The following is a 56135-nucleotide window of genomic DNA, read 5'->3' as shown; positions in this document are numbered from 1 at the left end:
GCACCTGCTTGACCTGGTCCTTCGAGCGCTCGCGCAGGAGCCACAGCACGGGGTCGTCGGGCGCCACGGGGGCGACGACGTTCTCGGCGATCGAGGACGCGGTGCCCACCAGGGACCACAGCGTCCTCGCGGTCTCCTCCGACCCGGCGACGAGGGTGTCGACCTGGATCTCCGCGCCGCGCCACCGATAGATCACGAACCCGTCGTCGGCGAGGTAGAGGAAGTCGTCCTTGTCGTCCAGCCACACGCTCCAGGTGCGCTCGTCCCAGGAGATGGGCCCGCTGGCGCGCGCGGACCCGTGTACGCGGTGCAGCACCGAGACGATCTCGGCGGCGTCGTCGGGCCCCATCCTGCGCAGCTTGACCTGCCCGGACGGCCGGATCTGGCGCAGCGCCTCGGTACGCAGCGTCACGTTGTGCTGGCATCCGGCGTGCTCGTAGCCGACCGCGCGGTAGACGGGTGTGGTGGCCGGATAGAGCACCGACACGGCGTCGCCGAGCTCCACCGCCCGGTCGATGACGGCCCGCATGATCCGGGTGCCGAGGCCGCGGCCGCGGTCTTCGGGGTTGACGGTGACGCCCGCGATCCCGGCCATGGGCTGGGGCCTGCCGTGCCACCACTGGGTGAACTGGCGCAGCCGGGCGGACGCGGTGAGCCTGGAGCCGTCGAACGCGCCCAGGTAGCGGCCCTCCCCGAGCACAGGCGTGACCGCTTTACGCCACCGCTCGGCGTCGTCCGGGGACAACGGGCCGAACGAGCGCTTGCGGAGGTCGAGGACGGCGTCGAGGTCCTCGGAAGTCAGATCGCGAATGTCCACAACACACCAACTTATTCAGTGTCCGCACGGGGCCGCGAACCATTTGCCGCGATGGCGAGCCTGTCGAGGTAGAACACCTGAGCGGCGACGGTGGCGACCAGGGCGACGGCCACGACCAGCAGCGGCGTGCTCGCGCCGACGTCGGGCCTGGCGACGGTGTACCCGCCGAGCTGGTTCATCTGGGCGACGGGGGCGGTGAACAGCGAGGGCTCCTGGACGACGAGCAGCGGCCAGAGCAGGTCCTGGGCGTTCACCAGCGCGACGGCCCCGGCCAGGATGCCCGCCATGGGCAGCGAGGGCAGGAACACGCCGCTGAAGAAGTCCCTGTCGTTCCGCTCGGCCAGTCCCTTGCACAGCAGGGTGAGCACGAGGAGGGCCGGCACGCTCACCAGCAGGGGCGGCAAGAGGGCGGGGAAGGTGTTGATCAGGCCGAGGTTGCGCATGTTCTGCCAGTTCGCGACGCCGAGGGGGCCGGTGCCGACGAACAGCCAGGGCGCGAACACCAGCAGCAGCCACTCGCTCCAGCGCCCGAGCGGCCGCAGGCCGCCGATGCCGAGCGCGGCCAGATATGCGACCCCGACCGACGCCAGCGCGCCTATGACGGCGGGAACCCAGCTGTTGACCTGCGTCCGCAGGCCGTCCGCCGGGGTGCCGGACGAGGCGAGCACGCCGGAGATCCAGGGCCAGGCCAGCACGACGCCGACGGCCACGACCAGGACCAGCGCCGTCACCCCGACGGCCACGCCCACCCCGGTCGGCCGCCCCCTGCCGGTCGGCGCGCCGGCGGCAGGCGGGGCCGAGGGCGGGACGGCGGTCGGAGGGGCGAATGCCGGGACATCGGATGGGGCGGCCGGCGGGCCGGCCCTTCCAGGTGCGGCCGCCGACGGCGGGACGGCCCCGCCGAACGGAGGGGCCGGCTGAGGGACGCCGGGCGGGACGGCCCCGCCAGGCGCGGGCGGTGGGGCGGCCCCGCCAGGCGAAGCGGCGGGTGGGGCAGCGGGGCCGGGCGACGCCGCGGCCCGCGCGGTGGCGGTGGCGGTGGCGGTGGCGGTGGCGGTGGCGGTGGACGCCGCGGCCGGGGTGAGGATGATGCGCATGCGGGTGACGACGGCGATGACCGTCGCGACGATGCCGAGCACGCCGAGGATCACCCCTGTGAGGGCCGCCATGGAGGCGCCAGAGCCGAAGTCGGCCCGGATGAAGGCGTGGTGGTACTGGAGCCGCGCCAGCGTCTCTGTGACGCGCACAGGGCCTCCGTTGGTGAGCACCAGGCCGATCGAGAAGGTCTGCAGCCCGACGGCGACCGTGGCGAGCGCCACGAGCGCCCCGACGGCGAGCATGGCGGGGCCGACCGTGCCGCCGCGCAGGGCCGGCAGGAACGCGGTGACCGCCAGCGCGCACACCACGCCGAACGTCGCGGCGGCGATGATCAGCCGGAGCGTGCCCGGCGCGGTGGCCGGTTCGCGCAGCCCTTGGGCCAGCGCGGCCAGGCCGGAGGCGTCCTGCGCCTGCCCGCGGAACCAGGCCACCGCCACTCCCACCGGGGAGAACGTGACGATCGCCAGCGACAGCGCGATCCGCCCGGCCCGCCGCGGCCAGGTGCCCGCCCGATCGAGGGCCAGCGCCAGCAGCGGCCCCACCACGACGGCCACCAGCAGCGGCACGACGGTCAGCGAGAGTGTGAATCCCAGGGCCCGCCACAACGCGTCGTCGCCCAGCAGCTTGGCGTAGTTCGAGAATCCGGCGTAGGTGGTCTCCCTGAAGACGCCGCCGCTCTGGAGGCTGAGCCAGATCGTCTGCGCCGTCGGCAGCACCAGCGTGATGAGGGCGCCGAGGAGGGCGGGCAGGACCAGCAGCCAGCCGACCGCCCGGAAGGACGCCTGTGGTGGGTTGGGGGAAGTCACGTCGCCCGACCCTACGCCGCTCACGGGCCCTCGCGCACGTCAAGACACCCACGAGCATGTCGTACGGGATCCGCGCCCTCGCGCACACCGGGACGCCCATCGGCATCGCGGTGCCGGGGGCACGCATGATCAAGGGCCCGGCGGAACCGAGCCCTTGGGGGGAGTGGCGGGAGGGCTACTCCGCGCCCAGCCGCTCCAGCACGGCGTCGCTGACGTCGAAGTTGGCGAAGACGTTCTGCACGTCGTCGCTGTCCTCCAGCGCCTCGATGAGGCGGAACACCTTCTTGGCGCCCTCCTCGTCCAGCGGCACGCTCATCGTCGGCAGGAAGCCGGACTCCGCCGAGTCGTAGTCGATCCCGGCGTCCTGCAGCGCCTTGCGCACCGGCACCAGGTCCCCGGCCTCGGAGACGACCTCGAACGAGTCGCCCAGGTCGTTGACCTCCTCGGCGCCGGCCTCCAGCACGGCCATCAGCACGGTGTCCTCGTCCAGCCCGTTCTTGGGCACGATCACGACGCCCTTGCGGTTGAACATGTAGGACACGGACCCGGGGTCGGCCAGCGAGCCGCCGTTGCGGGTCAGCGCGACGCGCACCTCGGAGGCGGCGCGGTTGCGGTTGTCGGTGAGGCACTCGATGAGCACCGCGACGCCGCCGGGCGCGTAGCCCTCGTACATGATGGTCTGCCAGTCGGCGCCGCCGGCCTCCAGGCCGCCGCCGCGCTTGCGGGCCCGCTCGATGTTGTCGTTGGGCACGGAGTTCTTCTTCGCCTTGAAGATGGCGTCGAAGAGGGTGGGGTTGGCGTCCGGGTCAGGGCCACCGGTCCGGGCCGCCACTTCGATGTTCTTGATGAGCTTGGCGAACAGCTTGCCCCGCTTGGCGTCGAGCGCGGCCTTCTTGTGCTTCGTCGTCGCCCATTTGGAGTGGCCGGACATTACTTAGAGCTCCCTAACCATGTCTACGAAGTAACGGTGCACGCGAGCGTCCCCGGTGAGTTCGGGGTGGAACGACGTCGCGAGCAACGGACCTTGACGGACCGCGACGATCCTATCCCCAGGCTCGCACCGGCCCAGCACTTCGACGTCGGCTCCGATGGATTCGACCCAGGGCGCGCGGATGAAGACCGCGTGCACCCGCTCCCCCGCGAAGTCGAGGTCGGACTCGAACGAGTCGACCTGGCGGCCGAACGCGTTGCGCCTGACCACCATGTCGATGCCGCCGACCGTCTGCTGGCCGGCGATCCCGTCCTCGATCCTGTCGGCCAGCATGATCATGCCGGCGCAGGAGCCGTAGGCGGGCATGCCTTCCTTGATCCGCATCCGCAGCGGCTGGAGCATGTCGAAGGTCTCGGCGAGCTTCCACATGGTGGTCGACTCGCCACCGGGAATGACCAGGCCGTCGACCGCGTCCAGCTCGGCGGGCCTGCGTACGGCGCTCGCCGCCGCGCCCGCCTCCTGAAGCATGCGCACATGCTCGCGCACGTCTCCCTGGAGAGCGAGTACACCGATCGTGGGCACAGTCGATCCTTCCGTCTGGGTGCGGGTTCAGACCATTCAACACCAGGATGGCCGGGCATCTTCCTTTAGTGGGCCGCGTTCAGCGCCCCGCTGCAGGCAGCGGACGCGGTCCGCGCTTATAAGGCCACGGCGACGTAGACGGGCTTGTGGTCGGACAGGGTCACGCTGCGCTCGACGTGACAGCGCCGCACCGAGCCCTTGGGAGCGAACAAGTAGTCGATCTTCTTGCCCTCGCGGGTCCAGCGTCCGGCGCGCCGCGCGCCGCGCTGGTCGCATTCCTGGTACGCCCGGTAGGCCGGGGCGATGGCGCGGCGGCCCGCGGCGCTGCCGTACCCGCTGTCCGGTGGCGAGACGTTGAGGTCGCCGCCGACGATCGTCCGGTGCCCGGGCTTGGCGGCGATCTCCAGCAGGCGCTTGATCTGCCTGGTCCGGTAGGGGGCGCCGGGCTGTCGGTCGTCGTACTGCTGGCCGGACGACAGGTGGGTGCCGCAGGCGTGGACCTTCCTGGCGGGGATGGTCGCGCAGATGGCGGCGCGCCTGACGTACCAGGGCGGTGCGGGCAGCGGGTGGATCTGGAACGTGGCCGCCTCGCCCGCCACGGCGACGGCGATGCTCTGCGTGCCGCGCGGGCGGCCGAGGCGGTCGGGGTGGCAGGCGTACGGGGTGCCGTCGTGGGAGAGCAGGCCCCACGAGCCGATCGTCCAGTTCCGGCCGGTGCGCCGCTCCAGCCAGTGCTCCAGCGCGCCGTTCGCGCCCGTGCAGAACTCCTGCAGAAAGATCACGTCGGGCTTGACGGGCCGGCCGAGCGCGTGCCTGCCGATGTTCTCCGCCAGTTCGACGGCGCCGGCGCGGTAGAAGGGGCAGGCGGAGTTGGTGCCGGTGCAGACGTTCCAGGTCATCACCGACAGGTCGGTACGGGCCGGGGCCACGAACAACCCGGCCAGGAGTAAAAGGACGTGTCCCACCATGGTCGGAAATGCTAGCCAGCGGGCACCGTCACGGCGGCGATTCACCGTGGCCCCGCCCGCCGCCTGGGCGGCCAGGGCCACGGATCACGGGAAGGGGCCTGCGGTCAGGGACGCTCGGTCTCCAGGCGGACCGTCTCCTCCACCGTCATCTCCGTCTGGATGCGCAGCGTCGGGTCGAGCGGCTTCAGGTACGTCTGCTGCACCCCGGGCACCTGGTCCTCGATGACGAACGTGGCCCGGGTGTAGGCCTCGGCCCCCGGCTCGCTGACCCGGGGCACCACCTTGAAGTCGGCCGTCATCTGCTCGCGCTCGATCTTCGTCAGCACGTACCCGCGCTGGTTGTTGTAGAACTTCAGATGCGGGTTGATCTTCAGGAACGGATGCGCCGCCGGGTCGGAGTCGGCGCCGTTGCCGCCGGTGGAGATCGAGGTGGCCACCAGCTCGGAGCCCACGGACGGCCCGGTCGGGTCGTCGTAGTCGAGCTTGAGGTCGCTGGCCCAGTGCGCGTGCACGTCGCCGGTCAGCACGACGGGGTTGCGCACGTCGGCGTCCAGCCAGCCCTGGGTGATGCGGCGGCGGGAGGCGACGTAGCCGTCCCAGGCGTCCTGGCTGGTGACCTTGGCGGGGCCGGCGTTGTTGTCACGCTGGGCGAAGAACACCTGCTGGCCGAGGATGTCCCACTGCGCCCGCGAGTGGCGGAACCCGTCCAGCAGCCACGCCTCCTGCTCGGCCCCGGTGATCGAGCGGTTGGGATCGATGGAGGCCGGGCAGTCCTTGTAGCCGTCGCCGCAGCCCTGGTCGTCGCGGTACTGGCGGGTGTCGAGCATGTGGAAGGTGGCCATCCGGCCCCACCGGATGCGCCGGTAGAGCTGCATGTCGAGGCCACGCGGGATGGAGGTGCGGCGCAGCGGCATGTTCTCGTAGTAGGCGCGGAAGGCGGCCTCGCGGCGGGCCCGGAAGTTGGGCTGGGGCACCTCGGGCTTCTCGGGCACCTCGTCGGCCCAGTTGTTGTCCAGTTCGTGGTCGTCCCACACGACCAGCCACGGCGCGGCGGCGTGCGCGGCCTGCAGATCGGGGTCGGCTTTGTACTGGGCGTGGCGCTGGCGGTAGTTGGCCAGGGTCTCGGTCTCGGGGCCCTCGTGGTGGCGGATGTTGCCGCCGGGGATGTTGTAGGTGTTCTTGGTGTATTCGTACTGATAGTCGCCCAGGTGCAGGATGAGGTCGGGGTGCTCCTCGGCCAGCCTGCGGTAGGACGTGAAGTAGCCGTGCTCGAACTGGGCGCAGGAGACGAACGCCATGGCCAGCGCGCCGCCGTACGACAGAGGGTGCGGGGCGGTGCGGGCGCGGCCGACCGGGGAGATGTAGGGGCCGACGCGGAAGCGGTACCAGTATTCGCGGTCGGAGCTGAGGTTCTGCACCTCGACGTGGACGCTGTGGCCCCATTCCGGCGCGGCCACGGCCACGCCGGCGCGGACGACGCGGCGGCACTGCTCGTCGGCGTACACCTGCCACAGCACCGGGAAGGGCCGCTGCGGCATGCCGCCGAGCCCGTCCTCGGCCAGAGGCTGCTGGGCGAGCCTGGTCCACAGCACGAAGCCCTCGTGGTCGGGGTCGCCGGAGGCGACGCCGAGGGTGAAGGGGTCGGTACGCAGCCCGCGCGAGGCCAGACTCTGGGCCGTCTCGGCGGCGGGGTCCGGGTCGTCGGCGTGCGCGGCGGTGGCCGGGATGGCCGCGGCCGCGCCCGCCGCTAAGCCGGTGACGAGGAAGTGCCGGCGGTTCAGCTTGGACATGGTGTGGCTCCTGCGACGATCAAGGGTGCGGGACGCCCCGTAGCTTGACTGAAGATCATGACTAAGCAGTGAACACCACACAACACGAAAAAGGCGACATCCTTCGCAGATGTCGCCTCTTTCGGCACTTTTCACCGTCACATTGCGCGGCGCCCCCGCCGGGCGAAGATGGAGTACCTCACCCGCCGAACGAGATCATCTCACGCGAGAAGCCCCGTGACCTGCAACGACGCGCCGGACTACCAGCCGCGCTCGGCCAGGCGGTGCGGCTGCGGGATGTCGTCGACGTTGATGCCGACCATGGCCTCGCCCAGGCCGCGGGAGACCTTGGCGATGACGTCGGGGTCGTCGTGGAACGTCGTGGCCTTGACGATGGCCGCGGCACGCTTGGCCGGGTCGCCCGACTTGAAGATGCCCGAGCCCACGAACACGCCCTCGGCGCCGAGCTGCATCATCATCGCGGCGTCGGCCGGGGTGGCGATGCCGCCCGCGGTGAACAGCACGACCGGCAGCTTTCCGCTCCTGGCCACCTCGGCGACCAGCTCGTAGGGGGCCTGCAGCTCCTTGGCGGCGACGTACAGCTCGTCCTCGGGCAGCGAGGTGAGCCGCTTGAGCTCGGCGCGGATGGTGCGCATGTGGGTGACGGCGTTGGAGACGTCGCCGGTGCCCGCCTCACCCTTGGAGCGGATCATGGCCGCGCCCTCGGTGATGCGGCGCAGGGCCTCGCCCAGGTTGGTGGCGCCGCACACGAACGGCACCGTGAACTGCCACTTGTCGATGTGGTTGGCGTAGTCGGCGGGGGTGAGCACCTCCGACTCGTCGATGTAGTCGACGCCGAGCGACTGCAGCACCCGGGCCTCGACGAAGTGGCCGATGCGGGCCTTGGCCATCACGGGGATCGACACGGCGTTGATGATGCCGTCGATCATGTCGGGGTCGCTCATCCTGGACACGCCACCCTGCGCGCGGATGTCGGCGGGCACCCGCTCGAGGGCCATGACGGCCACCGCGCCGGCGTCCTCAGCGATCTTGGCCTGCTCGGCGGTGACGACGTCCATGATGACGCCGCCCTTGAGCATCTCGGCCATGCCGCGCTTGACGCGGGCGCTTCCGGTGACGGGGGTGCTTTCTGGCGTGCTGCTGGACACGGTCATCCTCACGGCTCTCACGGCGGTCGGTAAGTTATCAAACCCATGGTAGGTCCTGAGGGACCACTTTCCTGACATGCCGATATGTCAGCACTTGCCAGGAAATACTTAGGGGATGACGGGCTTGCGGCTGGCGAGGGCGACCCAGACCTGGCCGGGCGCGAAGTTCATCGGCTCGCCGCTCGCAGTAGTGAACGTCGTGCCGTCCTCTTCCGATTCCCGCTCCCAGTTCGCCTTGAAGGCCTTGCCGTCGCGCAGCACGATCGCCGTCCCCTTGCCCGTGGTGTGCACGAGCGGCGTGTAGCTGTCGTTCTTGTCATGGAACTGCGAGCGCTCGGTCTTGGTGTATTGGATGACGATCGTCGGCGCGCCAAGCTGTCCGCCTTCGGCGGCCATGTCCTTCTTGCCGTCCTGCCAGATCAGCCACTGCTTCTTCTCCTCCGACCAGGCGAAGGTGAAGCGCGCCGCGGGCCACTTGACGGTGTACGACTTGCGCTCCACCCCGCCGTCGGCCGGGGCGTCGCCGAAGGTGAAGCCGATGTTCTTGGCCTTGCTCGCCTTGGGCGCCTTGGCCAGCAGCTGCTTGGTATTGGCGAACAGGTTGTAGGGGGCGAAGCGGCCCGGCTGCCGGAAGTACGCCCCCGGGGCGCGGGTGTCGCCGACGTCCCACAGCGACGCCTGGGCGATGAGCGGCAGCATCTTGGTCTGCGCGCCCGAGTAGGAGAAGGCGGGCTTGCCGAACTGCGGCGCGATGTGCAGGTCGGAGACGCGGGCGCTGCGCACCGGGCCCACCTTGGCGGGCAGCTTGGAGGAGAAGATCGCCATGAGCCGGGTCAGACCGGCCTCGACCTGCTCGACGTAGACGATGTCCGCGCTCTTCAGCCCGAGCTGCGGCTTGCCCGCCGCGGTGTTCTCGATCTTCACCGCGAGCACCGGCTTGAGCTGCTCGTACGGTTTGCCGGTGAAGGGATGCGCATTGACCTCCTCGGGCTCCGCCGGCTCCTCGCTCGGCGCGACCGTGGCGGCCTGCGGCACCTGGCCCGGCGCCGGCTCGTCCGAGGAGCAGGCCGCGACGGGCAGCAACACGGCCACTCCGGCCAGCGTCACTGTGATCATCCGGGGTAGCCGCACGTGAACACCTCTCGCCTTCAGCCCGAAAACGGGATGAAGCTTACTGGCTTCCCCATATGAGGTCATTCAGTTGCCATAGCTGCTGGCGGATTGTCATCAATCTCAAAGAATTCTGGATATTCCGTATGGCCGGCCAGGCGCAGGGTCCTGGCCAGCCAGCGCCGCTGGGCCGTACGGGTGACGCCCACGGCGTTGTTGTAGAAGCGGCGCGAGTAGACCACCTTGGTCACCGCCGCGTCGAGCTCTTCCAGCAGGTCGTGGCCACCGGGCGCCTCCGACAGCTTCTCCCTGAAGCGCTCCTGGTCCACCACCGCGCGCAGGGCCCGCGACAGGTCGCTCTCGGCGTGCTCGCGCTCCTCCGGGCCCGCGATCCTGGCCTCGTGGGCCGCGGCGGCCAGCACCAGCGACGTGGCCGGGTCGAGCAGGCGCGAGCCGGCCAGCTCCAGCACCACCCCCCTGCGCCGGATCAGCGCGGCCTCCAGCGACTCGCGGGCCAGCTCCAGGCGGATGTGCAGGCGGTCGAGCCGGCCCGCGCGCCAGGAGACGTAGACGGCCATGAGCACCACGACGATGCCCACGATCAGCACGATCATGGTGGATGTCACAGATCTTCCTCCACGCGCCCCGCGCCGCCGGTCGTGACCGTCTCGTAGACGCGCACCACGTCCCTCGCGACCGTGGACCAGTCGTACTTCCTGACCGCCACCAGCGCCTCGGCGGCCAGCTTGGCCCGGCGCTCCGGCGCGTCCAGCAGCGCGGTCGCCTCGCGCGCCAGCGAAGCCGCGTCGCCGTTGGCGAACAGCGCGCCCGCCTGCCCCTCCCCCAGCACCTTGCGGAAGGCGGGGATGTCGCTGGCCAGCACCGTGGCCCCGGACGCCATCGCCTCGGCCAGCACGATGCCGAAGCTCTCCCCGCGGGTGTTGGGAGCGCAGAACACGTCGACCGAGTGGTAGGCGCGGATCTTGTCGGCCTCGCTCACCATGCCCAGCACCGTCACCCGGTCGTGGAAGCGCTTGGGCACCCGCTCGTAGACCTCTTTCGCGTCGCCGGGCCCGGCGATCAGCAGCTTCAGGCCGGGCCGCTCGGCCGCCAGCGTCTTGAACGCCTCCAGCAGGATCGGCAGCCCCTTGCGCTCCTCGTCCATCCGCCCCAGGAAGCCGATCGTGGCGCCGTCCGGGCCCCACCCGTCGAGCGGTTCGGCCTCGGTGTAGCGGGAGACGGTGACACCGTTCGGGATCAGCACCGTGTCGCCGCCGAACTGCTCCACCAGGCTCTTGCGGGCCGCGTCGGAGACCGCGATGCGGCCGCTGAGCTTCTCCAGCGCGCTGCGCAGCAGCGGCTCGGCCACCGCGATCGCCCGCGAGCGCGACCACGACGCGTGGAACGTGGCCACGATCGGCCCCTTCGCCGCCCAGCACGCCAGCACCCCCAGGCTCGGGATCAGCGGCTCGTGGATGTGCAGCACGTCGAACTCGCCCGTGCGCACCCACCGCCGCACCCGCGCCGCCGACAGGAAGCCGAACGACATCCTGGCCACCGCCCCGTTGTACGGAACCGGCACCGCCCGCCCCGCCCCCGTCACATAAGGGGGAAGCTCGTCGTCGTCGGCCGCCGGCGCGATCACCGACACGTCGTGCCCCTGCGCCATCAGCGCCTGGGCCAGGTCGTCGATGTGCTGCTTGACGCCGCCTGGCATGTCCCAGGAGTAGGGACACACGATGCCGACCCTCATCGCGGCAGATCTTCCAGCCAGAGCCGCTGCAACATGTGCCAGTCCTCCGGATGCTCGGAGATGCCCTTCTCGAACACGTCGGCCAGGCGCTGGGCCACCACCGCGACCTTCTCCTGCCGGGTGCCCTCCTGCGGGACCGGGATCTCCTCGTGGATGTGGATGCCCCAGTCGTCGCCCACGAAGTAGACGGTCGCCGGCAGCAGCGCCGCCCCGGTCTGCACGGCCAGCAGCGGCGGCCCCGCGGGCACCTTCGTCGTGGCGCCGAAGAAGCGCACCTCGATGCCGCTCTTGGTCAGGTCGCGCTCGGCCGGCAGGCACACCACGCCGCCCTTGCGCACCCGCATCGCCAGGTGTGCGAAGTTGTGCCCGTCGCCGCCGGTCAGCGGCAGCACCTCCATGCCGAGCCCTTCGCGGAAGGCGACGTAGCGGCGGAACAGCGACTCGGGCTTGAGCCGCTCGGCCACGGTCGTGAACGGGTGGCCCACGCCCACCAGCCAGGCGCCGGCCTGGTCCCAGTTGCCCATGTGCGGCAGCGCCAGCACCACGCCCCGCCCGGCGGCCACGTTGAGGTGGATGTGCTCGGCGTCGATGACGTGGGTGCGGCGCACGATCTCCTCGGTGCTCATGGACGGCAGCCGGAAGACCTCGTGGAAGTAGCGGAAGTAGGAGCGCATGCCGGCCCTGGTGAGCTCGCGCAGCTCACGGCTGCCCACCTCGAGCCCGGTCACCCTGGCCAGGTTGGACTCCAGGCGGCGCACGGACTTGCCGCGCCTGGCCCAGACCCGGTCGGCCAGGAGGCGGAAGACCGCCGCCGTGGGGCGCTCGGGCAGCAGCGGCACGAGCTTCCAGCCGGCCGCGAAGCCCGCCGCCACGACGCGATCGCCGAATGACGCTTTAACGCTCATCTCTCCCTCGTCTGCTCGTAGACCCGCTTCACCCGCTGCCCCACGGTGATCAGGCTGGCGATCGCGAGCAGCCACATGCCCGCGGCCAGGACGTACGGCACGCCCAGCCCCGCGAAGCAGGCCGCGACCAGCGCCACGACCAGCCGCTCCGGCCGCTCGGCCAGCCCGACGTCGGCCGTGAGCCCGAGCCCCTCGGCCCTGGCCTTGGCATAGGAGACCAGGGCGCCGGCGATCAGGCACACCAGCGTCACCGAGGCCATCAGCGTGTCGTCCACGGAGATGAAATACAAGATCAGGCCGGCGAAGATGGCGGCGTCGGCGACGCGGTCGAGCGTCGAGTCGAGGAACGCCCCCCAGGTGCTGCCCCCCTTGCCTCCGAGGCGGGCCACCAAGCCGTCGAGCAGGTCGAACAGCACGAAGACAGTGATCACGAGAGCGCCCCAGGTCAGCTGACCCAGGGGGAAGAAGGTCAGGGCGGACACGACTGTGCCGAGGGTGCCGATCGCCGTGACGGCGTTCGGGCCGATCCCACGGCCGACGAGGGCCCTGCCCAGCGGGGTGAGTATCCGGGTCATGGCCGGGCGCAGGAGTTTGAGCATCGCGGTCCGATCGTAGGCCATCACGAGCCTGACAACTTTCTTTGCCCCGGCCCTCTTGTGATATCCGCCACAGGGGTATTTGGTGAACACACCGCGTCCATGCGGTTCCTGTCACCTTCCGCGCGGGCGCGGCGTTGGGAAACGACTCAACGCTGGAGGCGATGTGGCGGAAAGAAGTTCGAGCGGCGGCGTGGGAGCCGCGGGCAGGGCACCCGTGGCCGACAGGGCGGATGCGATACGCAATGTCGTGCTGGTCGGCCACTCAGGGGCGGGTAAGACGACCCTCGTCGAGCAGCTGCTGGCCGCCACAGGCACCATCCAGCGCCCGGGACGAGTGGAGGACGGCAACACGGTCAGCGACTTCGACGAGGTCGAGGTCAGGCAGCAGCGATCGGTCAACCTCGCCTTGGCGCCGCTGGTGCACAACGGAATCAAGATCAACCTTCTGGACACTCCCGGCTACGCGGACTTCGTCGGCGATCTGCGGGCCGGGCTGCGCGCGGCGGACGCGGCGCTGTTCGTGGTGGCGGCCTCCGACGGGATCGACGGCCTCACCCAGCTGCTGTGGGAGGAGTGCGCCCAGGTCGGCATGCCGCGGGCGGTGGTGATCACCAAGATCGACCACCAGCGGGCCGACTTCGACGAGGTGCTCACCACCTGCCAGGACGTCTTCGGCGACGGCGTCGCGCCCCTGTATCTCCCGGTGATCACCAATGGGCACGTCAACGGGCTGATCGGGCTGCTGTCGCAGAAGTTCTACAACTACGCCACGGGGACCCGTACCGAGAAGGATCCGGGCGCGGAGTACGAGACGCAGATCGAGGAGCACCGCGGGAGCCTCATCGAGGGGATCATCCAGGAGAGCGAAGACGAATCGCTCATGGACCGCTACCTCGCGGGCGAGCCCATGGACACCAAGGTCCTCATCGAGGACCTGGAGAAGGCCGTCGCGCGCGGCAGCTTCTACCCGGTGCTGTGCAGCGGGATCGGCATCGGCGCGCAGGAGGTGCTCGAGATCATCACGCAGGGGTTCCCGTCGCCCCTCGAACATCCCATGCCCGAGATCACCGACCTGTCCGGCAAGCCGGTCCAGGGCATCACATGCGACCCGGAAGGCCCGCTGGTGGCCGAGGTCGTCAAGACCACCAGCGACCCGTACGTGGGCCGCATCAGCCTCGTACGCGTCTTCTCCGGCACGCTGCGCCCCGACATGACCGTGCACGTGTCCGGGCACGGCCTGGCCGACCGCGGGCACGAGGACCACGACGTCGACGAGCGCATCGGCACCCTGACTTGCCCGCTGGGCAAACACCAGCGCGGCATCGCCAGGGGCGTCGCGGGCGACATCGTGGCGGTGGCCAAGCTGTCGCGGGCCGAGACCGGCGACACCCTGTCCGACGTCGAACGCCCGCTGCTGATGACCGCCTGGACCATGCCCGAGCCGCTGCTGCCCGTGGCGATCAGGGCCAAGTCCAAGGCCGACGAGGACAAGCTGTCACAGGCGCTCGGCCGGCTGGTGGCCGAGGACCCGACGCTGCGGCTGGAGAACAACGCCGAGACCAGGCAGCTCGTCCTGTGGTGCATGGGCGAGGCGCACACCGACGTGCTGCTCGACCGGCTGTCCAAGCGGCACGGCGTGGAGGTCGAGCGGATCGAGCTGCGGGTGCCGCTGCGCGAGACGTTCGGCGGCAAGTGCCAGGCCATGGGCCGCAACGTCAAACAGACCGGCGGCCACGGCCAGTACGCCATCTGCCACCTGGAGGTGGAGCCGCTGCCGTCCGGCGCCGGCTTCGAGTTCGTGGACAAGATCGTGGGCGGCGTGGTCCCGCGGCAGTTCATCCCGTCGGTCGAGAAGGGCGTGCGGGCCCAGATGGAGCGGGGCGTCGTCGCCGGCTACCCGATGGTCGACGTGCGCGTCACGCTGTACGACGGCAAGGCGCACTCCGTCGACTCCTCCGACATGGCCTTCCAGATCGCCGGCCAGCTCGCGCTCAAGGAGGCGGCATCGAAGGTGCCGACGCTGCTGCTGGAGCCGGTGGACGAGCTGTCGGTGCTGGTGGCCGACGACTACGTGGGGTCGGTGATGTCCGATCTGTCGTCGCGGCGCGGCAGGGTGCTCGGCACCGAGCCCGTCGGCACGGGACGCACGCTGGTCAAGGCGGAGGTGCCCGAACTGGAGATCACGCGGTACGCCATCGACCTGCGCTCGATGTCGCACGGCACGGGGGCCTTCACGCGCACGTTCCTGCGCTACGAGCCGCTGCCGCCGAACCTCGCGAGCAAGGTGGCGGCCGCGGACTGAACAGCGGGAAGTCTGGAGCCAAGGAAGCCGGGAGGGCGTTCGTCCCTCCCGGCCCAGCTCCTTGGTTTCGTCACAAAGGCATCACGAATCTATTTCTTTTTTTCGTCCCGACCATCGGTGAGCAGCTGTCACACTGGGTGGCACTATGCGAACCGGACGCCCACTCCTAGCCGCCGCAGGCCTCGCCGTCGTCACCGCCACCGCCGCTTACATGTTCGGCCCCGGTGCTGGAGAGAGCCCCGCAGCGAGCAAGAAGAAGACGACCACCGCCGCCGCCGCGCCCGTGGCGGCCTGCAAGACAGACGCCCGCTACCCCAAGCGCCAGCTTCGGGGCGTCTGGATCGCCACGGTCAAGAACATCGACTGGCCCTCCCGCACCGGCCTGACCGCCGCCCGGCAGAAGGCCGAATACGTCAAGATCCTCGACGCCGCCGCCAAGCGCAACTTCAACGCGGTCTTCGTCCAGGTGCGGCCCGCCTCCGACGCGCTCTACAAGTCGTCGCTCGAGCCGTGGTCGCAGTTCCTGACGGGCACGGCGGGCAAGGATCCCGGCTGGGACCCGCTGCCGTTCCTCATCGATGAGGCCCACAAGCGCGGCCTGGAGTTCCACGCCTGGTTCAACCCGTACCGCGCCTCCTACGACGCCAACGTCGCCAAGCTGCCGGCCAGTCACCCGGCGCGGCAGCACCCGGACTGGACGGTCAAATACGGCGACCGCGTCTACTACAACCCGGGCCTGCCGCAGGTGCGCGAGCACGTCATCAAGGTCATCACGGACGTGGTGGACCGCTATGACGTGGACGGGGTGCACTTCGACGACTACTTCTACCCGTATCCGGGCGAGGGCGGCCAGTTCAACGACAAGGCCGCCTTTACAAAGTACGGCAAGGGCAAGAGCCTGGCCGCCTGGCGCCGCGGCAACGTCAACACGCTCGTCGCCCAGGTGGACAAGGCCATCCACGAGCGCAAGAACCACGTCAAGTTCGGCATCAGCCCCTTCGGCATCTGGCGCAACAAGTCGAATGACCCGTCCGGGTCCAACACCAACGGCATGTCCGCCTATGACTCGATCTATGCGGACGCGCGGGCCTGGATCGACTCCGGCACCGTCGACTACGTGATGCCGCAGCTCTACTGGCCGCGCGGTTTCAAGGCGGCCGACTACAAGGCGCTCGTGCCCTGGTGGGCGGAGGCGGTCAAGGACTCCGGCGTGCACCTGTACATCGGCCAGGCGCTCTACCGGGTGGGCGCCCAGGACGACAAGGCCTGGACCAAGGCGGGCGAGATGTCCGCGCACCTGAACTTGAACCGCAAATATGAGCAGGTGGACGGCGACGTCTACTTCAGCGCCAAGCAACTGCTCACCAATCCGCTGAGCGCGATGGACCTGGTGGCCAAGGAGCACTACAGCCGGCCCGCCCTGCTGCCGCTCATGACGGACCGCGGCGGCCAGGCCCCGGCGAAGCCGGCGGCGCCCGCGGGGGCGAGGTCCGCGGGCACGACGCTGTCGTGGAAGCCGGCCGAGGGGGCTCGGGCGTACGCGGTGTACCAGGTGCCGAAGTCCGGCGAGGACTGCCACACGAGCGACGCCCGGAACCTGGTGGCCGTGGTCACCAACCCGTCCTTCGCGGTCAAGTCGGCGGGGACCTACCTCGTCACCTCGCTCGACCGCCTGCACAACGAGAGCGACCCGGTCACGGTGAAGGCAGGCGGCGGGGTCTAGCGGTGAGCGCGAGGCTGCCGGGCAGGGAGTCGACGGCCTCGCGGAAGCGGCCGGCCAGGTCATGCGTGGTCTTCGCCGTGGCGAGGCCGGCCGCCCAGTCCGCCAGCGCGTAGCGGAAGGCGGCCACCAGCATGTCCACCACCAGGCGGGGGCGCGGATCTCCCTCCCGCCCGTCGAGCCAGTTCCGCAGGATGTCCATGGCCGCCCGCGTCGTGTTGTCGCAGAAGTGCAGGCTGTGCGCGTTGATCGAGGGAGTCTGCGCCGACAGCCGGTAGCTGAGCAGCGCCCGGCCGGCCCAGTCCGCGCCCATGCGGTCCAGCGCCGCCAGGTGCGCGTCGCGCGCCAGTTCCAGCACCGGCCGGCCGTCGGGCTGGACGGCCGTCAGCTCCACCAGGAAGGCCCTCCACAGGTCCTCCAGCGGGGCCATGGCGACTTCCTCCTTGCTGGTGAAGTTGCGGAAGAAGGTGCGTTTGGAGACCTCCACCCGCTCACACAGCTCGTCGAGGGTCACGCCGGCGAAGCCCTGGCTGGTGAACTGCTCCAGTGCGGTGTCGATCAGCGCTTGACGGGTCCGTTGTTTCTTGCGTTCGCGCAGGGGCGGGCTGCTCACGTCGAGGAGTGTAGCAAGTTCGCCACTTGCGCGCTTATGCCACCGAGTGGCATAAAGGGGTGGTCTCTTCCGTACTCGAAAGGCGATGTACGCATGCGTGCTCTTCTGGTCGACCGCTCCGCCGCCTCCGGCCTCCGTCTCGGCGAAGGCGCCGATCCCGTACCCGCCCCGCATGAGGCTCTGGTCAGGGTGAGCGCCCTCTCCCTCAACTTCGGCGAGGTCAAGCACGGCATCGCCGGCGCACCGGATGGCACCGTGCTGGGGTGGGACGCCGCCGGCGTGGTGGAGCGGGCCGCCGCCAACGGCTCGGGGCCAGTGGCGGGAACGCCCGTGGTCACGGTGGGCCTGGACGGCGCCTGGGCCGAGCTGCGGGCCGTGGACACCAGTGCGCTCGGCGTGGCCCCGGAGGGAGCGGACCTGGGCGCGCTCAGCACCGTCCCCGTCGCGGGCGCCAGCGCGCTGCGCGCCCTGCGCAGGATCGGCCCCCTGCTCGGCAAGCGCATCCTGGTCACCGGCGCCACAGGAGGCGTCGGGCGGTACGCCGTGCAGCTCGCCCGGCTCGGCGGCGCCCATGTCATCGCCTCCACCGGCGACCCGCAGGCGCACGGCGACGGGCTGCGTGCGCTGGGCGCCCACGAGGTGGTCGCGGGGCCGGAGCTGCTGGGGTCGCTCGTGGACGGGGTGGTGGACTGCGTGGGCGGGCGGCAGCTCGTGCAGTCCTTCGACAAGCTGGCGGCGAACGGCACGCTGGTCGCTGTCGGGCGTGCCACGGACGAGCCGGAGAGCTTCCCTCCCGGCGCGTTCTACGGCTACGACGGGCGTCATGGCCGTTCGATCACCACCTTCTACCTGCTGGACGGCGTGCCCCTGGGGCCGGACCTGTCCTGGCTCGCGGACGGCGTGGCCGCGGGGGGCCTCGATCCGCAGATCACCTGGCGCGGCGGCTGGGACAAGGCCGGCGAAGCCATCAGCGCGCTCCTGGAACGCCGCCTCCACGGCAAGGCCGTCCTCGACCTGGCCTGACCGCGCCCCACGCATTCCACACCTGGCCAGGCCGGCGCTGGGCCGGCGCTGGGCCGGCGCGTGGCGGCCCAGGCGGGCGGCCTGTGCGTGGCGGCGCAAGCGGGCGGCCTGTGCGTGGCGGCCCAGGGGGCGCAGAACGCGAGTGGCGACGGACACTGCCGTCCAGGTGGAGCCGTGTAAGACCCACCCCAGGTGGGCAGTCGGCGGTGAAGCGGGAACCCCGGAAACGGGGAACGCCGGACCGTAAGGTAACGGCTGTCTGAAATGTGTTCGTAGCGATCACATTTCAGGTAACGGTAGTCCGTACTGGTGGCGCCGGGATGCGACCTTCCTCTACCGTGCCACGGACATCATCGATCGCGGGAGGTCATCGGGGTGAGGCGCGCGGTAGTCGTGCTGGCCGTGCTACTCGGCCAGCTGCTGACCGGCCAGGGAGTGTTCGCGGGGACGGCCCGGGCGGAGGAGGCCCCGGGCCGGGTGGCGCTCATCGGCGTGCCCGGCCTGCACTGGAACGACCTCACCCAGGCCGACGCCCCCAACCTGTGGGAGCTGGCCGGAGCGAGCGCGATCGGGTCGCTGTCGGTACGCACGGTCGGCAACGTGACCTGCCCCTACGACGGCTGGCTGACCGTGTCGGCGGGCACCAGGTCGGCCGTCGGCTACGGCTGCGGCGCGCCCCCGATGCCCGAGGCGCAGGTCGCGGGCACCGGGAGCGCGGTCATCCCCGGCTACCGCTACCTCACCGACGTGGCCGGGCAGCGTTACGCCGGCACGCTGGGCGAGACGCTGAAGGCCGCGGGCCAGTGCTCGATCGCGATCGGCCCCGGCGCCGCGCTGGCGCTGGCCGACCGGCAGGGCGCGGTGCAGAACTATCACGCCTCGCCGCTCCAGGTCGGGACCGGCGACCTGACCAAGTGCCGGATGATCGCCATGGACGTGGACGACCTCATCCGCCCCTACCTGATCGGCGACCGGCTGCCCAAGGTCCCCGAGCAGCTCGGAGCCACCGAGCGGCGCGACGCGCTGCGCCTGGCCGACGCCAAGGCGGGCGCGCTGCTGTCGATCCTGCCCCCGGACACGACCGTGCTGCTCGCGGGCCTGTCCGACCACGGCTCCGTGCCCCACCTCCGGGTCGCCGCCCTGCGCGAGCCGGGCGCGCAGGGCCGCCTGCTCGGGGCCGACTCCACCCGCCGCGAAGACATCTCGATCCTGCCCGACCTGACCGCGACCGTCCTGGCCAAGCTGGGCGTGCAGACGCCCCCGACGGTCGTGGGCGGGCAACTGCGGCTCGGCGACGCCGGCGCCACCTTCGAACAGGTCCAGCGCGCCGACGCCACCGCCCAGACCATGCGCTCGGCCAAGGGCCAATACTTCACCACCCTGGCCGTCCTCCAGGTCGTGTTCTACGTGCTGGCCTTCCTGCTGCTGCGCCGCCACAAGAGCCTGCCGTGGGTACGGATGGCCGCCGTCGCCCTGGCGGCCCTGCCCGTCACGTCGTTCCTGGTCAACCTGTTGCCCTGGGGCAACCACCTGCAACTGTTCGGCGGCATGCTGGCCTGGTGGGCCGCGATCACCGCGCTGGCGCTGGCGGGGCCCTGGCGGCGCAGGCCGCTCGGCCCGCTGGCCGTGGTCTCGGGGGTCACCGCGCTCACGCTCGTCGGTGACCTGCTCACCGACACCACGCTCCAGCTCAACAGCTTCATGGGCTTCAGCGCCGAGCAGGGGGCGCGCTACTACGGCCTGGGCAACATCCCGTTCGCGCTGCTGGCCACCGGCACGCTGCTGGCCACCACGGTCATCGCGCACCGCTACCCGGGCCGGATCGGGGTGGCCGCGATCGTGGTGCTGGGTGCGTTCGCCATGGTGCTCGGCGGGTCGGCGATGGGCAGCGACTTCGGCGGTGTGATCGCGTTCGTGCCGGGCATCGCGGTGACCGCGCTGCTGGTCGCGGGCAAGCGGGTCTCGCTGGTCAAGCTGGCGGCGTTCTGCGTGGCGGGCGGCGTGATCGTGATGGGCTTCGCCTACTACAACTACCTGCAGCCGCCCGAGAAGCAGTCCCACCTGGGCAGGTTCGTCGGCCAGGTGCTCAGCGGCGAGGCGCTCGACGTCATCCTGCGCAAGCTCCAGGCCATGCTGGCCACGCTGCTCAGCCCGAACCTCATGCCCATCGTGATCGTGGCCGTCGCGTTCCTGATCTACGCGATCCTGCGGCCGGAGCAGGCCTCCTCAGGGGTGGTGCCGGCGGCGTTCGAGCACTCCCCCGCGCTGCGGGCCGGGCTGATCGGCACGCTGGTCAGCGGCGTGGTCGGGATGCTGGTCAACGACTCCGGCGCGGCCGTGCTGTCGATGGCGCTGGCGCTGGCCGTGCCCCTGCTGCTGGCCGTGGGGATCCGGGTGCTGGAGCAGCGGCAGGAGGAGTCAGTCCCACGCGTCGGCGAGAAGCTGACGGGTGTCACGAAGTAGCTGCGGCAGAACCTTGGTCTGGCCGACGACCGGCATGAAGTTCGTGTCGCCGCCCCACCTGGGCACCACGTGCTGGTGCAGGTGCGCGGCGATGCCCGCGCCCGCGACGTGGCCGAGGTTCATGCCGACGTTGAAGCCCTGCGCGCCGCTCGCCTTGCGCAGCGCGCGCAGCGACTTCTGGGTGAACTCCCCCAGCTCGACCAGCTCGGCCGGATGCAGCTCGTCGTAGTCGGACACGTGCCGGTAGGGGACGACCATCAGGTGGCCGGAGTTGTACGGGTAGAGGTTGAGCACGGCGTAGACGCTCTCCCCACGGGCGACGATCAGGCCGTCCTCGTCGCTCATCTTGGGTATCGCGTCGAACGGGCATCCGTCCTCGGGGCCGGTGCCCGTCGGCTTGTTCTCGCCCTTGATGTAGGCCATGCGATGCGGGGTCCACAGACGGTCGAAGTTGTCGGGCGCCCCTGCCCCTGCCCCTGCCTGATCGTGCATAACTAGCAGCATAGGACCACGGACAAACGGCGTGCTCCTCCGGCACCATCCTCAGCATTCGCCTGCAGGAGGCCGCGATGACCGGCGCGTCAGCCGGGCAGCCCGTCCCGCCCGCCGACACCTCAGCCCCCGCACCGCCCGCCAACGGCCCAGCCCCGGCCCGGTCCCCGCTCACACGCCCGGTGCGACCGTGAAGGGATCCAACAAGGTCGCCGACGAGGTGGTGGAGAAGGTCGCCGGACCACGGTCCCGCGCGGCCGGGGCCACCGGATCCGCACGCCCATCGGGAAAACGGCTGCGGGGGCTGACCGCAGGCCGGCCTGCGGACGTCAAGCCCGGACGGGGGGCTGGCCGCAGGCCGGCTGTCGGACGTCAGGGCGGGTCGCGATCAGTCCGCCCGGGTCATCTCCGACGGGTAGCCGCCCCCGCCCGGGTACACCCAGGCCCCGCTGACCGTCTTGTCGTCGGCGGTGAAGGTGCCCCGGTAGTAGGCCGGCGAGCCCTTCTCGCCACCCCAGATGGTCAGCGTGTCGCCCTCCAGCTCGTACACGTACGCGAGGGTGTTGCCCTGGCTGTCGTAGTACACGGACTTGATGTCCTCACCGGGCTCGTCCGCGCCGAACGGCATCTCCCTGCCGATGACCTCCATGCCCTTGATCGGCCGCCCGTCCTGCACCAGGTTCACGTCCTGGAGCAGGAAGAAGCCGCCCTCCATCCAGCGGTAGGTCACGGTGCCCTCGGCGCCGCCGGTCACCCGCCAGGTGCCGACCAGCCGGTTCAGGGCCTTGAGCTGGGCATCGGGCTGCCGCTGCGGGTAGTCCATCATGATCGATCCCTTTCTCCGAAGTCTCTGAAGCGGTGTAGCGCCCGTATGACGGCGGCGGGCCGGGAAAGGAATCGGTCCTGGGGGAGAAATTTCAGAGAGATTCGGGGAGGCCGAAGGCGGCGTGCAGTTCGGGGCCGAACGTCGTGATCTCCACGATCCGGCCGTCCTCGATGCGCAGCACGTCGACGTTGACGGCGGTGTAGCGGGATTCGCCGGCGCTGCGGGCGTAGGTGGCGGCGGCCGGCTGCCGGTTGGCGGACGTCGCCAGCACCTTGAAGTCCCACGCCTCCGGCCCGGCCATGTACGGCCGCCACATGTCGAGGATGGCCACGCGCCCGTCGTACACCAGCGACGCCGGAGGCATCGTCTGCCGGGCGTCCTCGCGCAGCAGCTCCGCCAGCGCCGACAGGTCGCCCGAGACGGAGGCGTCCATGTAGCGGCGCAGCACCGCCCGCTCCTCTTCGCTCGGAGCGGTGGCCGGACCCCACTGGGCACGGTTGTGAGGCAGGTGCGTGCGGAGCGTGGCGCGCGCCCGCTGAAGGGCGCTCTTGACCGCCGCCACGCTCAGCTCCAGCGCGCCGGAGGTCTCCTCGGCCGACCAACCGGCCACGTCCCGCAGGATCAGCACCGCGCGCTGGCGCGGCGGCAGGTGCTGGATGGCGGCGAGATAGGCCAGCTCGATCGTCTCACGCGCGACCGTCACCGCGTCGGGCTCGCCGTGCCCGGGCGCGGCCAGGTCGAGCACCCGGTCGGGGTACGGCTGCAGCCACGGCACCTCGGCGAACGGCGATCGGGGCTCACTTCCCGTGCCGACCGTGATCTCCCGCGCGCGGGCGGGGCCGGACAGCAGGTCGAGGCAGGCGTTGGTGGCGATGCGGTAGAGCCAGGCCCTCAGCGTCGCGCGCCCCTCGAACGTCTCCCGCCGCCGCCAAGCCCGCAGCAGCGTCTCCTGCACCATGTCCTCGGCGTCGGTGTACGAGCCCAGCATGCGGTAGCAGTGCACGTGCAACTCGTGCCGGTACGGCTCGACCAGCTTGCCGAACGCGGCCTCGTCACCGGCGCGGACGGCCGCCACCAGGTCGCCCTGCTGCCCCAGCCCCATCGGCTCCGGCTCCTCCCTTCGTCCGCGGCCATGCTAGTGCCGCGCGCCGCTGCCTAGGGTGGGTTTCATGACGACAGATCGACTCGAGCCCATGCCCGGCGACTGGCAGCGTGCCCTGGCCATCGTCGCCCACCCCGACGACCTCGAGTACGGCTGCGCGGCCGCGATCGCGACCTGGACCGACGCCGGCCGCGAGGTGGCGTACGTGATCGCCACGCGGGGCGAGGCCGGCATCGACACGCTCGAACCCGCCGAGAGCGCGCGGGTGCGCGAGCGCGAGGAGCGGGCCAGCGCGGCCGTGGTCGGGGTGACGAGCGTGGAGTTCCTCGGCCACCGGGACGGCGTGATCGAGTACGGCACGGCGCTGCGCAGGGACATCGCGGCCGCCATCCGCAGGCACCGCCCGGAGCTTCTGATCACGTTGAACCCGGACGACACGTGGGGGGGCACGTACTGGAACACTCCTGATCATCGGGCCGTCGGGCGAGCCGTGCTGGACGCCGCCGGAGACGCGGGCAACAGGTGGATATTTCCAGACACCGACGCCGAACCCTGGAAGGGCCTCCGCTGGGTCGCCGTCGCCGGCACCGACTCCCCCACTCATGCCGTGGACGTCACCGACGGCCTGGAGCGCGGCGTGCGCTCCCTCATGGAGCACCGCGCCTACATCGAGGCTCTCACCGCCGAGGAGCCGGAGACGTACGCGCGCGATCTCCTCGAGGGCTACGCCCGGGAGGAAGGCAAGCGCTTCGGCGGCCGACCGGCCATCACCTTCCGCCTGTTTCCCTGCTGATTCAATTCGCCCGGCCGATCCCCCCACCCGAAAAGGATCCCCTCACGGCCAAGTCATGGGCCGGCGCGCTCTACTGTGCTTCTTCCTCGGCGTCATCGGCGTGCCCCGCTTCCACGTCGGGAAGGGCGTTCTGCAGATCGTCGCCCTCGGCGGCCTCGCGTCAAGCAGGCGGACGTGGGGCGGAGCGGACGCTCCGCCCCACGTGGCCGTCAGACCTGGGTCCGGTGCTCCACGGCGTTGACGATCTCGGCGATCGCCTCGTCCACCGGCACGCCGTTCTTCTGCTCGCCACTGCGGTAGCGGAACGAGACCGCCCCGTTGGCGATGTCGTCGTCACCGGCCAGCAGCATGTAGGGCACCTTGGCCTTCTGCGCGTTGCGGATCTTCTTCTGCATCCGGTCGTCGGAGGCGTCGACGTCGATCCGGATGCCGCGCTCGCGCAGCTTCTTGGCCACGTCCTGGAGGTAAGGCACGTGCGCGTCGGCGATCGGGATGCCCACCACCTGGACCGGCGCCAGCCAGGGCGGGAAGGCGCCCGCGTAGTGCTCGGTGAGGACGCCGAGGAAGCGCTCGACGGAGCCGAACAGCGCCCGGTGGATCATGACCGGGGTCTGCCGGCTGCCGTCCGCCGCCTGGTATTCCAGGCCGAACCGCTTGGGCTGGTTGAGGTCGAGCTGGATGGTGGACAGCTGCCAGGTGCGGCCGATGGCGTCCTTGGCCTGCACGGAGATCTTCGGTCCGTAGAAGGCCGCGCCGCCCGGGTCGTCGACCAGCCTCAGCCCGGACTCGGTGGCGACCTGATGCAGCGCCTGGGTGGCCTCTTCCCACTCGGCGGGGTCGCCGATGAACTTGTCGGAGTCGTCGCGGGTGGACAGCTCCAGGTAGAAGTCCGGCAGGCCGAAGTCACGCAGCACGCTGAGCACGAACCTCAGCAGCGACTTGATCTCGTCGGCCATCTGCTCGCGGGTGGTGTAGATGTGCGCGTCGTCCTGCGTCATGCCGCGCACCCGGGTCAGCCCGTGCACCACGCCGGACTTCTCGTAGCGGTAGACCGAGCCGAACTCGCACAGCCGCAGCGGCAGCTCGCGGTAGGAACGCCCGCGCGCCCTGAAGATCAGGTTGTGCATCGGGCAGTTCATCGGCTTGACCCGGTATTCGATGCCCTCGAGCTCGAACGGCGGGAACATGTCATCGGCGTACCAGGGAAGATGCCCCGAGGTCTCGAACAGCGACGACTTGGTGATGTGCGGGGTGTTGACGAACTCGTAGCCCGCCTCGGCCTGCCGCCTGCGCATGTAGTCTTCCATCTCCTTGCGGATGATCCCGCCCTTGGGATGGAAGATCGGCAGGCCGCTGCCCAGCTCCGGCGGGAAGCTGAACAGGTCCAGCTCGACGCCCAGCTTGCGGTGGTCGCGCTTTTCGGCTTCCTCCAGCAGCTTGAGGTATTCGTCCTGCTTGTCGCGCGACTCCCACGCGGTGCCGTAGATGCGCTGCAACTGCGGGTTCTTCTCGCTGCCCCGCCAGTAGGCGCCGCCGGAGCGCATGAGCTTGAACGCCGGGATCGACCGGGTGGACGGCACGTGCGGGCCGCGGCACAGGTCCTTCCAGCACAGCTCGCCGCTCTTGGGGTCGAGGTTGTCGTAGATGGTGAGCTGCCCGGCGCCCACCTCGACGGCCTCCTCCTCGGCGGCGCCGCCCTTCAGCCCGATCAGCTCCAGCTTGTAAGGCTCCGCCGCCAGCTCCTCGCGCGCCTCGTCGTCGGAGACGGCCCGGCGGGAGAACAGCTGCCCCTGCTTGGCGATCTCCCGCATGCGCTTCTCGATGCGCTTGAGGTCGTCGGGGTTGAACGCCTGCTCGACGTCGAAGTCGTAGTAGAAGCCGTTTTCCACGGGCGGCCCGATGCCCAGCTTGGCCTCGGGGAACAGCTCCTGCACCGCCTGCGCCATGACGTGCGCGGTGGAGTGGCGGACGATGGCCCTGCCGTCCTCGCTGGAGACCTCGATCGGCTCGACGACGTCGTCCTGGTCCAGCGGATGGGCCAGGTCGCGCGGCACGCCGTTGACCCTGGCCGCGATGACCGTGCGGCCGTCGGCCTCGAGGGCCTCACCGGCCGTCGTGCCGGCCGCCACCACACGCTCGGCTCCGGCGAGGGTGATGCGTAGCTCGGCTGACACGGTGACTCCCTTGGGATCGCGCTCCGGCGCTCGGCACCGGCGCTGCTTTCGATGGTGAACCCCGATGCTATCGCGGGTGAAACCCTTCCTCACCAGTGAGCCGGGCCGCCCATGATCTCTGTCCTTGCCCCCGCCCCGCTCATCGCCGGCGGAAACCCAGCTTCGTCAGCTGCTTGCGGGTGCCGTGGAAGACGTTGCGGTCGACGGGGCTGTGGGCGTACTGGTGGATGGTCCAGTCCTGCCAGGGCCCGGGCACGACGGGCCGGCCTCGGGGCTTTCCCGGGTTGGCGATCCAGAGCGGATATTCGGCCAGGCCCGCGCAGTTCCCCTCGCGCGCGAACGCGGGGAAGGTGTAGACGAACGGCCGCACCCCCGCGTGCCGCTCGACGAAGCGGCACCAGCGGCGCGCGTGCCGGGCGACCCGCTCCGGGCGCAGGCCGTCGTTGGTCTCCAGGTCGAGCGCCACCAGATCGCCGCGGCGCAGCCCGCCGGCCGACCTGACCGTGGCCAGGAAGTGGCGGGCCTGCTCGATGGGGTCGCCCTTGGGGCGGGCGAAATGGTACGCGCCGCAGACGATCCAGCTCTCGCGCATGCCCTCCCAGTTACGCGCGAACCACTTGTCGGTGAAGTCGCCACCCTCGGTGGCCTTGGCGAAGGCGAAGGTCACCCCGGATTCCGCATGGCCGGTCCAGTCGACGGAACGCTGCCAGTTGGACACGTCTATGCCCTGAAGTACCCGGAGCTCGCGCTTCACCTTGCCGGATTTTATTGGGACACCTCCCGGTCAGCCCTTCGCCGCGCCGATGAGCAGGTTCCGGGTGCGTTCCTTGTTGGCGAACACGGAGCACACGAAATCGGTCACCCCGGCCCGCTCCAGCTCCTCCAGCTTGCCGAGCACGCTCTTCTCGTCGCCGACGATCGCCACGTCGCCGGGGGTCGCCGCGCCTTCCCTGTCGAGCATCGCCCGGTAGGAGGGAAGCCGTCCGTACACTTCGAAGATCTCGTTCGCCCGGCTGACGGCGGCGCCGGGGTCGTCGGTGACGCAGACGGGCAGCGAGCAGACGATGCGCGGCGCCGGGCGGCCCGCTTCGGCGGCGGCCGCATTGATCGTGGGCGCGATGTGCTCGGCGACCGTCTTCGGTCCGGTCATCCACAGGACGGTGCCGTCGGCCACGGTGCCGGCCAGCTTGAGCATGCGCGGGCCGAGCGCGGCGATCAGCACGGGGAATCCGGCGCCCGGGGTGGTGAGGGTGAGGTCGGCCTTGAGCGTCTCGCCCGTGTACGTCACGTGCTCGCCCCGGCTGGCCGGGAGCAGGATGTCGAGATACTCCTTCATGTGCCGGCCGGGGCGGTCGAAGCTGTAGCCGTACATGTTCTCGATGACCATCTGGTGCGACGGGCCGATGCCGAGCGCCAGCCGCCCGCCGAGGGCGGCGTTGGCCGTCATGGCCTGCTGGGCCAGCACGGCCGGATGGCGCGGGTACGTCGGCACGACGGCGGTGCCCAGCTCGATGCCGGGCGTCTGGGAGCCGGCCACGGCCAGGGTGGTGAGGGCGTCGAGGCCGAAGATGTTGGAGAGCCAGGCGGAGGTGAAGCCGTCCGCCGCCGCCTCGGCGATCTGGTCGCGGAGCGCGCCGATCGGGTCGGGGCCTTTTTTCTCGGTCAGGTAATATCCATAGCGCATGGAACAGAACTCCGTTCTGGTGGCTGACGGAATCTACCTTCCCACGCCGTATCGCGGTCACCCGCGGGCCTGCGCCGGATTCATCCGGCCGGATTTGTAAAGTGGCCTGTATGACGCACGACCGCGCGGGACAGCCCGCCCAGCCCGCCGACCTGGTCGACATCGCCCGCCTGGTGACGTCCTACTACGCCCTGCATCCCGATCCGGACGAGGTGGCGCATCGGGTCGCGTTCGGCACGTCGGGGCACCGGGGGTCGTCGCTGAACACCGCGTTCAACGAGGACCACATCCTGGCCACGAGCCAGGCCATCTGCGAATACCGGCGCTCCCAGGGCACCGGCGGGCCGCTGTTCCTGGGCATCGACACGCACGCGCTGTCGGAGCCCGCGCGGGTGTCGGCGCTGGAGGTGTTCGCGGCCAACGAGGTCGAGGTGCTGATCGACACGCGGGACGGCTACACGCCCACGCCCGCCGTCTCGCACGCCATCCTGCGGCACAACAACGGGCGCCCGTCCGCTCAGGCCGACGGCGTCGTGATCACCCCGTCGCACAACCCGCCCGGCGACGGCGGCTTCAAGTACAACCCGCCGCACGGCGGGCCCGCCGGCACCGACGCCACCACGTGGATCCAGGACCGCGCCAACCGGCTGCTGGCGGCCGGGCTGAAGGGCGTCAACCGGGTCCCGTACGCCAAGGCGCTGGGCATGGCCGGGCGCTACGACTTCCTCGGCTCGTACGTGGACGACCTGCCGGCCGTGCTGGACCTGCAGGCGATCAGGTCGGCCGGGGTGCGGATCGGGGCCGACCCCCTGGGCGGGGCGAGCGTGGCGTACTGGGGGGAGATCGCCGAGCGGCACCGCCTCGACCTGACCGTGGTCAACCCGCTGGTGGACCCGGCGTGGCGGTTCATGACGCTCGACTGGGACGGCAAGATCCGGATGGACTGCTCGTCGCCGTATGCGATGGCCTCGCTCATCGCGAACCGCGACAAATACGATATTTCCACCGGAAACGATGCCGACGCGGACCGGCACGGCGTCGTCACCCCGGACGGGGGCCTGATGAACCCCAACCACTACCTCGCCGTCGCCATCTCCTACCTCTACGCCCACCGCGACGGCTGGCCAGGCGACGCCGGCGTCGGCAAGACCATGGTCAGCAGCGGGATCATCGACCGGGTCGCGGAGTCGCTGGGGCGGCGGCTGTACGAGGTGCCGGTGGGCTTCAAATGGTTCGTGCCGGGGCTGCTCGACGGGTCGCTCGGGTTCGGCGGCGAGGAGAGCGCCGGAGCGTCCTTCCTGCGGCGCGACGGGTCGGTGTGGTCCACCGACAAGGACGGGATCATCCTGGCGCTGCTGGCGTCGGAGATCCTGGCCGTCACCGGCAAGTCGCCCAGCGCGCATTACCAGGAGCTGACGGAGCGGTTCGGCGTGCCCGCGTACGCCCGGGTGGACGCCCCGGCGACGCGCGAGGAGAAGGCCGTGCTCGGGAAGCTGTCGGCGGCGCAGGTGACGGCGACGTCGCTGGCGGGCGAGCCGATCACGGCGGTGCAGACGGCGGCGCCCGGGAACGGGGCCGCGCTGGGCGGGGTGAAGGTCTCGACGGAGAACGCCTGGTTCGCGGCGCGGCCTTCGGGGACGGAGGACGTCTACAAGATCTACGCCGAGTCCTTCCGCGGGCCGGACCACCTGGCCAAGGTCCAGGAGGAGGCGCGCTCCCTGGTCTCCGCCACCCTGGGCTGACCGCCGCCGTCCCGTCTCCCGGGGGGCCAGACGGCTCAGGCGTCGCGGGCCGTCGTGCGGGCGCCGTCGGACGTCAGGCGGGTGAGCCAGTCCACCAGCAGCCCGCGCAGGGCGCCGTGTCGCGGCAGGTCCTCGCCGAACACCTCCACGAGGCCCAACAGCCGGTCCACCACCTCTCGCGGGGCCGCCTCGGGCATGCTCAGCCGTGCGGCCAGCGGATCCGTCACCGTCAGCGGCGTGCCGTCGTCGGCGCGGCCGGCGGAGACGTACCGCATCCAGGCCGCCACGCCCAGCGCCGCCCACCGGGGCTCGGCGCCGCGGGCGAGGCGGTCGCGGATCACCGGGAGCAGCCGCGTGCGGTAGGCGGCCAGGTCGGTCCCCGGCGGCGGTACGAGGGTCGGCGCCGCGTCGAACTGGCGGCGAAACCGTCCTCGATCGCCCACTGCCGGAACGGCTCGGTGGCCAGCGCCGCCCTGTCCGCCACGCCGAGCAGGCGCGCGGCGGCGGCCCTGTCGGCGTCCGCGGGCGCCGGGACCATCCGGTCCACCATGGACGACGGGAAGGTCACGTTGCCGTCGCGGATCCAGGAGAGCAGGTCCTCCTCGCGGGCCAGCTCGCAGAATTCGGTCACCAGCCCGGCCAGCAGCCTGCCGCCGCCTGCCAGGTTGTCGCAGCAGATGACGGTGATCGGGCCGGCGTCGGCGGCGCGGCGGGCGCGCAGCCCTGCCACGAGCCGGCCGACGGCCGTGACGGGCGCGCTCCGCCCGGCGCCCTGCCCGCCCGGCCACGCGGCCCGCGCACCGTGAGGCCCGGTCGCCAGGTCGGCGGCGACGCCGGGGTCGCCGGCGCGCAACCGCCCGGTGGCCGGGTCGTGCCGGTAGCCCGGTTCGGTCACGGTCATGGTGACCACCCGCACGGCGGGGTCGGCGATCCTGGCGATCCCGGTCTCCGGGCCCACCACCTCCGTCAGCGCACCGCAGACCCGGATCGAGGCGTGCGCGCCATCACGTTCGAGCACCGAGTACAGCAGGTCCTGCGCCGACAGCGGCTCGGCCGCCGCCATGCTGCGCATCGTCACCCCGCACACGCCGTAGGCGGGATCGCCCGCGTCCTCGGTGTAGAGCGCCTGGTGGGCTCGGTGGAAGGCGCCCACGCCCAGGTGCACGATCCCGGTACGCAGGTCGCCACGCCCCATCCGCGGCCTGGCCGCCGCCGGGATCAGCGGCAGCGCCGCCCGCGACAGCCGCATCAGTACCCCAGGTGCCGGCCGCCGTCGCCGACCAGGACTTCCCCCGTCACCATGTCCGACTCCAGCAGCGCGGTCACCATCTGGGCGATGTGCTGCGGCTGAGCCGTGCGCCGCAGCGGCGCTTTGGCGTTCTCCCGCTGGGTCATCTCGGCGAAGACCTGCTCGCCCACCCGGTCGATGTGCCAGCGGGTGGCCACCATGCCGGGCGCGACCGCGTTCACCCTGACCTCGGGCCCGAGCGCGACCGCGAGGTCCCGGGTGAGCTGGATCAGCGCCGCTTTGCTGACCCCGTAGGCGATCGAGGAGCCCGTGGCGAGGATCCCGGCGATGGAGGCGACGTTGACGATGGCGCCGCGAGCGGCCCGCAGGTCGCGGGCGAAGGCGCGGGCGCAGTAGAAGGGTCCCATGAGGTTGACGCCCATGACCTGCCGCCACACGTCGCCGGTGAGCCCCTCCAGGTCGGGGAACGGCACCCACTTGGTCGTCCCCGCATTGCACACGAGCGCGTCCACGCGGCCGTGGCCGGAGCGTACGCGCTCGGCCAGGCGGCGTACGGCGGCGTCGTCCGAGACGTCGGCGGCCATGGCCTCGGCCTTGCAGCCCAGGTCCCGCAGGCGGGTGACGGTCGCCTCGGCCTCCTCCGCCGAGCGGGAGTAGTTGACGATCACGGCCGCCGCGCCCTTCCTGGCCAGGGCCTCCGCGACGGCGGCGCCGATGCCGGTGCCGCCGCCGGTGACAACGGCGACCGTCCCGTTGATGTCCATCAGTCCTCCCCCACTCGTCCGGGCAACGGGTCGGCGGCCGCGATGTCCATGTCCTTGCTCTCGCGCGAGGCCCAGAACGCCACGAACGAGATCACCGCGGTCCCGATCAGGAACGCCGCCACCAGCCACGGCTCCCCGCCCATCCGCGCCGCCAGCGTCGCGCCGATCAGCGGCGAGAACCCGGCCAGCGCCGCGCCCAGCTCCCGCGAGGCGGCGAACCCGGTGTAGCGGACCCGCGCCCCGAACAGCTCCGCGTAGAACACCGGCTGCACGGCCACCTGCGGCGCGAACCCGAACGCGCCCATGATCATCATCGCCGCCCACACGATCCAGGGCACGCCGGTGTCGACCATTAGACGAACGCCGCCACGAACACCACGCTGAACAGGTTGCGGCGGCGCCGGCGGGGGCGCCGGCGGCGGCCAGGAGTGCCCTGGCGAGATCGCGGAGCTGGTCGGCGGTGATGATGCGGGGGAATTCGCTCACGAACCACCTGTCCCGGTTGTGAGGACTGCGTTCCGTGTGCGCGCTTATGCCCGTTCCACGCCCGCCCAAAACGGATGAGAAACGGGGCCTACCGACTTATCTCGCCGGCCGTGGCGGTGGTCATGCCGGTGCGGCCGAGGTCGGCGCGCCGCCCGGCGGCCACGCCGTCGCGGTAGCCGGTGCCGCTGGTGCGGGGCACGCTCATCCTGATGCTCGGGTAGTGGGCCGCCACCGCCCGATCCACCTCCGCCCGGCGGTCGGCCAGCACCAGCGCGGCCCCCGTACCGGCGGACTCGGACTCGGCGCGGGACTCCGCCTCGCACAGCAGCCGGTAGACCTCGTCGGTGAACCCCAGCAGCCACGAGCGCCGGTAGGCCCGCACGGCCGCGACGTCCGCGGGGACCCGGACGCGCGCCAGCCCCGAGGCCATCTGCAGCAGCAGCGACGTGGCCAGCAGGTCGGCGCGTTCCAGGTCGGCGGCGAATCCGAAGACGTGCACCCGCTGCCCGCCGTCGCCCCGCCCGATGAGCAGCGGGCGGCACCGCAGGGCCTGCGCGACCAGGCTCACCAGGCGGGCCTTCTCCCTGGCCCACGGGTTCGGCAGGGTGACGACGCGGTCGCCGGGGGTCTGGCGAGTCCCGGCGGGCGGGAGCGCGTCGATGCCGTATTTGGCCATGAGCGCCGACGCGGCCGCCATGAACGTGGCCCGCTCGTGCTCGTTGTCGGTGCGTTCGGCCTTGGCCAGCAGCTTCCTGACCCGGTCGAGCGTACGCTCGCGCACACCTGCTCCCCCGTGCTCCTCAGGACTTGGTTAGCACCCGCCCGTCCACCCCGATGGCCGGGAACGCGCCCGTGTCCACGATGCCGTGCTGGTGGTAGAGCGCCTCGATGAGGGCGTGCGCCTGCGGCTCCAGCTTCCACAGGGCACGATACTCGCGGGCCGTGGACAGCGAGATCCCGATCTCCTGGGCGATGTCCACCGTACGCGGCACGATGCCCTTGGCGATCTGCCGGTCCCAGAACTCGCGGGCGGCCCGCATCAGCGCCGCCCGCTCGGCGGTGGAGACGACCTGCGGGGTGGTGTCGAACACCACGACGTCCTCGTCCTCGTCCTGGACGAGCTCGGCCAGTGCGGGCGGCAGCGCCGGGCGGGCGGGCACCGGGTGCTGCTCGGCGTCCTGCTCCCACGGCACGCGGGGGTCGGCGTCGATGAGGGCGGAGGTGTTGTAGAGAGCGGCGATCTGCGCCAGCAGCGCCTCCTGGCGGGCCTGGTCCACGGCCAGCCCGGTGTGCTCGACGGCCTGGTCCATGGCCTTGTCGAGCTTGGCCAGCGCGGCGCGTACCTTGCGCTCGGAGGCTCCGCCTTCGCGCAGCGCCTTGGCCCGCTTGGCGGCCAGCGCGACCCTGGTGAGCCTGCGGTGGGCGTCGACCTCGCTCGCCGTACGGTCGCTGACCTCGGCCAGCCCGAGCCTGACCAGCAGCCGCTCGGGCGTGAGCCGCCAGTTGATGCGGCCGGTGCCGCGGATGCGGTGGCGTTCGATGGCCATGCCGCGCTCCCACAGCCAGGCGGCCACCAGCGGCGCGGCCAGCCGGAACATCGCCTCGGGCAGGCTGCGCGCGTCCATGCTGGACAGCACCGCGGTCAGGCAGGTCAGCGCCCACACGGCGATGCCGTCGATGCCGGCGGAGAAGTTCTCGCGCATGTTGCGGCGGGCGCGCACGGCGCTGGTGATGATCGCGACCTCGATGAACGCGAACAGCAGCAGCCTGAGCGGCCCGTCCAGGCCCAGCACGTCCCCCGAGAAGCGCCACATGCCCTGCGCGGACACGCCCGTGGCGATGGACGCGGCCACGATGGTCAGCACGTCCTCGATGGGACGCTGGGCGACGTATCTGGCGAACAACCAGACGACGGCTCTCCAGACGATCCTGATCACCAGGAACGCCAGCGCCAGCCCGGCCAGGCTGAGCAGCGCGAGGACGGCGGTGGCGAGCGGCTTCTCAACGACGAAGGCGGTGATTTCCTCGAATGTCGGCATCTGTCACTATCCGTGGGGGCTATGGCTCGGCTCTATGCGACGAGATCATTGCAGAATGTCGCCATCTTGTACGCCAAACCCCATCTGACGCCACAGTTTGCCCCTCTTTCCCACCTATAACACGCCCTGTCCAACAGGGATGGCGCCGTCCCGGCGTGACGGAGCGTCCGGAGACGGGCGCGCGGCGAGAGGAGCCGGCCCTGCCCCGCCGGATAGAGCTTCCTTCCCGCCCTGCCAAGCCCCCTGGGTCGAGATGAAATTCGTCCTTTCGGAGGGCACCGTACGCCTCTCCCAATGGGACCATCTATCGAGGGATTTATCCCAACATAGTGCGATGTATCCCAGCAGGACGGATATCGATGTCAGACACAGAGTTCCCGCTCGTCCAGTTCATGCGTGACGGGTTCGACCCGGTGGGCGAGCTCGGACGCATCCGGGCCGAGCACCCTGTCTTCCCGATGGAGATCCCCGGTGGCCAGACCGTGTACCTCGTCACCCGCTGGGAGGACGTACGCGGCGTGCTCGGCGACCACGAGCGCTTCAGCAACGACTTCGCCGGAGTGATCGGGCTGGGCTCCAACCAGGAGGACCCCGGCGGCCTGGGGTTCCGCGACCCGCCCGAGCACACGCGGCTGCGCAGGTTCCTGACGCCCGAGTTCACCATGCGGCGCCTGCGCAGGCTGGAGCCGCGCATCGAGGCCATGGTCGAGGAGCATCTGGACAGGATCGAGGCCAAGGGCGCCGAGGGCATGCCGGTGGACCTGGTGGAGGAGTTCGCGCTGCCGATCCCGTCCCTGGTGGTGTGCGAGCTGCTCGGCGTCCCGTACGACGAGCGCGCCGACTTCGTGAAGCTCAGCAAGGACCGCTTCGACTTCACGGCCGGCCCCGAGGCGTCCCTGCAGGCGATCAACGACGCGATGACGTACCTGACGGACCTGGTCGCCAGGGAGCGGCAGAACCCCGGCGAGGGGCTGCTCGGGCAGCTGCTGCGCGAGCACGGCGACGAGCTCGACGACCGGACGCTCGCCAGCATGGCCGACGGCCTGCTGACCGGCGGGCACGACACCAGCACCAGCATGCTCGCGCTGGGCACGCTGTGGCTGCTGCGCAACCCCGAGCAGGCGGCCAAGGTGCGCGAGGTCGACGGCTACATCAACGACGTGGTCGAGGAGCTGCTGCGCTACATGACCGTCGTGCAGGTGGCCTTCCCCCGTTTCGCCCGCCACGATCTGGAGCTGCACGGGGTGCCGATCAAGAAGGGCGAGCTGGTGCTCTGCTCGCTGACCGGCGCTAACCGCGACCCGGCCCTGGGCGAGGGCATGGACGAGGTGCGGCCGGGCCGGGAGACGGCGGGCTCGCACCTGGCGTTCGGCCACGGCATCCACCGCTGCATCGGCGCCCCGCTGGCGCAGATGGAGATGCGCATCGCCTTCCCTGCCCTGCTGCGCCGTTTCCCCGGCCTGCGCGTCGCGGGCGAGGTGCCGTTCCGGGAACTCGCCATCGTCTACGGCGTCAAAGAACTTCCCGTCGCCTGGTAGAGCGGTTACGTTCACCATGTGGACGCGCCCGTCATCGATCTGAGCAAGATCAGCGCCGTCGTGTTCGACACCGACGGCGTGGTCATCGACACCGCCCGGGGGCACGCGGCCGCCTGGAAGCACGTCTTCGACACGTTCCTGCGCGGCCGCTCGGCGCCGTTCGACATCCGCGACGACTACCTGCGCCACGTGGCGGGGCGGCCGCGGCTCGACGGCATCCGGACGTTCCTCGCCTCGCGCGGCATCACACTGCCCGACGGCGCGGCGGACGACGAGCCGGGCGCGCCGACCGTGCACGGGCTCGGGCTGGCCAAGGACCGGGTCTTCCTGGAGCAGGTGGACGAGTACGGCGTGGCGGCCTTCCCCGAGACGGTCGCGCTCCTGCACGAGCTGCGCCGGCGGGGCGCCCGGACCGCGGGCGTCTCCGCCAGCCTGCACGGCCGCGGGCTGATCGGCTCGGCGGGCGTCATGCACCTGTTCGACCTGCTGGTGGACGGCAACGACGCGGCGCTGATGAACCTGCCGGGCAAGCCGGACCCGGCGCTGTTCCTGGAGGCGGCCCGCCGCCTGGAGCTGCCCGCCGTCAAGGTGGCGGTGGCCGACTCTGCGCTGCCCGGGATCGAGGCGGCGCGCAAGGGCGGATTCGGGCTGCTGGTCGCGGTGGCCGGGGACGGCGGCGCGGCCGAGCTGCGCGCCCATGGCGCCCAGGTCGTGGTCGCCGGCCTGGGCGAGATCGAGGTGCGCGGCAAGGTCCTACCCTGGACGACGTGACCGTTCTCATCGATCCGCCCAACTGGCCGGGGCCGCGCGGCCTGATGTGGTCGCATCTGGTCAGCGACGCATCACTGGAGGAGCTGCACGACTTCGCGGCGCGGCTGGAGGTGCCGGGGCGGGCGTTCGACCGGGATCACTACGACGTGCCGGAGACCGTGCACGCGCGGGCGGTGTCGCTGGGGGCGCAGGCGGTCAGCTCCCGGGAGCTGCTACAGCGCCTCATCGCCGCCGGGCTGCGCCGCCGCAAGCGCCACTCACCACGCTGAGGCCCGCACCCCCACGAGACGCAAGCGCCACTCACCACGCTGAGGCCCGCACCCCCACGAGACGCAGACGCCACTCACCACGCTGAGGTACGTGAGCCGCAGACGCCGCTCACCGCGCCCGGCCTCGCTCGTTCGCGAGCGCGGCCAGCTCGGCCGCCATGTTCGCGCGCGCCCGCTCCTCCCACAGCTCTCGCGCCCGGCCGGTCCGGTAGAGCCGCGGCATGGCCAGCAGCCGGCGGAGGACGTCCGCGCGCCCCTTTCTGAACAGGTCGCCGGGGACGTGGGCGTACTCCTGGCGGATGGCGGCGGCGTAGGCGTCGTAGCCGGGGCTGCCCAGGACGGCCAGGTCGGCGTCGCACAGCACGGCGCCGTTGGCGTCGCCGGCGGCCAGGGTGTCGTGGGCGGCGGTGAGGCGTACCAGGCGGGCGACCTCGGCGATCCGGGCGGCGGGCAGGCCGCAGCGGGGCAGCCTGGACTGGGCGAGCTGGGCGCTGCGCTCCTCGTCCCAGCCGGGCCTCCCGTCGTAGACGGCGTCGTGGAACCAGGCGGCCAGCCGCACTGCCGCCGGGTCGGCGGCCTCGCCGGCGAGGTGCGTGGCGGCATCGAGGACGGCGGCCAGGTGATCGAGGGTGTGGTAGCGGCGGTGCGGCTCGGACCAGCGGGCGATCAGCTCGGCGCCGATGGCACGCGACACAGGCGCGTCGCCGGCGAGCGAGGCCCAGTCACCCGCGAGCGCGCCTGTGCCGGAGGCATCGTCGGAAGACGCCACCGTGTGGCCCATGGGCCCGGCCGGCGCGTGGCCTGGGAGAGCGGGCTCGTCGTCGATCACCATCCCACCGTACGCGCCGGCGGCCTTTGGTAACGTCCTGGGCATCGACGCGACCCCGGAGGACCCCCGGCGCCTGCCCCGATGGCGGGAGCTGCGAGCCGTACTGCCCGGCCGGCCCCGGCTGTCCAGGGGGCGCAAGCTCGCCGGCGCCGCCGACATCGCCGACCTCCGGCTGCTGGCCAGGAGGCGGGCGCCGCGGATGGTGTTCGACTACGTGGACGGCGCGGCCGAGGGCGAGCGGTCGATGGCCAGGGCGGTGGAGGCGTTCGGGCGGGTGGAGTTCCGCCCGAAGGTGCTGCGCGACGTGGCCGAGGCTCAGACCGCGGTGGAGATCCTGGGCAGGCGGATCGCGATGCCGGTCGTGCTCGGTCCCACCGGGTTCACCAGGATGATGCACCGCGCGGGAGAGCGGGCGGTCGCGCGGGCGGCGGAGCGGGCGGGCGTGCCGTACACGCTGTCCACCATGGGCACCACGACGGCCGGGGACGTGGCCGCCGCGGCCCCCGGCGGGTGGAACTGGTTCCAGCTCTACGTCGTCCGCGACCGCGCCCGCAGCCTTGACATGCTCGCCATGGCGCGCGAGGCCGGCATGGACGTGCTGGTGGTGACCGTGGACGTGCCGGTGGCCGGGGCGCGGCTGCGGGACGTGCGGCACGGCCTGACGATGCCGCCCGCCCTGCGCTGGCGCAGCGTGCTGCAGGCCCTGGGGCACCCGGCGTGGTGGTTCGACTTCCTCACCAGCGAGCCGCTGCGGTTCGCCACGGTGGAGGGCGCGCCGGCCGACCTGGCCGGGATCACCAACCTGATGTTCGACCCGTCGGTGACGATCGCCGACCTGGAGTGGATCCGGTCGGCCTGGCAGGGGCCGCTGCTGGTCAAGGGCGTGCAGCGGGCCGACGACGCCAAGGACCTGGCCGCCGTCGGGGTGGACGGCCTGGTCGTGTCCAACCACGGCGGGCGGCAGCTCGACCGCTCCCCCACGCCGCTGGAACTGCTGCCCGAGGTCGTGGCCGCCGTGGGGGATCGCGCCGAGGTCTTCCTGGACGGGGGCGTCCGCAGCGGGGCCGATGTGGCCGCCGCGGTCGCGCTGGGCGCGCGGGCCTGTTTCGTCGGGCGGGCCTACCTGTACGGGCTGATGGCCGGGGGCGAGCCGGGTGTGACGCGGGTGCTCGACCTGCTGCGGGCCGAGCTCGTACGGACGCTGCGACTGCTCGGCGCGGGCGGGGTCGGCGATCTCGGCCCGGACGTCGTGCGACTGCGTCCGAACTGACTTCACATAAAAGTATTTCGCCGGCTTCGTCGCCGCTCTGCTCCTTCACACGGGGACCTGGTCCTCGTCCCGGAAAGGAGAATGAGATGGCGACCGGAGAATTCCAGGTGATGAAGGTGCCGGCCGAGCAGCTGACCGGCATTCTCCACGGCCAGGTTGTGGATCCGGGCGCGCAGCCCACGCATGTCGTGCGGCGCGACGAGGGTTGGACCGTGGACGTGAGCTGGGAGGTCACCGGTGAGCTCGTCGACTGGATGGCCGGCTGCTGGCATGTGGAGATCATCGCGGACCTGCTGGGTGGTGGTGAGACACGGCATCCCTCGCCCCCCGTGGAGATGACCTTCACTCCTGGCTCGGGGCGGTATACCGCCTCGATTCCGATGCGCGGCCAGCTCACCGCCGGCACCTATGACCTCGTGGTCAACCTCACCACCACGACCGCCGCCGGCACCGCGGGGGCGCTCGGCGGATTCGTGGTGCTCAGCAAGATCCTGGTGCGGGAGTGAGGCCGGCGGGGCGGCCCGCGCGGCCGCCCCGCTGCAAGCGGGCCGCAAGTCACGCCTTCTACGCTCGTGCCCCGGCGGCCACGGGGAGCACAGCAGGCCGCCGCGGGTGTATCTGACGCCGACGGGGACGCTCTTGTCTCCTTGAGGCGAAGGGACCAGCCAAACGGGAGACCTCATGTCCGACACTCCGATGACCGCGGACGACGTGCTGCGCATCGCGGCCTACAAGGACCGCAGCCCGGCGCTGGAGGCCATGGTCATCGCCTACAGCTACCACCGCGTCGCCCGCGACCTGGCCGAGCACCTCGGCTGGGAGGCCAACAACTGGTACTGCTACGCCACCTGGACGTCCAAGGCGGTGGGCGAGAGCCTCGACCTCACCCCCGACTCGCCGTTCATCGCGGACTTCGGCCGCCGGCTCGGGGTGCCGCGCCGCTTGCGGCGGCTGTTCCGGGCCACGCTGCTCACCCTGCTCGGCCCGAGCTACCAGCTCGGGCTCGCGCTGGCCAACCGGGCCATCTTCCTGGAGACCGCCAGCCTCGCGGTCAACCTGTGGAACGACACGCCGGACCGCTTCCTGAAGGTGAGCCCGGAGTCGGAGCTGACGCCGACGCCGCCGGAGTTCCTGACGAACCTGCTGGAGCAGGCCGACGCCCGCTACCTGAAGGAGGCCGCGCAGCTGCTGATCGAGGCCGGGCAGGCCACCGACCCGGAGGTGCGGGCCGAGCTGATGCTGGGGGCCAACATCGCGCTGTCGGCGTATGAGCAGAAGCGCGCGCAGAAGGCCCTGGAGCTGGTGCTCTACCGGCCGGTCAGGTGGCTGACGCGGGTGTCGTGGCGGTCGCTGCGCTCGGTGATCATGCGGCGCCCCTTCCGCAGGTTCCGCCTCTACAGCGCCCCGCATGAGGACCAGCCGTGGCTGACGCGCACGCTGGAGGAGTTGTGGGCCTCGCTCTACACCCGCCACCTGTTCTCCGTGCGCACGCCGCTGAGCGACATCAAGGTGGGCCGGCCGCTCACCGCGCCCTCGGGCGTGGACCTGGCGAAGGTGTGGGCGCCGATCCGGAACGAGCGCGTACGCAAGCTGGCCGAGGAGTTCATCACCGAGGACCAGGCCGCGTCCACGGCTGGGGTGGCCAACTGGGTGTCCTACCCCGACCGCATGCGCTTCATCGTCAGCTATTTCCGCGTCTACCAGCACGTGAGCGCCCTCTATGACCTCCCCTTCACCAAGGAGATCGCCGACGGCCTCGCGGCGGAGATGAAACGGGGCCTGGTCCCCCAGGCCGTCAGCGAGATGTTCCAGAGCGATCCCGCGTTGCCGGCGATCCGGCGCAAGATCTACAAGTATCCGACCGAGACCGACCCGGACGCGTACGAGATGGCGCACTTCGACTTCGAGCCGTTCCTGGAGGCGATCCCGCTTGACTAGGTCAGTCCAGGAAGTCCCTGGTGATCTCGCGGGCCTGGAGGAGCCCGCGTAGCTTCGCGAAACAGCGGGCTCGGGTGGGCCCGATGCTCCCGACCGGCCTGCCCAGCCTGCGTGCCACGTCCACGTAGTGCGGCTCGGAGGTTTCCGTGAGCGCCCTGAACAGGACCCGCTGCGCGTCCGGCAGCTCCTCGACCAGTTGGTCGAGCGTGCCGGCCAGCCAGATCCTGGCAAGTTCCTTGTCCACATCGTCGTCCGTGCTGCCCAGCGAGTCGAGGTCGGGCGTGCAGACCTCTTTCGTCCTCTTGTTGAGCTTCAGGCACTCGCGGAAGGCGATCGTGGCCAGCCAGCCGGCCATCCGCTGGCCGTCGGCCACGCTCTTGAGGTTCTGCCAGGCCAGCAGCCAGGTGGTCTGCAGCACGTCCTGGGCATCCTCGTGGCTGAGCCGGAAGCGGCGGATGCGCGCCTTCAGCATCGGGGTGAACTCCTCGACCAGCCGCTCCCACGCCATGGCGTCGCCGTCCTGCGCCGCCACCACCAGAGCGCCCGTGTCGTGGCGTTCCATGGTCTCCAACTGCATGTCGATCTCCTCGCCGGTCCGGCCTCTCGGGGGGTCATTTCCGGCCGGCTCCCCAACAGTCCGCCTGGAGACCCGCGCGGGCTGTCTCGGGCGTGACAGCCCAGGTGTGGTCCTCGTCACATTCGAGACATGGGCTAGATCGCTTACCGCTTACTGCTCCGGCACCGATTGCGGCCTAAAGTTCTTGCATGAACGGGCGCAGCGGGCTGCCACACGACGTCGAGCCGGTCGCCGCCGTGCTGGCGGAGATCCCGCTGTTCCGCGTGCTCGGGGAGAGCGGCATTCAGAGCGCGGCGCGGGCGGGGCTGCCGCGGAGATACCGGTCCGGGCAGATCATCTTCCACCAGGGGGACCCGGGAGAGTCTCTCTACGTGCTGCTGGACGGGCTGGTGAAGGTCGTGTTCACCACGGAGCACGGCGACGAGATCGTGCTCAACATGCTCGGCCGCGGCGACACCTTCGGGGAGATGGCGCTGCTGGACGGCTCGCCGCGCTCGGCGTCGATCGTCACGGCGCGGCCGTCGTGGGTGTTCGCGCTGCCCAGGGCCCGGCTGCTGGAGCTGATGCGGGAGCATCCCGGGCTGGCCGACGAGTTCCTGCGCATGCTCGGGCACATGGTGCGCAGGCTCACCGGCCAGGCGGCCGACCTGGCCTTCCTGGACCTGGGCGGGCGGCTGGCGAAGCTGCTGCTGGAGCTGGCCGGCAAGCACGGCAAGGCCGACGGCGTGGTGGACCTGCCCGGACTGACCCAGTCGGACCTGGCCGCGCTGATCGGCGCGACCCGTCCGGCGGTGAACCGGGCGCTGCAGTCGCTGGTGTCGCGGAACCTCATCGCCATCGAGGGCCGGACGATCACGCTGCTGGATATCGCCGCCCTGCGCAAGCGGGGCGGCCTCTGACCGAATCTGGAGTACGGGGCGTATGAACGAGCGCAAGGGCGCTGATGAGCGCTGGCCGGAGGAGAGGTTCCGGCAGCTCAGGCAGCAGGCGGATCCGGACGTCGACAAGGTGGTGGCCGAATACCTGGAGACGCGGCCGGACGGGAGCGGCCCGCTGGAGCTGGTGCGGGCGGTGATCGAGGAGCTGGGCAGGGCCAAGCGGGAGGCCAGGGCGCCCTCGGGGGAGCCGCCCGCCTCCGGCGTCTTCGACGCCCTCGACTTCGCCAAGGAGCTGCCCGAGTGGGGCGATGACACCGAGCTGCTGGCCAGAGGGCAGGCCGTGTTCGCCGACTACGGGCTCTACCAGTCGGCCGCGCTGTTCTGCAAATGCCTGCCGATGGCCTACGTCGAGGTGTCCAGTGCCAAGGTGCTGGCCGGTGTGTCCAACCTGGCCACGCACAGCCTCACCCGCAGGGTGGCGGAGACCGGGCAGATGCTGATCGACGTGATGGGGCTGAAGGCGACCGGCAGCCTGCTGCCGGGCGGCCCGGGGCACACCACGGCGATCGGGCTGCGAATCCTGCACTCGTTCGTGCGTGCCCTGGTCGAGGAGCGCTTCGGCGACGCCTGGGACACCGCGAAGCACGGCCCGCCGGTCAACCAGGAGCTGCTGCTGGCCACCATCTTCGACTTCTCCGTGGTGACGTGGGAGGCTCTGGAGAGCATGGGCGTCGTGCTGACGAAGGAGCAGCGCGAAGCCCACCTCTACACGTGGAGCGTGTTCGGCCATCTCATGGGCGTGCAGGCGTGCCAGGACGGGCCGCTCACGCTCGACGACGTCGAGCCGGTCAGCGAGCGCCTCGGGCGGCTCTACGAGTCCAGCGACGAGGGCCGCAGGCTGATGGCCAGGCTCCTGGAGGAGATGGAGGAGTTCATGCACCTGGGGTGGCGCAAGCTGCCGCGCAGCCTGGTGCACTGGGTCTTCCACGACGCCGCCTACGGGGCCGACCGGGTGCCGGAGCTGCTCGGCGTGCCCCCGGCGGCGTGGTGGTGCACCGCTCTGTTCAAGGCGGCGCGGTCCGCGCATCGGCGTCCGTGGCTGGGCCGGCCGGCCGGCGGCGTGGTCCGCTGGCTGGTGCGCAGGGCCGGGCGGCACATCGTGATCGCCCTGATCGACCAGCACTCCGGCGGGCAGGCGGCGTTCCGGATCCCCGGCGAGCTGGCCCGCGCGTGGCGGATCAGGCAGTCGACGGCGGCGGTCAAGACGCGCGCGCTCCGCCGCGGCGTCCGGCAACGGGTACGCGCGCCCGCACGGAAGGGACCGCGCACGTGACCACCCCGACACACGAGCCGGGCACCCTCACCACGGCGACCATCCTGTTCACCGACGTGGTGAGCTCCACCGCGCTGCGGATCAGGCTGGGCGAGGAGCGGGCCAACGTCGTCTTCCGCCGCCTCTACCAGCTGCTGCACTCCGTGGTGACCGCGAACGGGTCGACGTTCACCAAGAGCCTGGGCGACGGGCTGATGGCGGTGTTCGACTCGGCGACCGCCGGGCTCGACGCGGTCATCGCGGTGGAACAGGCGGTCGCGGACGAGAACGAGCGGGCGATGGACAAGATCTCCATCAGGGCCGCGCTCGCCGCGGGCGACGTGTGCTGGGGCCACGACGACGTCAGCGGGCTGCCGACGGTGGAGGCGGCCCGGCTGGTCGCCGTGGCGGAGGGCGGCCAGGTGCTGTGCACCGATCTGGTGCGGCGGCTGGCGCAGGGGCGGAGCCGGCACGAGTTCAAGGATCTGGGGCGGCTGCCGGGCAAGGGGCTGCGCGAGCCGCTGCACACCTACGAGCTGCACTGGCAGAGCGCCGACCACTACCAGGGCGGCGGGCTGCCCACGTGGCTCGACAACCGGCACGTGCTGCCGTTCGTGGGGCGGGGCGAAGAACTGCGGGCGCTGGACGGGGACCTGGCGGCGGCCGAGTTCGGCAGCGGGCTGGTGATCCTCCAGGGCGAGCCCGGGGTGGGCAAGACCCGGCTGGCGTCCATGGTCGCCAGGCAGGCGCTCAAGCGGCAGTTCACGGTGCTGGCGGGGCGGTGCACGGATCCGGCGCGGCAGGCGTACGAGCCGATCGCGGGGGCGGTGGAGCGGCTGGCCCGCACCTCGCCCGCGCTGCTGCTGCGCGCGGGGGTGGACCAGCAGTGCGGGCAGCTCGTCCGGCTGGCGCCGTCGCTGGCGGCGCCGCCGCTGTCGCTGCAGGTGCCGCCGGCCACCGAGCCGGTGTCGGAGCGCTACCACCTGATGGCGGCGGCGCGCACGCTGATCGAGCGGCTGACCACTGTGCGGCCGGTGCTGCTGGTGATCGACGACCTGCAGTGGGCGACGCTGGAGTCGCTGCAGATGCTGCACGCCCTCATGTACGACGCCGACGCCATGCCGCTGCTGATCCTGGCCACGTCGCGGCCGGTGCCGGTCGAGTCCGCGATGCCCGAGCTGCACAAGCTGACCGCCGCCGGCCGCGTCGTGCAGGTCTCGTCGTTCGGCCTCGACGAGGTCACCGACGTGCTGTCGGAGGTACGCCCCGGCGGCGACGCCGAGCTGCTGCACCGGATCACCGGCGGCAACGCGTTCCTGATCACCGAGGTGGCCAGGGAGCTGGCCGCGGGCACGGACCTGGACGCGCTGACCGTGCCCGACTCGGTCACCAGGATGGTCATGGCCCGCCTGGCGCAGCTCCACCCGGACGCCAGGGACCTGGTCAGCCTGCTGGCCGTGGGCGAGCGGATGGAGTCGGCGGAGCTGCGGCTCGGGCTCGGCCTCGATGAGGCCCGGTTCGTGGCCGCGGTCGAGGAGGCGATGGGCGCCGGCCTGGTCACCATGTCGGGCGGCGCGACCTGCCAGTTCTCCCACGAGCTGACCAGGAACGCCCTCTATGCCACGCTGTCCCCGCCGCGCGCCGGGCTGCTGCACGGGCGAGTGGCCGACGCGCTGTGCCTGGCGGATCCGAAGGCCATGGAGTCGCGGCCGTACGTCGTGGCCGCCCACCTGCTGGCCGCCGCGGAGCACGGCCGCGACCCGGACCGGGTGAGCGCGGCGGCGGACGCGGCGGTGCACGCGGCGCAGCACGCGCTGGCCGGGCTGGCGCACCGGGAGGCGGTCACCTGGTATCAGCGGGTGCTGGAGCTGCTGAAGGACTTCCCCGGCGCCACCGGGGAGCGGCGCGCCGAGCTGCTCGTGGAGTGCGGCCGGGCGATGTGGCTGGCCGGGCACCCGGACGCCAGGCCGACTCTGGCGGCGGCGGCCGACCTGGCCAGGGAGTGCGGGCGCGGCGACCTGATCGTCACGGCCGCGCTCGGCGGCGACCGCGGCTTCTCCAGCATCTCGGCCAGGACCGACAAGCAGCGCATCGCGTTGCTGACCGAGGCGCGCCGACTGGTCGACTCCACCGACATCAGCACCAGGGCGCTGCTGGCGGCCCATCTCGCCTCCGAGCTGATCTGGGCTCCGGACGGGGAGCGGCGCTTCGCGCTGAGCGACGAGGCGGTGGCCCTGGCCCGCAAGTCGGGCGACCCGCGGACGCTCGCCCTCGTGCTGTGCCTGCGCAGCCTGACGATCATCCCCGCCGACCCGCTGCACCAGCGGCACCGCGACGGCGACGAGATGCTGGAGGCGGCCCGCCGGACGGGCGACGACCTGGTGCTGTTCCACGCTTACGTGCAGCGCACTCCCCCCGTCCTCGACAGCGGCGACGCGGCCCGCGCCGCGATGCTGCTCGACCAGGCCGACGAGCTGGCGCGGCGGCTGGCGCAGCCGCACCTCAACTGGCTGATCGGCTACTCCAAGGCGGGCCTGACCCTGATGCAGGGCGATCTGGCGCAGGCCGAGGCGGAGGCGACGGCGGCGCTGCGGCTCGGCTCGGAGATCGGCCGCCGCCTGGAGGCCGTGGCCATCTTCGCCGAGCAGATCGCCGAGATCCGCCGGCTGCAGGGGCGGCTGTGGGAGCTGGGCGACCGGCTGCGCCGCGCCGCCGAGGCGCCCCGCGTGGACCCGGTGCACGCGGTGCTGCGCTACCTGTGCGAGATGGACGACGCGGAGGCCGGGCCGCTGCTGGATCGCATCCTGGCCGGCCGGGGGGCGGTGCCGCCCCGGAACATGGCGCACCGTCCCGCCCTGGACAACCTGGCCGTGGCCGCCTCCCGCCTGGGACGGGCGGAGCTGGCCGGGCGGCTGTACGACTCGCTGGCGGCCGACGGGGAGACGTTCGGGCACGGGACGGTGGCGCACCACTGCGGGCACCACTACCTGGCCCACCTGTGCGTGACGATGGGCGATCCGCGGCGGGCCGCCGAGCATTTCGAGGCGGCCGCGGAGGTGCACGAACGCCGGGGGGTGCCGCTCATGCTCGCCGAGTCCCTCCTGGACTGGGCGGACCTGCTGGACGGTGGCGAGCTGAGCGGTCCCAAGCCGGCCGACCTGCGCGAGTGGTGCGCCTCGCTGCTGTCGGGGCGCGGCGCGCTGCTGCTGGAGCGCCGCCTGCGCTGACCCGGCACGGGCCCCGGCGGGCCGGGTGTCAGCGGAGGTAGGAGGCGCCGTTGAGGTCGAGTACGGCGCCGCTGGCCCATTCGGCGGCCGGCGAGGCCAGGTACACGACGGCCGCCGCGATCTCCTCCGGCCGCGCCACCCGCCCGAACGGGCTCTGCGCCCGGATCGCGGCACCGCGGGGCGCCTTGAGATGCTCGTTCGTCATGTCGGTCTCGACGAAGCCGGGGGCCACGGTGGCGACCGCGATGCCGTGCGGCGCGAGCGCGATGGCCAGGGACTGGCCCAGGGCGTTCAGTCCTGCCTTGCTGGCGCCGTACGCCGGGCTGTCCGGCTCGCCGCGGAAGGCGCCGCGCGAGGACACGTTGATGATCCTGCCGCCGGCGGGCATGTGCCGGAGCGCGCACCAGGTGACGTTGGCGGCCCCCATGAGGTTGACCTCCAGCGTCCGCCGCCAGGCGGCCTGCCACTCCTCGTAGGAGGTCTCGGTGATGGGATGGTGCAGGAAGACGCCGGCGTTGTTGACCAGGACGTCGATCCGGCCGAGCGCCTCGGCCGCCGCGTCGGCCATGCGCCGCACGTCCTCGGGGTCGGCCAGGTCGGCCTGGACGACGGCGTGCCCCTGGCCCGGCAGGGCGCCGAGCAGGCTCTGCGCCTCGCCGGCCGAGTCCCGGTGGTGGATCGCGACCCGGTCGCCCTGCTCGGCGAACGCGGTCGCGACGGCCCGCCCGATCCCTCGCGAGGCTCCGGTGATGAGAACTCCACGTCCGCTCATCCGCCGCACACTAGCAGCGATCCAGTGCCGCGCGCCGAGGACGTCCAGGCCGGCCGGCGCGGGCCGGCCTGGACGTCATGATCAGACGAGGTCGAACCGGTCGAGGTTCATCACCTTGTCCCACGCCGCGACGAAGTCCTTCACGAACTTCTCCTTCGCGTCGTCGCTCGCGTAGACCTCCGCGAGCGCGCGCAGCTCCGAGTTCGACCCGAAGACGAGGTCCGCCCGGCTGCCGGTCCACTTGACCTCACCCGTGGCGGCGTCGCGAGCCTCGAACGTGTTCGCGTCCTCGGACGTCGCCGTCCACGTCGTGCCCAGGTCGAGCAGGTTGGCGAAGAAGTCGTTGGTCAGCGTCCCGGGGGTCGTGGTGAGGACGCCGAGCTGCGACTGCTGGTAGTTCGCGCCCAGGACGCGGAGGCCACCGACGAGGACCGTCATCTCGGGGGCGCTCAGGGTCAGCAGGTTCGCCCGGTCGAGCAGCAGGTATTCGGCCGGCAGCCGGTTGCCCTTCCCGAGGTAGTTGCGGAACCCGTCGGCGGTCGGCTCGAGCGCGGCGAACGACTCCACGTCCGTCTGCTCCTGCGAGGCGTCCACGCGGCCCGGCGTGAAGGGAACCTGGACGTCGAAGCCGGCGTCCTTGGCGGCCTGCTCGACGGCTGCGCCGCCGGCGAGCACGATCACGTCGGCGAGCGAGACCTGCTTGCCGCCGGTCTGGGCGCCGTTGAAGGCCTTCTGGATCCCCTCCAGGGTGCCCAGCACGATCGCCAGCTGGTCGGGGTCGTTGACCTCCCAGCCGCTCTGCGGCTCGAGGCGGATGCGGGCACCGTTGGCGCCGCCGCGCTTGTCGCTGCCGCGGAAGGACGCGGCCGACGCCCACGCGGTGGACACCAGCTGGGACACCGACAGGCCCGAGGCCAGGATCTGCGGCTTGAGGGAGGCGACGTCCCCGGCGTCGATGAGCTCGTGGGTCACCGCCGGGAGGGGGTCCTGCCACAGCAGCGTCTCGGCCGGGACCTCCGGGCCGAGGTAGCGCGCGATCGGGCCCATGTCACGGTGGGTCAGCTTGAACCACGCCCGGGCGAAGGCGTCCGCGAACTCGTCGGGGTTCTCGAAGAAGCGCCGCGAGATCTGCTCGTAGACCGGGTCGAACCGGAGCGAGAGGTCGGTCGTCAGCATCGTCGGGGCGTGGCTCTTCGACGGGTCGTGAGCGTCGGGAACGGTGCCCGCGCCCGCGCCGCCCTTCGGCCTCCACTGGTTCGCTCCGGCGGGGCTCTTGAACAGCTCCCACTCGTAGCCGAACAGGATCTCGAAGAAGCTGTTGTCCCACGTCACCGGGGTGTTGGTCCAGATGCCCTCGAGACCGCTGGTGATCGTGTCACCGCCCTTGCCGGTGCCGAAGGTGTTCTTCCAGCCGAGGCCCTGCTCCTCGATCGGGGCGGCCTCGGGGTCGGCGCCGACGTGCTCCGACGGACCCGCACCGTGGGTCTTGCCGAAGGTGTGACCGCCGGCGATCAGGGCGACCGTCTCCTCGTCGTTCATCGCCATCCGGCGGAACGTCTCACGGATGTCGCGGGCCGCGGCGAGCGGGTCCGGGTTGCCGTTCGGGCCCTCCGGGTTGACGTAGATGAGGCCCATCTGGACGGCGCCGAGGGGGTTCTCCAGCTCCCGGTCGCCGGTGTAGCGCTCGTCACCGAGCCAGGTGGTCTCGGGACCCCAGTAGACGTCCTCGTCGGGCTCCCAGACGTCCGCACGACCGCCGGCGAAGCCGAAGGTCGTGAAGCCCATCGACTCCAGGGCGACGTTGCCGGCGAGGATCATGAGGTCGGCCCACGAGAGCTTCTGGCCGTACTTCTTCTTGACCGGCCACAGCAGACGGCGGGCCTTGTCGAGGTTGCCGTTGTCCGGCCAGCTGTTGAGGGGGGCGAAGCGCTGCTGGCCGGCGCCGGCGCCGCCACGGCCGTCGCTGATCCGGTACGTGCCCGCGCTGTGCCACGCCATCCGGATGATGAACGGGCCGTAGTGACCGAAGTCGGCCGGCCACCAGTCCTGCGAGGTCGTCAGCACCTCCGCGATGTCCCGCTTCACGGCCGGGAGGTCGAGGCTCTTGAACGCCTCGGCGTAGTCGAAGTCCTCGCCGAGGGGGTTGGCCACGGCGGGGTTCTTGGCGAGGATCTTCAGGTTGAGCCGCTCCGGCCACCACTGGCGGTTTCCGCCGCCCTGGGTCGGGTGCAGGGCGCGCCCGTGCGGGACCGGGCAGCCACCTCCGCCCTCCGTCTTCGGGTCTGTGACGATTGCTTCATGGTTCTCAGACATGGGAATCCTTCCGGACTATGCGGATCGCGGTGCTCAGGCACTGCGGGCGGTGGAACAGTCGGGGCACAGGCCCCAATAGATGACCTCGGCCTCGTCGATCGAGAAGCCGCGGTCGTCAGATGCGGTCAGGCAGGGCGCGTGGCCGACCGCGCAGTCGACGTCTGCGACGACACCGCACGACCGGCACACGAGGTGGTGGTGGTTGTCGCCGACGCGTCCCTCGAACCGGGCCGGGCTGCCCGGCGGTTCGAGGCGGCGTAGGAGCCCCGCCGCGGTGAGCGCGTGGAGGGCCTCGTACACGGCTTGAAGGGAGATATGGCCGACGCGGTCGCGCACCCCGGAGGCGATCGCGTCGACGTCGAGGTGGTCACCGTCCCGGACGGTCTCGAGCAGTGCGACGCGGGCGGCCGTCACCCGCAGGCCGGCACCGCGCAGCTCCTCGGCGGTGGTCGGAGTCCTGGGTGCGGTCATGCCGCCAAACCTACCTTCATAAACACGAACGATACAAGAGAACGAGTGATACAAGTTTAGTGCCACGCCAGGTGACGTCTATCCCGTTGTAGCGTGACGTGCCGGCCGGATGGCGGTCTTGGGGGGCGGCGCGCAAGAAACCCCCACCGGCGCCCGGCTACGCGAGATCGTCGACAGGGCGGACGTTCGCCGGACGCGGCCCTAGAAGCCGCCCGAGCGGCGCAGGGACCTGGGGCGGCCGTCCGGGTCGATGGCGAGCCGGTAGAGCGGCAGGGCCAGCAGCTTCTGGAGCCGGGACAGGCTCGGGGACGGGTGGGGGCGCAACCGCCCCGGCGGGCGCGTCCCGGAGCGACCGCCCCGGTGCCAGCTCTCCAGGCGGTCCGCGGACCGCGCGAACGCGTCGAAGGCGGCGACCGGATCGCACAGCCCGTCGCGCTCGTCCTCGGGAAGGTCCAGATGCTCGGCCATGAGGGCCAGGCGCAGTTCGCGGGCGAATCTCAGCGCGCCGGAGGGCGGGCGGGGATCCTCGTGCTCGTCCAGGACCGCGCAGCTGAGCTCGGAGTCGTAGGTCCAGGAGCGCAGGTTGACGTTGTCGGAGCCGACCGCGGCCCAGATGTCGTCCACCACGCAGACCTTGGCGTGGACGTAGATCGGGATGCCGTGGTGGTTCTCCAGGTCGTAGATGGCGACCCGGTCGCCGCCGGCCGTCCGCAGGCGGCGCAGCGCGTCGGCGCGGCCGATGAGGCTGGCGGGGCCGGCCAGCCACCCGTCCTGGTCGGGGTGGCGCGGCACGACCACGATCATGCGCAGCTCCGGCCGGTGCTCCAGGGCCTCGGCGAACGGTTCGATCACGTCCGTCGACCACAGGTACTGGTCTTCCAGGTAGATCAGTGAGCGGGCGCGGGCCAGCACCTTGCGGTAGGCGTGGGCGATGCTGCGCTCGCCGTGAGGGGCGAACGGGTAGCCGCGGCGCCTGGCCGGATAGGTGCGCAGCAGCTGCACATTGTGGTGGCCGGCGGGCGGCGGGGGCGGGCCGGGCTCGGGCAGCGCGGGAGCGTCGTCGAGGCGTTGGAGGTGGTCGCGCAGCCGCCGCAACGGGTCGCGGGACTCGGGGGCCGGGTCCGCCCAGCGCTCCCAGAACACCTGCGCCACGTGCGCCACCGCGGGGCCGCGGATGGCGACCTGGACGTCGTGCCAGGGCGGGCGGGGGCCGTAGACGGCCGGCATCGGCGCGCGTTGCGGATCGCCCTCGTGCGTGACGTCGTCGCGGCGGCTGTGGCACAGGTCGATGCCGCCCACGAAGGCCACGTCCCTGGCCGGGTCGCGGTCGTGGCGCAGGATGACGAACTTCTGGTGGTGGGAGCCGCCCGGTTTGGTGCGCGTGTCCAGCAGGGCCTGGCCGCCGGTGGCCTCGATGTCCTCACCCAGGTGGCGGTTCTCGGCCGAGCTGAAGCGCAGCTGGTCCAGGTGGGAGCGCCAGATGAGGCCGCGTACCAGGGCGCCCCGCTCGGCCGCGGCCGCCATCGCCGCGCCCACGCTGGGCCCGTCCGGGGCGAGGCGCTCGTCGGGGTCGCCGCGCCAGTCGGCGAACAGCAGCAGGTCGTCCTTGCCCAGCTCGGCCAGGCAGGCGTTCAGCTCGGCGAAGTAGGCGGCGCCGTGCACGAGCGGGCGCACGTCGTTGCCGGCCGACCAGGGCTCCAGCCCGGTCGCCGGGTTGCCTCGCTCCTCCTCGGTGAGGAACCAGTCCTCGATGCGCATCCGGTCCCGGCTACCCCGCCAGGAAACGCTTACGCGGGTTCCCGCGCCGACCGGCCGGCCGGCTCCGGCTCGCCCGGCGGACGAGACGGCGGCCCGGCGGCGTCCGCGGGCAGCCGGACCACGAAGACGGCCCCCGCTCCGGGCCGCCCGTCGGCGGTGATGGTGCCGTGGTGGCCCTCCACCACCTCCCGTACGAGCGCCAGCCCCAGCCCGAAGCCGCCCCCCACGAACCGGGTGAAGAGGCGTTCGGTGTCGCCCGGGTCCAGGCCCGCGCCGTCGTCACGGACGGCGAGCCGGACCACGTCCGGTTCGCTGGAGAGGGTCACCCAGATGTGGCCGCCGGGCCCCGTGTGGCCGAGCGCGTTGTCCAGGAGGGCGGAGAGCACGCGGCGGAGCGCGGACTCCACTCCGCGTACGACGTGGTCGCCGGCGCCCTCGCAGCGGAGCTCGATCGTCACCTCCTGGGCCTGCGCGCGGGCGTTCTCGGCCACGACCGCCTCCGCCGCCAGCGCGGCCAGGTCCACCGGGCCGAAGGGCCGGCGCAGCCGCTGGAACCGGGCCGACTGCAGCAGGTCCTCGACCACCTCGCCGAGCTGCCTGCTGCCGGTCACGAGCTGGTCCACCTCGTCGATGAGCAGGATCGGGTCCGTGCCGCCGCGCATCCTGCGGGCGAGCAGCTGGGCGCGGGTGTTCAGGCGGGTGAGCGGGGCGCGCAGCTCATGGCTGACGTCGGCGGAGAAGCGGCGCTGGCGGGCCAGGGCCTCACCCAGCGGGGCGATCGCGCGGCGGGAGACGACCTGGCCGACGAACAACGCGGCCAGCAGCCCGGCGATCTCCGCGATGGCGAGGGTGCGCAGCAGCCTGTTCCGCTCGGCGGCCTGGTAGCGCAGGTCCATCACGGCCTGGACGATCGCGTCGCCGCGGCGCTGGGTGCGGACGAGGTAACCGCGACCGGCCACCTCGGCCTCCGTGACCCGCGGCGCGCCGCCGCGGGCGATCCGGTCCAGCTCCGCGCGTACCGGCAGCGACACCGGGGCGCCCGGAGAGCTCTGTACGGTCCCGCCGCGGAGCTCGAACAACCACACGCAGGGCGGCGGGTGGGCGACGAGGGCCCGGCCGGCGGCGGACAGCTCGCGCCGCGCGGAGGCGTCCTGCTCGTGCACCATGAAGCAGAGGATCAGCACGCCGACGAGCGCGAGCACCACCGAGATCGCCCCCGCCACCTGCGCGGTGAGCCTGCGCCGGGCGCGGACGAGCAGGCGCTGGTCCGGATCCGCCCGCCCTCGCCGCGCGTGCCGGTGCCCGTTCACAGCCCACCCAGGCGGTACCCCACGCCTCGCACGGTGCTCACGACCTTCGCTCCCAGCTTGCTGCGCAGGTAGTAGACGTAGGTGTCCACGATCGATTCCTTCTCGGCGCCGTCGAAGACGCGCTGCCGCAGCGATGTGCGGGTGTGCACCTGCCGCGGCCGCGTGGCCAGGGCGCTGAGCAGCCGGCACTCCTGTCCCGACAGCCTCACCTGCTCCCCGCTCGGCAGCCGCACGAGGTGCGCCTCGGCGTCCAGCCAGCCATCGCCGAGCGGCAGCAGCGTGGCCTGGTCGAGGTTCCTGCGGTGCAGCGCCCGCACCCTGGCCAGCAGTTCGTCCACGTCGAACGGTTTGACCAGGTAGTCCTCGGCGCCCGCGTCGAGCCCGGCGACCCGGTCGGCGACCGCTCCGAAGGCGGTGAGCATGAGCACCGGCGTGGTGACCGCCTGCCGGCGCAGCCGCCGCAGCAGGTCGATCCCGTTGAGCGTGGGCAGGCCGCGGTCGAGGATGAGCACGTCGTAGGCGCGGCTCAGCCCGAGATGCAGTCCGCGCTGCCCCTCCAGGGCCAGGTCGACGGTGTAGCCCTGCTCGGTGAACAGGCCGATCAGCATGTCCCCCAGTTCGCGGTCGTCTTCGATGAGCAGCAGCCGACGGGAGGGCGGGTCGGCCGTGCCGGATGTCCGAACCACCAGACCACGTTTGCATCACCGACGGAGAATTACCAGGTCCACTTCGCCGCTGGACTCGCGGTAAAACCGCGAGAAAGGGCCTGATCTGCGAATTTATGTGGAATTGGACCGGACGAGTTCGCCGGCGGACTGAAGCTTTCGCGCGCGTTCGAGGCGTTCCGGCAACGCCAGCTTGTAGAGCGGCAGCGCGGCGGCGGTGGTGAGCACGGCCACGAGCACGAGCATGGCGAACAGCTCCTGCGTGATCATCCCCTGGGCCAGGCCGATGTTGATGAAGATGAGGATCATCAGCCCACGGGCGTTCATGAGCGCCCCGACCGCGTACGACTCCCGCCAGCCGAATCCGAGTGCCTTCATCGACAGCGCGCAGCCGAAGTACTTGCCGCAGAACCCGGCCGCCAGGATCAGGGCGAACGCCAGCAGCATCGCGCCGCCCGCGATGCCGCCGAGGTGGGTGTTCAGCCCGGAGAAGGTGAAGAACGCCGGCAGCAACAGGGTCGAGACGACCTCCATCATGCGGCCGTGCAGCGCCTCGCGGAAGGCCGGATCGCGGGGCATGGCGAGGCCCGCGAAGAAGCCGCCGAAGACGGAGTACACGCCGATCCAGTCGGTCAGCCAGCCGGCCGTGAGCGGGATGAGGATGACGGCGTACATGGCGGTGGGGCCGAGCCGTCCGGTGCGCGCGACGGTCCTGCCCATGGGCCGCAGCATGGGGGCGACGACCTTGAGCATGACGACGGCGAACACGGCGGTCAGCGCGATGGTGGGCAGCGCCCCGGCGGGGCCGGCGCCGAGGTGCATGGCCGACAGGACGGCCAGGAGGCACCAGGCCAGGGCGTCGTCGATGGAGGCGGCCACCAGGGTGAGCCGGCCGATCGGCGAGTTCTCCAGGCCGCGCTCGTACAGGATCCTGGCCAGCATGGGGAACGCGGTCAGGGACAACGCGCCGCCGACGAACAGGGCGAACTGAACCGGGCTGACGTCGGGGCGGGAGAGCAGGCCGTGTAACACCAGTCCCGCGCCGAAGCCGAGCAGCAGCGAGGGGACGATCCCCGAGGCGGCCAGAACCGAGGCCTTGCGCACCTCGCCGGGGGTCTGCGCGCTGTGATCGAGCCCCGCGCCGACCAGGAACATGTAGAGGGTCAGCCCGATGGTGCTCAGCACGTACAGGACCGGCCTGACCTCGGGCGGGAACAGCGCCGCCTGGGCCTCGGGGAACAGCCAGCCGAACAGCGTCGGCCCGAGAAGCACGCCGGCGACCATCTCGCCGAGCACGCGGGGCTGCATCACCATTTGCGCCAGCCGGCCGCAGAGGGCCGCGGCGAGCAGGATGACGACGAGGGCGGGCAGGACCTTGAGGATGAGGGCGAGGTTCGGGTCGGGGGCCGCTACCTGGGCCAGGAGGAGCATAGCGTTCTCCGCTCAGCGATGGGTGACGGGGCATGCGGCGAAGTGGCGCTCGCACAGTCGTCGCCGGCGCGCGTCCCACACCATGTAGGTGCCGAGAACGAGCTGGACGAGGCTGCGCCAGACGTCCTCCCAGCGGTCGCGCACGCGCATCCACGCCAGCGCGGCGCGGGCGGGTCCGGGGGCGTCCAGCGGGGTGAGCAGGCACGGTCCCCGGTTGGGCAGGGACCGGGTGTGCGCGGCGGTGGAGGCGAGGGCGTACCGGGCGAGGATCTCCCGGGTGGCGGCCCGCATGGTGATCGGCGCCAGCCGCCAGGCCGGGCAGGGCCGGTTGGCGGCGACGCCGAACGGGATGTGGTTGAGCTCCCTGGCGGGCCGGTGGAAACGGCTGGGGTCGAAGCGGTCCGGGTCCGGATGCCCAGTGCGGTGGAACTCGGGGTAGTCGAAGCAGAGCACCGAGCCGGCCGGGATCGTGGTGCGCGCCTCGAGCTCGATGTCGCCGGTGGTGATGCGGTGGGCGATGCCGAACAGCGGATAGAGCCGCATGGCCTCGGCGATCACGTGGTCGAGGTGGCGGTCGTCGGCGTGGCGGGCGCTGTCCTGCACGCCGGGGTGCTGGGCGAGGACCATCAGCAGGTGGGCCATGGCCTCCGACATCTGCACGACGGCCGTGTTGAAGAAGGCGCCCTGCAGGTAGAAGGCCTGCTCCTGGGGCGACAGGCCGGGCGGGAGCGGGACGCGCACCTGGGGCAGGCGGCCGAGCAGGTAGCGGGTGAGCCGGTGGCGGCGTTCCATGTGCCGCAGGCCGCAGCATTTGAGCGCGGTGACGA

50 protein-coding genes (2 of these 50 cut by a window edge) are annotated in these 56135 nt (G+C 71.6%); 15 read left to right on the top strand and 35 right to left on the bottom strand.

The window, feature by feature from the left end:
• The 12 genes from ACTMTI_RS32455 to pgsA form a co-directional block, all read right to left on the bottom strand.
• Positions 1–817, bottom strand: partial view of a GNAT family N-acetyltransferase gene (locus ACTMTI_RS32455; RefSeq protein ID WP_441124452.1) — the 5' portion only. Its footprint begins 332 nt before the window's first position; 817 of the gene's 1149 nt are visible here — the first part of the coding sequence; the start codon lies at positions 815–817; its stop codon lies beyond the left edge, outside the window.
• A gap of 11 nt (positions 818–828) precedes the next feature.
• Entirely contained in the window at positions 829–2721 is a 1893-nt protein-coding gene (locus ACTMTI_RS32450) for a hypothetical protein (protein WP_441124451.1), read from the bottom strand.
• Between the two features lie 175 nt (positions 2722–2896).
• Positions 2897–3652 carry a YebC/PmpR family DNA-binding transcriptional regulator gene (locus ACTMTI_RS32445; RefSeq protein ID WP_441124450.1) on the bottom strand — a complete coding sequence of 252 codons (756 nt, stop codon included), beginning with the start codon at positions 3650–3652 and terminating at the stop codon, positions 2897–2899.
• A gap of 3 nt (positions 3653–3655) precedes the next feature.
• The gene (gene pdxT / locus ACTMTI_RS32440) at positions 3656–4234 is read right to left on the bottom strand and encodes a pyridoxal 5'-phosphate synthase glutaminase subunit PdxT (RefSeq protein WP_441124449.1); all 579 of its coding nucleotides are present in this window, start codon (positions 4232–4234) and stop codon (positions 3656–3658) included.
• A gap of 116 nt (positions 4235–4350) precedes the next feature.
• Positions 4351–5202, bottom strand: coding sequence for an endonuclease/exonuclease/phosphatase family protein (locus tag ACTMTI_RS32435; RefSeq protein WP_441124448.1), 852 nt, complete (start codon positions 5200–5202; stop codon positions 4351–4353).
• 104 nt (positions 5203–5306) lie between these two features.
• Entirely contained in the window at positions 5307–6992 is a 1686-nt protein-coding gene (locus ACTMTI_RS32430) for an alkaline phosphatase D family protein (protein ID WP_441124447.1), read from the bottom strand.
• A gap of 239 nt (positions 6993–7231) precedes the next feature.
• Positions 7232–8146, bottom strand: a complete 915-nt coding sequence (gene pdxS, locus ACTMTI_RS32425) for a pyridoxal 5'-phosphate synthase lyase subunit PdxS (protein ID WP_441124530.1) — start codon at positions 8144–8146, stop codon at positions 7232–7234.
• A gap of 102 nt (positions 8147–8248) precedes the next feature.
• Positions 8249–9256: a DUF3048 domain-containing protein gene (locus tag ACTMTI_RS32420; RefSeq protein WP_441124446.1), complete on the bottom strand. Its 1008-nt coding sequence runs from the start codon at positions 9254–9256 to the stop codon at positions 8249–8251.
• Positions 9257–9333: 77 nt separating this feature from the next.
• Positions 9334–9864 carry a hypothetical protein gene (locus tag ACTMTI_RS32415; RefSeq protein ID WP_441124529.1) on the bottom strand — a complete coding sequence of 177 codons (531 nt, stop codon included), beginning with the start codon at positions 9862–9864 and terminating at the stop codon, positions 9334–9336.
• A gap of 8 nt (positions 9865–9872) precedes the next feature.
• A complete protein-coding gene (locus ACTMTI_RS32410; protein ID WP_441124445.1) occupies positions 9873–11003 on the bottom strand; it encodes a glycosyltransferase family 4 protein in 1131 nt (376 codons plus the stop codon).
• Positions 11000–11908, bottom strand: coding sequence for a phosphatidylinositol mannoside acyltransferase (locus ACTMTI_RS32405; RefSeq protein WP_441124444.1), 909 nt, complete (start codon positions 11906–11908; stop codon positions 11000–11002). Before ACTMTI_RS32405 ends, ACTMTI_RS32410 begins: the two co-directional genes overlap by 4 nt.
• Positions 11905–12507 (bottom strand): phosphatidylinositol phosphate synthase, encoded by a 603-nt coding sequence (gene pgsA, locus ACTMTI_RS32400; protein WP_441124443.1) that lies wholly within the window; start codon positions 12505–12507, stop codon positions 11905–11907. The genes ACTMTI_RS32405 and pgsA overlap by 4 nt, the downstream gene beginning before the upstream one ends.
• Before the next feature lie 163 nt (positions 12508–12670).
• On the opposite strand from pgsA, the gene ACTMTI_RS32395 reads away from it, so the two are divergent.
• The gene (locus ACTMTI_RS32395; RefSeq protein ID WP_441124442.1) at positions 12671–14809 is read left to right on the top strand and encodes an elongation factor G-like protein EF-G2; all 2139 of its coding nucleotides are present in this window, start codon (positions 12671–12673) and stop codon (positions 14807–14809) included.
• A 145-nt stretch (positions 14810–14954) separates the two neighbouring features.
• Complete coding sequence (locus ACTMTI_RS32390) at positions 14955–16532, top strand: glycoside hydrolase family 10 protein (protein WP_441124441.1); 1578 nt, start codon at positions 14955–14957, stop codon at positions 16530–16532.
• Here ACTMTI_RS32390 and ACTMTI_RS32385 read toward each other — a convergent pair.
• Positions 16504–17142: a TetR/AcrR family transcriptional regulator gene (locus tag ACTMTI_RS32385; RefSeq protein ID WP_441124440.1), complete on the bottom strand. Its 639-nt coding sequence runs from the start codon at positions 17140–17142 to the stop codon at positions 16504–16506. The genes ACTMTI_RS32390 and ACTMTI_RS32385 overlap by 29 nt on opposite strands.
• 93 nt (positions 17143–17235) lie before the next feature.
• On the opposite strand from ACTMTI_RS32385, the gene ACTMTI_RS32380 reads away from it, so the two are divergent.
• Positions 17236–18165: a zinc-binding dehydrogenase gene (locus tag ACTMTI_RS32380; RefSeq protein WP_441124439.1), complete on the top strand. Its 930-nt coding sequence runs from the start codon at positions 17236–17238 to the stop codon at positions 18163–18165.
• Between the two features lie 375 nt (positions 18166–18540).
• Complete coding sequence (locus tag ACTMTI_RS32375) at positions 18541–20628, top strand: hypothetical protein (protein WP_441124438.1); 2088 nt, start codon at positions 18541–18543, stop codon at positions 20626–20628.
• On the opposite strand, the gene ACTMTI_RS32370 is transcribed toward ACTMTI_RS32375, so the two are convergent.
• The 3 genes from ACTMTI_RS32370 to ACTMTI_RS32360 form a co-directional block, all read right to left on the bottom strand.
• Positions 20584–21120, bottom strand: coding sequence for an HIT family protein (locus ACTMTI_RS32370; protein WP_441124437.1), 537 nt, complete (start codon positions 21118–21120; stop codon positions 20584–20586). The genes ACTMTI_RS32375 and ACTMTI_RS32370 overlap by 45 nt on opposite strands.
• Positions 21121–21508: 388 nt before the next feature.
• A complete protein-coding gene (locus tag ACTMTI_RS32365) occupies positions 21509–21946 on the bottom strand; it encodes a hypothetical protein (protein ID WP_441124436.1) in 438 nt (145 codons plus the stop codon).
• A 91-nt stretch (positions 21947–22037) separates the two neighbouring features.
• Positions 22038–23048: an RNA polymerase subunit sigma-70 gene (locus tag ACTMTI_RS32360; protein ID WP_441124435.1), complete on the bottom strand. Its 1011-nt coding sequence runs from the start codon at positions 23046–23048 to the stop codon at positions 22038–22040.
• A 67-nt stretch (positions 23049–23115) separates the two neighbouring features.
• Here ACTMTI_RS32360 and ACTMTI_RS32355 point away from each other — a divergent pair, with 67 nt between their 5' ends.
• Positions 23116–23841 carry a PIG-L deacetylase family protein gene (locus tag ACTMTI_RS32355; protein WP_441124434.1) on the top strand — a complete coding sequence of 242 codons (726 nt, stop codon included), beginning with the start codon at positions 23116–23118 and terminating at the stop codon, positions 23839–23841.
• Between the two features lie 209 nt (positions 23842–24050).
• Here the strand turns inward: ACTMTI_RS32355 and thrS are convergent, their stop codons facing one another.
• The 3 genes from thrS to ACTMTI_RS32340 form a co-directional block, all read right to left on the bottom strand.
• Positions 24051–26015, bottom strand: coding sequence for a threonine--tRNA ligase (gene thrS / locus ACTMTI_RS32350; RefSeq protein ID WP_441124433.1), 1965 nt, complete (start codon positions 26013–26015; stop codon positions 24051–24053).
• Positions 26016–26154: 139 nt separating this feature from the next.
• Positions 26155–26769 (bottom strand): glycoside hydrolase family 25 protein, encoded by a 615-nt coding sequence (locus ACTMTI_RS32345; protein ID WP_441124432.1) that lies wholly within the window; start codon positions 26767–26769, stop codon positions 26155–26157.
• Positions 26770–26799: 30 nt separating this feature from the next.
• Positions 26800–27699: an LLM class F420-dependent oxidoreductase gene (locus ACTMTI_RS32340; protein WP_441124431.1), complete on the bottom strand. Its 900-nt coding sequence runs from the start codon at positions 27697–27699 to the stop codon at positions 26800–26802.
• Positions 27700–27809: 110 nt separating this feature from the next.
• Between ACTMTI_RS32340 and pgm the strand changes: the two genes are divergently transcribed.
• On the top strand, positions 27810–29441 hold the full coding sequence (gene pgm, locus ACTMTI_RS32335; protein WP_441124430.1) for a phosphoglucomutase (alpha-D-glucose-1,6-bisphosphate-dependent): 1632 nt from the start codon (positions 27810–27812) through the stop codon (positions 29439–29441).
• 35 nt (positions 29442–29476) lie between these two features.
• Here pgm and ACTMTI_RS32330 read toward each other — a convergent pair whose 3' ends face one another.
• From ACTMTI_RS32330 to ACTMTI_RS32305, 6 genes are all read right to left on the bottom strand, one after another.
• Positions 29477–29782 carry a hypothetical protein gene (locus ACTMTI_RS32330; RefSeq protein ID WP_441124429.1) on the bottom strand — a complete coding sequence of 102 codons (306 nt, stop codon included), beginning with the start codon at positions 29780–29782 and terminating at the stop codon, positions 29477–29479.
• Positions 29779–30690 carry a hypothetical protein gene (locus tag ACTMTI_RS32325; protein ID WP_441124428.1) on the bottom strand — a complete coding sequence of 304 codons (912 nt, stop codon included), beginning with the start codon at positions 30688–30690 and terminating at the stop codon, positions 29779–29781. Before ACTMTI_RS32325 ends, ACTMTI_RS32330 begins: the two co-directional genes overlap by 4 nt.
• On the bottom strand, positions 30690–31454 hold the full coding sequence (locus ACTMTI_RS32320; protein ID WP_441124427.1) for an SDR family NAD(P)-dependent oxidoreductase: 765 nt from the start codon (positions 31452–31454) through the stop codon (positions 30690–30692). The genes ACTMTI_RS32325 and ACTMTI_RS32320 overlap by 1 nt, the downstream gene beginning before the upstream one ends.
• Entirely contained in the window at positions 31454–31807 is a 354-nt protein-coding gene (locus ACTMTI_RS32315) for a hypothetical protein (RefSeq protein WP_441124426.1), read from the bottom strand. The genes ACTMTI_RS32320 and ACTMTI_RS32315 overlap by 1 nt, the downstream gene beginning before the upstream one ends.
• Positions 31808–32028: 221 nt before the next feature.
• Positions 32029–32721 (bottom strand): DUF2786 domain-containing protein, encoded by a 693-nt coding sequence (locus tag ACTMTI_RS32310; RefSeq protein WP_441124425.1) that lies wholly within the window; start codon positions 32719–32721, stop codon positions 32029–32031.
• 19 nt (positions 32722–32740) lie between these two features.
• Positions 32741–33979 carry a hypothetical protein gene (locus ACTMTI_RS32305; protein WP_441124424.1) on the bottom strand — a complete coding sequence of 413 codons (1239 nt, stop codon included), beginning with the start codon at positions 33977–33979 and terminating at the stop codon, positions 32741–32743.
• 359 nt (positions 33980–34338) lie between these two features.
• On the opposite strand from ACTMTI_RS32305, the gene ACTMTI_RS32300 reads away from it, so the two are divergent.
• From ACTMTI_RS32300 to ACTMTI_RS32290, 3 genes are read left to right on the top strand one after another with little or no spacing between them, the layout of a single operon-like run.
• Positions 34339–35517 (top strand): cytochrome P450, encoded by a 1179-nt coding sequence (locus tag ACTMTI_RS32300; RefSeq protein WP_441124423.1) that lies wholly within the window; start codon positions 34339–34341, stop codon positions 35515–35517.
• An 18-nt stretch (positions 35518–35535) separates the two neighbouring features.
• The gene (locus tag ACTMTI_RS32295) at positions 35536–36288 is read left to right on the top strand and encodes an HAD family hydrolase (RefSeq protein WP_441124422.1); all 753 of its coding nucleotides are present in this window, start codon (positions 35536–35538) and stop codon (positions 36286–36288) included.
• Entirely contained in the window at positions 36285–36557 is a 273-nt protein-coding gene (locus ACTMTI_RS32290; RefSeq protein ID WP_441124421.1) for a DUF4031 domain-containing protein, read from the top strand. Before ACTMTI_RS32295 ends, ACTMTI_RS32290 begins: the two co-directional genes overlap by 4 nt.
• 109 nt (positions 36558–36666) lie before the next feature.
• Here the strand turns inward: ACTMTI_RS32290 and ACTMTI_RS32285 are convergent, their stop codons facing one another.
• Positions 36667–37338, bottom strand: a complete 672-nt coding sequence (locus tag ACTMTI_RS32285) for an HD domain-containing protein (protein ID WP_441124420.1) — start codon at positions 37336–37338, stop codon at positions 36667–36669.
• Here ACTMTI_RS32285 and ACTMTI_RS32280 point away from each other — a divergent pair.
• From ACTMTI_RS32280 to ACTMTI_RS32270, 3 genes are all read left to right on the top strand, one after another.
• The gene (locus ACTMTI_RS32280; RefSeq protein ID WP_441124419.1) at positions 37337–38656 is read left to right on the top strand and encodes an alpha-hydroxy acid oxidase; all 1320 of its coding nucleotides are present in this window, start codon (positions 37337–37339) and stop codon (positions 38654–38656) included. The two genes, ACTMTI_RS32285 and ACTMTI_RS32280, sit on opposite strands and share 2 nt — an antisense overlap.
• 86 nt (positions 38657–38742) lie before the next feature.
• Positions 38743–39162, top strand: coding sequence for a hypothetical protein (locus tag ACTMTI_RS32275; RefSeq protein ID WP_441124418.1), 420 nt, complete (start codon positions 38743–38745; stop codon positions 39160–39162).
• Positions 39163–39337: 175 nt separating this feature from the next.
• Complete coding sequence (locus tag ACTMTI_RS32270; RefSeq protein ID WP_441124417.1) at positions 39338–40594, top strand: hypothetical protein; 1257 nt, start codon at positions 39338–39340, stop codon at positions 40592–40594.
• A gap of 1 nt (position 40595) precedes the next feature.
• Here ACTMTI_RS32270 and ACTMTI_RS32265 read toward each other — a convergent pair whose 3' ends face one another.
• On the bottom strand, positions 40596–41171 hold the full coding sequence (locus ACTMTI_RS32265) for an RNA polymerase sigma factor (RefSeq protein WP_441124416.1): 576 nt from the start codon (positions 41169–41171) through the stop codon (positions 40596–40598).
• Positions 41172–41359: 188 nt separating this feature from the next.
• Here ACTMTI_RS32265 and ACTMTI_RS32260 point away from each other — a divergent pair, with 188 nt between their 5' ends.
• The 3 genes from ACTMTI_RS32260 to ACTMTI_RS32250 are packed head-to-tail and all read left to right on the top strand — an operon-like array spanning position 41360 to position 46588.
• On the top strand, positions 41360–42070 hold the full coding sequence (locus ACTMTI_RS32260; RefSeq protein ID WP_441124415.1) for a Crp/Fnr family transcriptional regulator: 711 nt from the start codon (positions 41360–41362) through the stop codon (positions 42068–42070).
• 22 nt (positions 42071–42092) lie between these two features.
• Entirely contained in the window at positions 42093–43382 is a 1290-nt protein-coding gene (locus tag ACTMTI_RS32255; RefSeq protein WP_441124414.1) for an oxygenase MpaB family protein, read from the top strand.
• Positions 43379–46588 carry an ATP-binding protein gene (locus ACTMTI_RS32250; protein WP_441124413.1) on the top strand — a complete coding sequence of 1070 codons (3210 nt, stop codon included), beginning with the start codon at positions 43379–43381 and terminating at the stop codon, positions 46586–46588. The genes ACTMTI_RS32255 and ACTMTI_RS32250 overlap by 4 nt, the downstream gene beginning before the upstream one ends.
• A 28-nt stretch (positions 46589–46616) precedes the next feature.
• Here the strand turns inward: ACTMTI_RS32250 and ACTMTI_RS32245 are convergent, their stop codons facing one another.
• The 8 genes from ACTMTI_RS32245 to ACTMTI_RS32210 all read right to left on the bottom strand — a co-directional run.
• Positions 46617–47360, bottom strand: a complete 744-nt coding sequence (locus ACTMTI_RS32245) for an SDR family NAD(P)-dependent oxidoreductase (RefSeq protein ID WP_441124412.1) — start codon at positions 47358–47360, stop codon at positions 46617–46619.
• An 81-nt stretch (positions 47361–47441) separates the two neighbouring features.
• Entirely contained in the window at positions 47442–49673 is a 2232-nt protein-coding gene (gene katG / locus ACTMTI_RS32240) for a catalase/peroxidase HPI (RefSeq protein ID WP_441124411.1), read from the bottom strand.
• A 33-nt stretch (positions 49674–49706) separates the two neighbouring features.
• Positions 49707–50144 (bottom strand): Fur family transcriptional regulator, encoded by a 438-nt coding sequence (locus ACTMTI_RS32235; protein ID WP_441124410.1) that lies wholly within the window; start codon positions 50142–50144, stop codon positions 49707–49709.
• Positions 50145–50345: 201 nt separating this feature from the next.
• Positions 50346–51902: a phospholipase D family protein gene (locus ACTMTI_RS32230; RefSeq protein WP_441124409.1), complete on the bottom strand. Its 1557-nt coding sequence runs from the start codon at positions 51900–51902 to the stop codon at positions 50346–50348.
• Positions 51903–51931: 29 nt separating this feature from the next.
• Positions 51932–53212 carry a sensor histidine kinase gene (locus ACTMTI_RS32225; protein ID WP_441124408.1) on the bottom strand — a complete coding sequence of 427 codons (1281 nt, stop codon included), beginning with the start codon at positions 53210–53212 and terminating at the stop codon, positions 51932–51934.
• Entirely contained in the window at positions 53209–53898 is a 690-nt protein-coding gene (locus tag ACTMTI_RS32220) for a response regulator transcription factor (protein ID WP_441124407.1), read from the bottom strand. Before ACTMTI_RS32220 ends, ACTMTI_RS32225 begins: the two co-directional genes overlap by 4 nt.
• 93 nt (positions 53899–53991) lie before the next feature.
• Positions 53992–55308 carry a cation:proton antiporter gene (locus ACTMTI_RS32215; RefSeq protein ID WP_441124406.1) on the bottom strand — a complete coding sequence of 439 codons (1317 nt, stop codon included), beginning with the start codon at positions 55306–55308 and terminating at the stop codon, positions 53992–53994.
• 12 nt (positions 55309–55320) lie between these two features.
• Positions 55321–56135: the 3' portion of a cytochrome P450 gene (locus ACTMTI_RS32210; RefSeq protein WP_441124405.1), read on the bottom strand. It continues 508 nt past the right edge of the window; the window shows 815 of its 1323 coding nt (coding positions 509–1323); its start codon lies off the right edge, out of view — the gene reads right to left on this strand; it ends in the stop codon at positions 55321–55323.

Origin of the sequence: Nonomuraea sp. H19, assembly GCF_052068215.1 — a bacterium.
GTDB lineage: Bacteria > Actinomycetota > Actinomycetes > Streptosporangiales > Streptosporangiaceae > Nonomuraea.
Note: the sequence above shows the minus strand (reverse complement) of the source record. Positions and strands in the feature narration are given on the sequence as shown.

What these genes read in the sequence shown, in the direction of transcription:
- ACTMTI_RS32445 (WP_441124450.1), bottom strand. Translation starts at nt 3,652, where the DNA reads ATGTCCGGCCACTCCAAATGGGCGACGACGAAGCACAAGAAGGCCGCG.
- ACTMTI_RS32435 (WP_441124448.1), bottom strand. Translation starts at nt 5,202, where the DNA reads ATGGTGGGACACGTCCTTTTACTCCTGGCCGGGTTGTTCGTGGCCCCG.
- ACTMTI_RS32430 (WP_441124447.1), bottom strand. Translation starts at nt 6,992, where the DNA reads ATGTCCAAGCTGAACCGCCGGCACTTCCTCGTCACCGGCTTAGCGGCG.
- pdxS (WP_441124530.1), bottom strand. Translation starts at nt 8,146, where the DNA reads ATGACCGTGTCCAGCAGCACGCCAGAAAGCACCCCCGTCACCGGAAGC.
- ACTMTI_RS32420 (WP_441124446.1), bottom strand. Translation starts at nt 9,256, where the DNA reads ATGATCACAGTGACGCTGGCCGGAGTGGCCGTGTTGCTGCCCGTCGCG.
- ACTMTI_RS32415 (WP_441124529.1), bottom strand. Translation starts at nt 9,864, where the DNA reads ATGATCGTGCTGATCGTGGGCATCGTCGTGGTGCTCATGGCCGTCTAC.
- ACTMTI_RS32410 (WP_441124445.1), bottom strand. Translation starts at nt 11,003, where the DNA reads ATGAGGGTCGGCATCGTGTGTCCCTACTCCTGGGACATGCCAGGCGGC.
- ACTMTI_RS32405 (WP_441124444.1), bottom strand. Translation starts at nt 11,908, where the DNA reads ATGAGCGTTAAAGCGTCATTCGGCGATCGCGTCGTGGCGGCGGGCTTC.
- pgsA (WP_441124443.1), bottom strand. Translation starts at nt 12,507, where the DNA reads ATGCTCAAACTCCTGCGCCCGGCCATGACCCGGATACTCACCCCGCTG.
- ACTMTI_RS32390 (WP_441124441.1), top strand. Translation starts at nt 14,955, where the DNA reads ATGCGAACCGGACGCCCACTCCTAGCCGCCGCAGGCCTCGCCGTCGTC.
- ACTMTI_RS32380 (WP_441124439.1), top strand. Translation starts at nt 17,236, where the DNA reads ATGCGTGCTCTTCTGGTCGACCGCTCCGCCGCCTCCGGCCTCCGTCTC.
- ACTMTI_RS32370 (WP_441124437.1), bottom strand. Translation starts at nt 21,120, where the DNA reads ATGCACGATCAGGCAGGGGCAGGGGCAGGGGCGCCCGACAACTTCGAC.
- ACTMTI_RS32365 (WP_441124436.1), bottom strand. Translation starts at nt 21,946, where the DNA reads ATGATGGACTACCCGCAGCGGCAGCCCGATGCCCAGCTCAAGGCCCTG.
- ACTMTI_RS32360 (WP_441124435.1), bottom strand. Translation starts at nt 23,048, where the DNA reads ATGGGGCTGGGGCAGCAGGGCGACCTGGTGGCGGCCGTCCGCGCCGGT.
- ACTMTI_RS32355 (WP_441124434.1), top strand. Translation starts at nt 23,116, where the DNA reads ATGACGACAGATCGACTCGAGCCCATGCCCGGCGACTGGCAGCGTGCC.
- ACTMTI_RS32340 (WP_441124431.1), bottom strand. Translation starts at nt 27,699, where the DNA reads ATGCGCTATGGATATTACCTGACCGAGAAAAAAGGCCCCGACCCGATC.
- pgm (WP_441124430.1), top strand. Translation starts at nt 27,810, where the DNA reads ATGACGCACGACCGCGCGGGACAGCCCGCCCAGCCCGCCGACCTGGTC.
- ACTMTI_RS32325 (WP_441124428.1), bottom strand. Translation starts at nt 30,690, where the DNA reads ATGCGGCTGTCGCGGGCGGCGCTGCCGCTGATCCCGGCGGCGGCCAGG.
- ACTMTI_RS32320 (WP_441124427.1), bottom strand. Translation starts at nt 31,454, where the DNA reads ATGGACATCAACGGGACGGTCGCCGTTGTCACCGGCGGCGGCACCGGC.
- ACTMTI_RS32315 (WP_441124426.1), bottom strand. Translation starts at nt 31,807, where the DNA reads ATGGTCGACACCGGCGTGCCCTGGATCGTGTGGGCGGCGATGATGATC.
- ACTMTI_RS32305 (WP_441124424.1), bottom strand. Translation starts at nt 33,979, where the DNA reads ATGCCGACATTCGAGGAAATCACCGCCTTCGTCGTTGAGAAGCCGCTC.
- ACTMTI_RS32300 (WP_441124423.1), top strand. Translation starts at nt 34,339, where the DNA reads ATGTCAGACACAGAGTTCCCGCTCGTCCAGTTCATGCGTGACGGGTTC.
- ACTMTI_RS32280 (WP_441124419.1), top strand. Translation starts at nt 37,337, where the DNA reads ATGGGCCCGGCCGGCGCGTGGCCTGGGAGAGCGGGCTCGTCGTCGATC.
- ACTMTI_RS32285 (WP_441124420.1), bottom strand. Translation starts at nt 37,338, where the DNA reads ATGGGCCACACGGTGGCGTCTTCCGACGATGCCTCCGGCACAGGCGCG.
- ACTMTI_RS32275 (WP_441124418.1), top strand. Translation starts at nt 38,743, where the DNA reads ATGGCGACCGGAGAATTCCAGGTGATGAAGGTGCCGGCCGAGCAGCTG.
- ACTMTI_RS32270 (WP_441124417.1), top strand. Translation starts at nt 39,338, where the DNA reads ATGTCCGACACTCCGATGACCGCGGACGACGTGCTGCGCATCGCGGCC.
- ACTMTI_RS32265 (WP_441124416.1), bottom strand. Translation starts at nt 41,171, where the DNA reads ATGCAGTTGGAGACCATGGAACGCCACGACACGGGCGCTCTGGTGGTG.
- ACTMTI_RS32260 (WP_441124415.1), top strand. Translation starts at nt 41,360, where the DNA reads ATGAACGGGCGCAGCGGGCTGCCACACGACGTCGAGCCGGTCGCCGCC.
- ACTMTI_RS32255 (WP_441124414.1), top strand. Translation starts at nt 42,093, where the DNA reads ATGAACGAGCGCAAGGGCGCTGATGAGCGCTGGCCGGAGGAGAGGTTC.
- ACTMTI_RS32245 (WP_441124412.1), bottom strand. Translation starts at nt 47,360, where the DNA reads ATGAGCGGACGTGGAGTTCTCATCACCGGAGCCTCGCGAGGGATCGGG.
- katG (WP_441124411.1), bottom strand. Translation starts at nt 49,673, where the DNA reads ATGTCTGAGAACCATGAAGCAATCGTCACAGACCCGAAGACGGAGGGC.
- ACTMTI_RS32235 (WP_441124410.1), bottom strand. Translation starts at nt 50,144, where the DNA reads ATGACCGCACCCAGGACTCCGACCACCGCCGAGGAGCTGCGCGGTGCC.
- ACTMTI_RS32230 (WP_441124409.1), bottom strand. Translation starts at nt 51,902, where the DNA reads ATGCGCATCGAGGACTGGTTCCTCACCGAGGAGGAGCGAGGCAACCCG.
- ACTMTI_RS32215 (WP_441124406.1), bottom strand. Translation starts at nt 55,308, where the DNA reads ATGCTCCTCCTGGCCCAGGTAGCGGCCCCCGACCCGAACCTCGCCCTC.